This window comes from Blautia sp. TF10-30 (assembly GCF_003481245.1).
Lineage (GTDB): Bacteria > Bacillota > Clostridia > Lachnospirales > Lachnospiraceae > Fusicatenibacter > Fusicatenibacter saccharivorans.
The window spans coordinates 3,894-60,390 of record NZ_QUKM01000002.1 but is presented as its reverse complement, the minus strand read 5'-3'; the positions used below and the strand labels follow the sequence as shown (position 1 = coordinate 60,390).

Below are 56,497 nucleotides of genomic sequence, written 5' to 3'. Positions count from 1 at the left end.
GGAAGAAAAACAGCCGGCAGGGCAGGTCGTGTGTATCAGCGGGCCCGCGTACCATGTAAAAAACAAATGTAAGATACAGGAGGAGTAAAACTCATGAACAAAACAGAATTAGTTGCAGCTATGGCTGAGCAGACAAATTTATCCAAAAAAGATGCAGAGGCTGCTTTAAAAGCATTTATCGATGTAGTATCTGAAGAATTAAAGAAAGGTGAGAAAGTTCAGCTGGTAGGCTTTGGTACCTTCGAAGTATCCGAAAGAGCAGCAAGAGAAGGAAGAAATCCGCAGACTGGCGAGACCATGGAAATCAAAGCTTCCAAAACTCCGAAATTCAAAGCAGGAAAAGCTTTAAAGGACATGATGAACTAAGTAAAAATCTATGCGCTTAGATAAATTTTTAAAAGTATCAAGACTGATCAAGCGGCGTACCGTAGCCAATGAAGCCTGTGATGCAGGCCGTGTCCTCGTCAACGACAGACCGGCAAAAGCATCCGCACAGGTCAAGGCAGGAGATGTACTGGAAATTCAGTTCGGAAGTAAATCCGTCAGGGTAGAAGTGCTGAATGTGCAGGAAACCGTGAAAAAAGAAGAAGCACAGGAGCTTTACCGCTACTTATAAGAAGTGCGGCAGGATTCATGTGCAGCGAATAAAAAGAGAAAACCTTCATATAATGGGTGTATAGACCATTGTATGGAGGTTTTTTGTATGGGGGAGATGAACGAACAGGCGCACCGCCTTTTGCTGGAACAGCGGAAAACACTTTCTCTTGGCGGCGTGCAGGATGTGAAAAGCTTTGATGAGAACGAAGTTCTGCTCGTGACCGTCTGCGGTGTTCTTACCATCCGCGGAAAAGAGCTGCATGTGGGCCGCCTGGAGCTGGAAAAGGGAGAGGCGGATATCGAAGGCAGCATCGACAGCCTGGTCTATACGGAACATGGGCCGCTGCAGAAGAAGGGGTCTGCGCTTGCGCGGCTGTTCCGGTAAAAATGAGTGCGTATGTCACCCGGGAGCTGATTCTGTTCGCCTGTTCCATCTGGCAGGGGGCAGTCCTGGGGTTCTGGTATGATCTGATCAAGACAGCGCGGAAACTGATCCGCCACAGCCATGCGGCGGTATCTGCAGAGGACCTCTGCTACTGGATTGCGGCAGCGCTGTATCTGTTTGTACGGATTTACGGAGAGAACAGCGGCATTCTCCGCGGGTATCTGTTTGGCGGCATCCTTGGGGGCGCTGCATTGTACCACGCATCGTTTGGACGCTTTCTTCCGGAACTTCTGGCAAAGGGAATCAAAAAAGCAGGGCGAATCCTCGCTTTTCCAGGAAAATGGCTGGTAAAAAGTATGAAAAAACGGAGAAAAAGGTTGAAATTTCATGGGAAGAACGGTAAGATGTAACTACACATGTAAGAACAAAAGAAACAAGTCTGCGGACGAAAAACAACAGATAGTTTGGCTGCAGACGGTTGGAAAATAGAAAGCAAGGGTAAAGAAAAGAATGAAAGAAAGGGAAGAAAAGAATTCTGGCCGAAAGAAAAAAGTCAGAAAGAAGAGCCGTACAACAGAGTTCTCAATTACCGTAGTCCTGTGCTGCCTGGTTGCAGTCCTTACCGTAAAGGGAATCAGCCTTCAGCAGAAGGTCAATGCAAATGCATCCCGTCTTTCCAGTCTGGACAGCCAGATTGAAGAGGAGAAGCAGCGCACCGATGATATTACCGCCTTGAAAGAATACATGCAGACCGATGAGTACATAGAAAAAACGGCAAGAGAAAAACTTGGCATGGTAAAGGATAATGAGATTTTATTTAAAGAATCCCAGTCGAAATAAACAAAACAGATAAAGAAAGGGCATGATTTCGCAGTCCCCTTTGAAGTCCAGAACAAAGAGAGGAGGAGCGGAACATGCCGGAGTGGATCATTGCCATGTTCCTGATCGGCGCATTGCTGTCAGCAGGGGACATGGCTAAAATTTTTTTGGAAGCCAGAAGAAGCCGCCGGGAAGCGGCCGTCTATGACAATCATCCGCAGAAACTGCAGATGGAGCACTACGCCGATTCGTTCCGCGTTCTGGCAGAGAGCTTTTACCAGATGCCGTCAAAAAGTGTGATGCCGGAGACGGGCCGGGTGGACAAGATTCTGGAAAAAGAACAGCAGGAAGTCTGTAGCCGCTGTGCGAAGGCGTCGTGGTGCTGGGAGCAGTACGGAAACCTGACGCGCGAGCGGTGCCAGGAACTTCTTCAGACAATCGCCGACGGGGATGAGGACGAGATCAGCCGTGCAAAAGGCGAATGGAACGCCTCCTGCCTGAACGGCTCCCGCTTTCTGGAACTGTTCTGGAACCGCTACCAGCAGGAACGCCAGACGGCGCTCTGGTCGGGGCGTGTGGCGGAGAGCCGCCGCGTGGTGGCAGAACAGTTAAGTGAAGTCGCCGGGATTATGGACCGCGCCGCGTGTGATCTGTACAGCCTCAACAGTCTGCCGGACGAGCTCTCGGAAAAAATCTGCCGCCAGATGAAGAAAAACGGGGCTTTCGTCCAGAAAATCTGGCTCCAGGAGCGGCCGAAAGAGCATTTACAGATCTATATGACGGTCAAAGCAGGCCGTCACTGCCGGATCACGCTTCGCCAGACGGCGGAACTGATCGGTTCCCTGTGCGGAATCCCGATGGTTGCGGTACGCGACGGGGCACAGGTCTTAAGCGGAGAATACCAGACGGTGCTGTTTCAGGAGGATGTGAAATTCCAGGTTCTCTACGGTGTGGGACGCATCACCAAGGAGCAGGAGAGTATCTCCGGGGACAATTACAGTGTGCTCTGCGAAAACGGCCAGTTTGTCCTCTGCCTGTCGGACGGCATGGGTTCCGGGATCGAGGCAAACAGGGAGAGCGAGACGGTGGTGGAGCTGTTTGAACAGTTCCTGCGCGCCGGATTCCCGCGGATCATGGCGGCACGGATGATCAATTCGATGCTTCTGCTGCAGCCAAAGGAAGGGATGTTTTCCACGTTTGATGTTGCTTCGATTAATCTCTACACAGGCGTCTGCAGCTTTTTGAAAGGAGGTGCATCGCCGACGTTTCTTAGGCGGGATACGTGGGTGGAGGTTGTGGAGTCGACCAGTCTTGCCGCAGGTCTCGTTTCCCAGACGGATTTTGATACCACAACGAAAAAGCTGTACGACGGTGATTACCTTGTGATGATGACGGACGGAGTGCTGGACGCGCTGCCCGGGGACAGGACGGAGCAGATGAAGCAGCTTCTTCTCGAAGTGAAAAACAGCGAGCCGCGGGAATTTGCCCGGGAGCTTTTGGAACGCGTGCTGCGCCTCGGCGGCTGCCGCGCACGGGATGATATGACGGTTCTGGTCGCCAGAATCTGGAAAAAATAGGAGTAAAAACGAAGGATGCAAGAGAAAGTAAGAGCCTTTATGGAACAGTATCATATGGTAACGGCAGGCGAACGCGTGCTGCTCGGCCTCTCCGGCGGCGCGGATTCCGTCTGCCTGTTTCATCTGCTGCGGGAACTGCAGGAGCCGCTTGGCTTTTCGCTGCTGGCTGTCCACGTCAACCATAACCTGCGCGGCGCGGAAGCCGGGCGGGATGCGGCATTTGCAGAAAATCTGTGCCGGGAATATGATGTTCCGTTCTATCTCTATTCCTGTCCCGTGGAGAAGATCGCAAAAGAAAAGCATCTCTCGACGGAGGAGGCGGGACGCGCGGCGCGGCAGGAAGTTTTTGCAGCGTGCGCAAAGGAGCAGGGGGCAGTGAAAATTGCGCTCGCCCATCACCAGGATGACGTTGCGGAGACGATGCTGCATCACCTGGCACGGGGAACGTCGCTGGCCGGACTTGCCTCCTTACGCCCCGTGCGGGGGAATGTGATCCGTCCGCTTCTCTGCGTCGGACGAAAAGAGATCCGGCAGGAACTGGAAAGTCGGAAGTGTTCCTGGTGTGAGGACAGCACGAATGCAGAGGATGCTTACACGAGGAACGGAATCCGCCACCATGTGCTGCCGTATCTGACCGAAGAGGTCAATCCGCGTACTGCCGCGCATATGGCACAGACATCGCTGGACCTGCTGGAAACGGAGGAATATCTGGAGCAGCAGACGGATCAGCTGATGGAGCGGTATGCATCCGCAGAGAAAAATGCGGTTGTGCTGCGTGATGCGGTGAGCAGCGAAGCGCCTCTTCTGCAGCGCTACGTGATCCGGCGCGTTCTGGAACAGCTGGCGGGAAAACGGAAGGATCTTACCAGGGAGCATCTGGAATCTGTGCGGGAACTTTTTGAAAAGCAGGTCGGAAAAAGTGTCTGCCTGCCGTATGGAATCACCGCCGTGCGCGGATACGAGACGCTCCGCCTGGAAAAGCAGGGAGTGCATTTAAAAGAAGAACGGAAAAGGAAAAGCGGCGAAGAAGTTCCAATTCCGGTTCCGGCCGGGTGGGAAGAGGGAAAAAGTCTCGCATTTGCAGAAAATCCAGTCACGATTGTGAAAAAAACATCGGTTTTTCCCGAAAGAATTGAAGAAAAAAAGTATACGAAATGCTTTGACTGTGATAAAATAAAAGACGGTCTTGTCCTCCGCACGAGAAGAAGCGGAGATTATCTGAGAGTAACCGCAAAAGGCGGGAAAAAGAAACTAAAAGATTATATGATTGATGCCAAGATACCGAAAGAGGAGCGGGATTCCATTCTGCTGCTCGCCGACGGACCGGAGATCTGGTGGGTCGTGGGGTATCGCAGAGGAGAGAGCGGCCGTGTCGGGAAAGACACGAAAGCAGTTCTGCAGATACAGATTGGCGTTGGTAAGGAGGAAAACAGATGAAAGAGACAATCAGAGTATTATTAAGCGAAGAAGAAGTAGACAGACGAATTAAAGAAGTAGCAGACCAGATCAACCGCGATTACGCAGGAAAAGAAGTGCACCTGATCTGCGTTTTAAAAGGCGGCGTATTCTTTATGTGCGAGCTGGCAAAACGCATCACAGTGCCGGTAAGCCTTGACTTTATGTCCGTATCAAGTTACGGCGATGACACCAAGTCCAGCGGAGTTGTCCGTATTGTAAAAGACCTGGATCAGCCGCTGGAAGGAAAAGACGTTCTGATTGTGGAGGATATCATCGATTCCGGAAGAACGCTTTACTATCTGATCGACATCCTGAAAAAGAGAAATCCGAAATCCGTACACCTGTGTACTCTGCTCGACAAGCCGGAGCGCAGAGTGCGCGATGTCAAAGTAGATTATACCTGCTTTGATATCCCGGACGAGTTCGTCGTAGGCTACGGTCTGGATTACGCACAGAAATATCGGAATCTTCCATACATCGGAGTAGTGGAGTTTCACGAAGACGAGGAGTAAAAAGAAAATATGAACAGACAGCGCAGTGGATTTGGACTCTACGCGGCGTTTATGGTGATTATCGTGCTTGCCATGTTCTATATCACCGGAAAAATCAGCGCAGGCAGCAGCCCAAGTCAGCAGAAATTTGAAACCGCCGTAAAAGACGGCAAAGTGACATCCGCGCAGATTGTCCAGAACAAAGAAGTGCCGACCGGCTCCGTTGTGGTACGGGAGCAGGGCGGTGACAGTTATACGGTCAATGTGACCGACGTAAACGCAGCTATCAGCCTTCTGGAGGATGCTGATGTAACGTACACCGTACAGAATGTCCAGAGAGACAGCATTTTCATGACGTCTGTCCTGCCGGCCCTGCTGCTCGGTATGATCCTTCTTTTCGGCATGTCGATGATGAACCGCTCCATGGGCGGCGGTGGAGGCGGCGGAAACAAAATGATGAATTTTGGAAAAAGCAACGCCCATATGTCCACCGACAAAGACAAAAAAGTCCTGTTCCGCGATGTTGCGGGCTTAAAAGAGGAAAAAGAAGACCTCGTTGAGGTGGTCGATTTCCTGAAAGCACCGGAGAAATATACACAGGTCGGCGCGAGAATCCCGAAAGGAGTTCTTCTTGTGGGCCCTCCCGGAACCGGTAAAACCCTTCTGGCGAAAGCTGTTGCAGGAGAGGCAGGCGTGCCGTTCTTCAGCATTTCCGGATCCGATTTCGTGGAAATGTTCGTCGGCGTCGGCGCTTCCCGTGTCCGCGACCTGTTTGAGGAAGGAAAAAAACATGCGCCGTGCATCATCTTCATCGATGAGATCGACGCCGTGGCAAGACGAAGAGGCACCGGTATGGGCGGCGGCCACGATGAGAGAGAGCAGACATTAAACCAGCTTCTCGTTGAGATGGATGGTTTCGGCGTCAATGAGGGCATCATCGTGATGGCAGCGACGAACCGTGTCGATATCCTGGATCCGGCGATTCTCCGTCCGGGCCGTTTTGACCGCCGCGTGGTTGTAGGACCGCCGGATGTCATGGGCCGTGAGGAAATCCTGAAAGTCCATGCAAAGAACAAACCGCTGGCCGAGGATGTGGATCTGAAACAGATCGCGCAGACGACCGCAGGCTTCACCGGCGCAGAGCTGGAGAACCTGCTGAACGAGGCAGCGATTATGGCGGCAAAGGACCGCAGAAGATTTGTGCGCCAGTCCGATATCAAGTCTGCTTTCATCAAAGTGGGCATCGGTGCGGAGAAGCGCAGTAAAGTCATTTCGGATAAAGAAAAACGGATCACCGCATACCATGAGACAGGCCATGCGATCCTGTTCCATATGCTGCCGGATATGGAGGCGGTTTACACGATCTCCATTATCCCGACAGGTCCTGGCGCAGCGGGCTACACGATGCCGCAGCCGGAGAACGATGATATGTTCCAGACGAGAGGCAAAATGATGCAGTACATCACCGTATGCCTCGGCGGCCGTGTGGCAGAGGAGTTGATCTTCGACGATATCACAACGGGCGCATCCCAGGATATCAAACAGGCGACGGCTACCGCCCGTTCCATGATTACGAAGTACGGTATGTCTGAGAACCTTGGTCTTGTCGCTTACGATTCCGACTCGGATGAGGTCTTCATCGGCCGCGACTGGGGCCATACGAAGAGCTACAGCGAGAATGTAGCCGCAGCCATCGATGAGGAAGTCCGCCAGATGATCGAGAAATGCCACGATCAGGCGAAACAGATTATTCTGGAGCATTCCTATGTGCTGCATGAGTGCGCAAAGCAGCTGATGGAAAAAGAGAAGCTGAGCCGTGCTGAATTCGAAGCCATTTTTGAGCAGGAAGCACAGATGACAGGAACAGCACCGGAAGTTTCTGGAGAAATCTGATATCTTTTTATTTGCAATAGAAAACCTGCAGAGAACAAAAAAAGTTTTTTGCAGGTTTTTTTCTGTGATTTTACGGGCGTTTGTGCAAATTAAAACAGAAAATCCGAAACGCCGAAAAAATTCATCGTTATTTTGAATAAGAATCAAATGAAAAAAAATCGCGATTTGTGCAGACTTTTCGAGGGACGTATGGTACTATAATAACTGTAAAAACCCCCCAATACATTATATAGTTTTTGCTACACCCCATAAGAGAAATACCTTCTCCAAAAGAGCCAGCGTACCCCGCTGGCTCTTTTACTATATAAAAATCCAATAAACACAATCGTTACATGTGTTCAGAAAAAGGTTGTATTACATGGCGGTGTGGGGTAAAATATAAGGAATGAATGATTGAGAAAGACAGAGGCGTTAGTTCATGGATAAAACAAGAATGCAGCAGTATATGTCACAGATGCGGGCGATGTTCAACAAGCATGCGCTCTACAGCGATGAATCCCCGCAGTATCAGATTCCGTTTGAGCCGAACCCGGGCGACACGGTGAAGATCCGGTTCCGTACCCTGAAAAATAATGTAGATGCGGTTTATTTCATCAGCGGTTCCACCCGTGCACAGATGCAGGTCGGTTTGGTCCGGAACGGTTTTGATTATTACGAGATCGAGATTCCGGTCGGAAATGAGCCGATCCGCTATTTTTTTGAGATTCAGGCAGGCCGCGTGGTCTGTTATTACAACAAGCTCGGTGTCACAAGAGAGCTGCAGGAGATGTACTCTTTCGGCATTATCCCGGGCTTCCATACGCCGGACTGGGCGAAGGGCGCTGTCATGTATCAGATTTTTGTGGACCGCTTCTGCAACGGAGATCCGTCCAACGATGTGCTGACGGGAGAGTACAGCTACATTGGTGAGCAGGTCAACAAGGTGGATGACTGGAACCGCTTCCCGGAGCAGATGGATGTCCGCAATTTCTACGGCGGCGATCTGCAGGGCGTCATTGACAAGATGAATTATCTGCAGGATCTCGGTGTGCAGGTCATTTATCTGAATCCGGTGTTTGTTTCGCCATCGAACCATAAGTATGATATTCAGGATTATGACTATATTGATCCGCATTTCGGAAAGATTGTCTCCGACGAAGGCGATCTGCTCTGGCCGGGCGACAAGGACAATATGCGGGCAACGCGGTATATTGACCGTGTGACGAACAAGGCGAACCTGGAGGCGAGCAATGAACTGTTTATCCACCTGGTGGAGGAGGCGCACAAGCGCGGCATGAAGGTGATTCTGGACGGCGTTTTCAACCACTGTGGTTCGTTTAACAAGTGGCTGGACCGCGAGCGGATTTACGAGGCCGGAAAGGGCTATGAGCCGGGCGCGTATGTGGCGCAGGACAGTCCGTATCACACGTTTTTTAAGTTTTATAATGAGCATAACTGGCCGTACAATGAGTTTTATGACGGCTGGTGGGGCCATGATACGCTGCCGAAGCTGAACTACGAGGGCTCGGAGAAGCTGATGGAGGATATTATGCGCATCGGCGCGAAGTGGGTTTCTCCGCCGTTTAATGCGGACGGCTGGCGGCTGGATGTGGCCGCTGACTTAGGACACAGCCCGGAGTTTAACCACAAGTTCTGGAAGGAGTTCCGGCGCGTTGTGAAGGAGGCGAATCCGGAGGCGATTATTCTGGCGGAGCACTACGGCGATGCGATGAGCTGGCTGCAGGGCGACGAGTGGGATACGGTGATGAACTATGATGCGTTTATGGAGCCGGTTTCCTGGTTCCTCACGGGTATGGAGAAGCACAGTGATGAGTTTAACCAGGGGCTTCTCGGAAACAGTGAGAGTTTTATCGGGGCGATGACGTATCATATGCCGGCGTTTTATGCGCCTTCGCTGTATACGGCGATGAATGAGCTGGATAATCATGATCATTCACGGTTCCTCACGAGAACGAATCATCGTGTGGGGCGTGTGGCGAATGTTGGGCCGTATGCGGCTGCGGAGAATACGAATAAGGCGGTGCTGCGCGAGGCGGTTGTGATTCAGATGACGTGGCCGGGGGCGCCGACGCTGTATTATGGGGATGAGGCCGGCCAGGTTGGGTTTACGGATCCGGATAACCGGAGGACGTATCCCTGGGGACAGGAGGATCAGGAGCTGATCCGATTCTATAAAGAAATGATTGCGGTGCATCGGAGATTTCCGGTGCTGGCGATGGGATCGCTGAAATTTTTGTACCATGATTATAATGTGCTTTCTTATGGACGGTTTAATCAGGAGGAGCAGGTAATTGTGGTGATTAATAACCGGAATGAGAGGGTGCATGTGGAGATTCCGGTGTGGCTTACCGGGATTAACCGGAGTTCGGTGGCGAAGCTGACGCAGGTGTTTGCGACGGATGCGGTGGGATTTTCTTCGGAGGAGAAAGAAATCGAGGCACCGGCGGGCATACTGGAGATGGATTTGCTGCCGTTATCGGGAGTGGTACTGCATAGATGCGAGGAGTGACGGACGCCTCGCCGCCGCATCACGCAAGACTGAACGGGCGGCGGCGAGGCTGGTAGTGGGGACGGGAGGTTGAAAAATAGAAATGGAAAAAGAGCTCCGATTCGTATGAATCAGAGCTCTTAATCGTGCCGCAAACCGGGATCGAACCGGTACGGGTATCACTACCCACGGGATTTTAAGTCCCGGGCGTCTGCCAGTTCCGCCACTGCGGCATATGGACGGAGATGGATTCGAACCATCGAAGCAATTTGCAGCAGATTTACAGTCTGTCCCCTTTGGCCACTCGGGAATCCGTCCATGTATTTTGTTTTGTGTCAGAATGACTTCCGACATTGAATGATTATACTGGATGTGGAGGGAAAATGCAAGGGTTTTTTTGAAAAAAATAGAAAAAAGTTGAAAGGGGGGAGCAGGTCGGGTATAATATCAAATATATGGGCTTCTATATTGAGTAAAAATGGAGGATATAGGGTAAGTATGATTAAGATTAAGGATTATGTCCGGGTGGGGTCGCTGGAGGAGGCGTATGAGCTGAATCAGAAGAGAAGCGCCTGTATCCTGGGCGGGATGCTCTGGACGAAGATGGGGCAGAGGCAGGTGCAGACGGCGATTGATTTGTCCGGGCTGGGACTGGATCAGATTGAAGAGTCCGAGGAGGAGTTTTCGATTGGATGTATGGTGACGCTGCGGCAGCTGGAGGAGCATGAGGGGCTGAATGCTTATACCGACGGTGCGGCACGGGAGAGTGTGCGGAGTATTGTCGGGGTGCAGTTCCGGAATCTGGCTACGGTGGGAGGCAGTATTTTCGGCAGATTTGGATTTTCGGATGTGCTGACGCTGTTTCTGGCGCTGGATACGGAGGTGGAGCTGGTTCATGCGGGACGGATGCCGCTGGCGGAGTTTGCCTGTTCAAAGAGAGACAGGGATGTGCTGGTGAGGCTGATTGTGAAGAAGCATGAGGGTGTTACGGTTTATCAGAGTCATCGAAATTCCAGAACGGATTTCCCGGTGCTGACGTGTGCGGTGCGGGTGGAAGACGGAAAAGGATGTGTGGTGCTTGGGGCAAGACCGGTGAAGGCGGCACGTGTAGAGCTTCCGGCGGAGCTGGCGGAAAAGCTGGCGGCTGGAAAGGCATCTGCGGAGGAGCTGAAGGCAGCGGCTTCGGAGATTTCTGATCAGTTTACGTATGGCAGTAATATGCGCGGAAGTGCAGAGTATCGTCATCATCTGGGACGGGTGCTGCTGCGCAGATGTATGGAAGAAATTCAGAAGAAGGAGGAGCAGTGATGAAGATTTCGATGATCTTAAATGGAAAGAAGACGGAAGCGGAGATCGATGCAGACATGCTCCTGATCGATTTTGTGAGAAGCCAGGGATGCTACAGTGTGAAGCGCGGCTGTGAGACGTCGAACTGCGGGCTGTGTACGGTTTTTCTGGAGGGAAAACCGGTGCTGTCGTGTTCGGTGCTTGCGGCGCGGGCGAATGGATGTAAGGTGGATACGCTGGAAGGCCTGCAGGAGGAAGCAGAAGAATTTGGTTCCTTTATTGCCGGACAGGGCGCCGAGCAGTGCGGGTTCTGCAACCCGGGGATGATTATGAACGCGATTGCGCTGTTCCGGGAAAATCCGGATCCGAGTGAGGAAGAAATTAAAGAATATCTGGCGGGAAATCTCTGCCGCTGTTCCGGATATGAAGGACAGCTTCGGGGAATTTTGAATTTCCTTGCCTGGAAAAAGCAGCAGGGAGGTGCGTCATGAGCAGAGAAAATCATATCTATGAACCGGATTGGTCGGGAAGAACCGATCAGCTCTGCAGTGTGAATAAGCCGGTGATCAAAAAGGATGCCCTCGCGCTGGTAACCGGAAAGCCGGTTTATGTAGATGATCTGGCGCCGAAGGATTGTCTGATTGTCAAGGTACTGCGGAGTCCGCATGCCAATGCAATCGTAAAATCCGTGAAAAAGACGGCAGCAGAGCGTGTTCCGGGCATTGAGGCGATTTATACCTGGGAGGATGTGCCGAAACAGCGTTTTACAATGGCAGGACAGACCTACCCGGAACCAAGCCCGTATGACCGTCTGATCCTCGATCAGCATGTGCGCTACGTGGGAGATCCGGTGGCGATTATTGCCGGAAAAGATGAAAAATGCGTGGACCGTGCGCGGAAGCTCCTGAAAGTAGAGTACGAAGTGCTTCCGGCCATTCTGGATTTTCATCAGTCCAAGGATAATGAACTGCTGGTGCATCCGGAGGAAAGCTGGAAATCGCTCTGTCCGGTCGGTGCGGACAATCAGAGAAATCTCTGTGCAAGTGCGGAAGATCACAACGGAGATGTGGAAGCCGTGCTCGCAGAGTGCGATGAGGTCGTAGAGCATACGTATCATGTACGCGCAGCCCAGCAGGCGATGATGGAGACGTTCCGGACATACTGCTTTATGGATACCTACGGACGGCTGAATGTGCTGAGCTCGACCCAGATCGTTTACCATGCGCGCCGCATTCTGTCCAATGCACTCGGCATTCCGAAATCGAAGATCCGTGTTTCCAAGCCGAGAATCGGCGGCGGATTCGGAGCGAAGCAGACGGTGGTTGCCGAAATTTTCCCGGCGTTTGTAACCTGGAAAACCGGAAAACCGTCGAAAATGATCTTTACGAGAGAAGAGTCCCAGACAGCATCCACACCGCGCCATGAGATGGAAGTAACGATCCGCCTCGGTGCGATGAAGGATGGAAGAATCCGTGCGATCGATCTGTATACACTTTCCAACACGGGTGCATACGGCGAGCATGGACCGACAACGGTCGGCCTTTCCGGCCACAAATCGATTCCGATGTATGGATCTCTTGAGGCTTACCGGTTTGCGTATGATGTTGTGTATTCCAACGTAATGTCAGCCGGTGCTTACCGCGGATACGGTGCGACGCAGGGTATCTTTGCCGTAGAATCTGCTGTCAGTGAGATGGCAGCGCGTCTTGGCATCGATCCGATCCGGATCCGGGAGCAGAATATGGTCCGTGAGGGACAGTTCATGCCGGCTTACTATGGCGAAACGGCAAACAGCTGTGCGCTTGACCAGTGCGTGGAGCGTGCGAAAGAGATGATCGGCTGGGATGAGAAATATCCGTGCCGTGATATGGGAGATGGAAAGGTGCGCAGCGTCGGCATTGCGATGGCGATGCAGGGTTCCTGTATTTCCAATCTCGATGTCGGATCGGCAACGATCAAAGTCAACGACGACGGCGGCTATACGATGCTGATCGCAGCGGCCGATATGGGAACCGGCTGCGATACGATTCTGTCCCAGATGGCGGCAGAGTGTCTGGAGTGTGATGTGGATGACATTACCGTTGTCGGCGCAGATACCGATACGTCCCCGTATGACTCCGGTTCCTATGCATCGAGTACGACGTATATTACCGGAAAAGCGGTGGAAAAAGCCTGCATGACGCTTCGGAAACGAATCTGTGCCCTGGCGGCAGAGCGGATGAACGTGCCGGAAGATGAGACAGAATTTACCGGTACCGGCGTCGTGCATGAAAAGAGCGGAAGCAGCATGACGATGGAAGAAATCGCAACAGCGGCCATGTGCAATAACGGCATCGCGCTGGAAGCGACGGAAAGCAACTGCTCACCGGTATCGCCGCCGCCTTATATGGCTGGTGCGGTCGAGATCGAGCTGGATAAAGAGACCGGCGAGGTCAAGATTCTCGATTATGCCGCCGTTGTCGACTGCGGAACCGTCATCAACCCGAACCTTGCGCGCGTACAGGTCGAGGGCGGTCTGGTGCAGGGCATCGGCATGACGCTGTTTGAAAATATCCAGTACACGGACAAGGGTCAGATGATCAATAATTCGTTTATGCAGTATAAAGTGCCGACCCGCCTCGATATGGGCAGGCTGCGCGTCGAGTTTCGGAGCAGCTACGAGCCGACCGGTCCGTTCGGTGCAAAATCGATCGGCGAGATCGTCATCAACACACCGGCTCCGGCGCTGGCACATGCAATCTACAATGCGACGGGTCTGTGGTTCCGCGAACTGCCGATCACGAGCGAGCAGATTGCAATGGGAATTGCGGAAAAAGAATGCGAGTAACGATACTTTATCTGGCAGCCGGGAACAGCAGACGGTTCGGGGAAAATAAGCTGCTCTATCCGCTGGATGGAAAGGCGGTGTATCGCCATCTGCTGGACCGGCTGGCCCAAATTGCCGGAAGGCATGAGAACTGGGAACTGCTGGTTGTGACGCAGTATGAAAGGATTCTGGAGGAGCTTGCGCCGCTGGTAAAAGCCGGGCGTCTGCAGACGATGTTTTCGCCGGACAGCGAAAAAGGAATTTCCTATACAATCCGCGCGGGAATCGAGGCAGCGGAGAAGCAAAATGCCGATGCCTGTGCGTGTTTTGTGGCGGATCAGCCGTACCTGAAGGAAGAGACGGCGGAGCGCTTTCTGGAATCCATGGAGATGCAGAAGGCTCCACTTGGCTGCGTTTTCTGCGGCGGCGAGAGCGGCAATCCGGCGTGGTTCTCAAAACCTTATTTTTCAGAACTAAAAGAACTTTCCGGCGACTGCGGCGGGAAAAAGGTGCTGAAACGGCACTGGGAATCGGTAATTCCGTTCCGGGTCGAAGCCGCGTGGGAATTAAAGGATCTGGATCGAAAAGAGGATCTCTGATGCAGAGACACCGGCGGCTGCCATGAATAAAATTTGAGACAGTGCGAAATTTGATGGATTTGGACTTGCATTTCCAGTGAGAAGTAAGTACAATGGGTATAATAAAAATTCGGGAGGCTTCAAAAAATGCAGTTATTGGAAGACAGAATCCGCAAAGACGGAAAAGTACGCGAGGGAAATGTCCTGAAGGTGGACAGCTTTTTAAATCATCAGATGGACGTCAATCTGTTCCGGGAAATCGGAAAAGAGTTTCAGCGCCGTTTTGCGGGAGAGGAGATCACGAAAATTCTGACCATCGAGGCATCTGGAATCGGAATTGCCTGTGTTGTGGCTGAAATTTTTAATGTTCCGGTTGTGTTTGCAAAGAAAACACAGACCAAAAATATCGCCGGCGATGTTTATACCACAAAAGTAGAATCTTTCACCCATGGAAGAGTTTATGATATCATTGTTTCCAAAGAATTTCTGGGAAAAGGAGACAAAGTTCTCCTGATCGATGATTTCCTGGCAAACGGAAAAGCGCTGGAAGGACTGGCAACCCTGGTACAGGATTCCGGTGCAGAGCTCGTAGGAGCAGGCGTTGTCATCGAAAAAGGGTTCCAGATCGGAGGAAAACTGCTGCGTGACCGCGGCATTCATCTGGAATCTCTTGCCATCGTCGATGGTATGGATGATAAAACCGGGGAAATTACCTTCCGGAAACAGTAAGGAGGCGTCAAAATGGCAAATCTGATTGCAAGAATTGCCGTTCTTCTGGTTCTGGCGGCCGCAGGAATGGTGCTGGCCGACAGAAAAGAAAAAATTGATCTCAGTGTGTCACTGCTGCTGTTTCTGGCGGCAGTCAATGTGACCTCTTTTTTCAGCCTGAAAGATAACAGGATTGTAGTTGTCATGATTCTGACGGTATATTTTCTGTTGTACGCAGGCGCAAAAGAGCTGCTGCGGAGACGGGCAGAGAAAAAAAGAAAATGAATGCAAACCGAACATCCGGCTGCGAGCACCCATGCAAAAGTGCCGGTCGGATGTTTTTGAATTTTTCTGTAAATTCAAAAAGCCCTCCGGGCAGGATCGCACTGCGGCGGAGGGGGAATTATGTCGCTGAAGCGACCCGCCGCCGGCGGAGAATCCTGAAAATTACCAAAATAAGGAGAACCGATATGAGACTGCTGCTGGCAGAAGATGAAAAAGAGATGGCGCACGCGCTGGAAGCAGTGTTTACACATAACCATTATTCTGTAGATGTTGTTTATAATGGAATTGATGCTGCGGACTGGGCAGAGAGCGGAAACTATGACGGCATGATCCTGGATATTATGATGCCGGGAAAAAGCGGGCTGGAGGTCTTAAGAGAGTGGACGGAGAGCATTCATCACCAGATTGAGCGTCTGAACAGTCTTGTAACACAGCTTCTGACGCTTGCAAAAATGGAGGAAGGTGGCGGAAAACTGGAACTGAAAACATGGAATGCGTCAGAAACCATCATGGATGCTGTAACGTCCTTTGAAGCCCCTGCGGTTACGAAACAGATCGCGCTGCAGAGCGATATTGCAGAAGAACTCCATATGGAAGGAGATGCCGCAAGAATCCACCAGCTCGTTTCTCTTCTTGTGGATAACGCCGTTAAATACACTCCGGAGGGTGGAAAAATCCACATTTTCTGGCGAAAAAACGGCAAAAAAGCAGAATTTTCGGTGCAGAATACCTGCGATACCCTGCCGGAAGGTGATCTCAACCGCCTCTTTGAACGCTTCTATCGTGCGGATGTGTCGCGGGCCAGGGAAAGCGGCGGCTATGGAATCGGCCTTTCCGTGGCAGCTGCAATTGTAAAGGCACATAAGGGAAAAATCACCGCAGAGCGGACACGAGATGGCATCTGTTTTAAAGCAGTCTTTCCGGCAAAAGGATGAAAGAAACAAAATTCCGGAAAAACGGAAAAATGACGGCAGGGCAGGAAAGGCAGACACACAAAAAAGCAGAAATCAAAAGCTTCCATGAGAGAAAAAACAACAGAAAACAAAAGGAGGAATATATGATGTTTGATTGTGGTTTACAAAACATTTTCCAGCTGAAAAGCGGACAGTCCCGTTCTATTAACTGGGAAAACCGGAATGGAGAAAAAGGAAAAGGCGGCATGGCATCCAGCGATCTTGGTCCGTCCAGAAAAGGTTCCCCGTGTATCCCGAAAATAGAAGCAGGAGAGACCGTAACACTTGGTGAGATCCAGGGAGAAGGCATCATTCAGCACATCTGGATTACCGTCACAGACCGTACCAGTGAACGTAACCGTTATGTTCTGCGGGATCTTGTTCTGCGCATGTACTGGGACGATGAAGAATTCCCATCCGTTGAATGCCCGCTTGGCGATTTCTTCTGCTGCGGCTTCGGTGTTTCCTACCAGGTAAACTCAGTCCCGATTGCTGTCAATCCGACCCGTGGTTTCAACAGCTATTTCCCGATGCCGTTCCGTAAAAACGCCCGTATTACCATTGAAAATCAGTGTGATGAGCCGATTCCGGCCTTCTTTTATCAGATCGACTATTGCCTGACAACGGTTCCGGAGGATGCTGCCTATTTCCATGCCCAGTGGCGTCGTCAGCGCATAACGGAAAAGGCAAAAGACTACGTTGTCCTCGACAACATCAAAGGGAAAGGCCAGTACGTTGGAACGTATCTTGCACTGACCAGCCTCGAACGCTACTGGTACGGAGAAGGTGAGATGAAATTCTACATCGATGGAGACAAGGATTATCCAACCATCTGCGGAACCGGAACAGAAGATTACTTCGGTGGTGCCTGGAGCTTTGCAACACAGCAAAATGGCCAAACCGTTGAAAATCAGTACTGCACTCCGTATCTTGGATATCCTTACTACTCTACCCACGATACCTTCCTTCATAATGATTACCACAATGATGATCAGATGCCACAGCGCAGCTTCTACCGCTGGCACCTTCTTGATCCTATCCTTTTTGAGAAGGATCTTAAGGTAACCTTGCAGCAGATTGGCGTCAGTCACGGAGGCCTCTTTGAACGTCAGGATGATGTCGCTACCACAGCTTACTGGTACCAGACGCATCCTCATGTACCATTCGCGCCACTCATGTCCAGAAAAGAGCGCTGGCCAAGATGATTTTTGACGCTTTTCCTATTTTATATGTTTCATGACGTTGCATATCGGCTGCAAGAGTCCGTTCCGAACAAATCCGCTTCCAACGAATTTGTCCGGAAAAGGGCTCTTTCTTTTTTTATATGGTATTCAAAAAGCGATCCGGATTACAGAGGTCCGTCTTTTCACAAACCTTTCACATTTTCCGTCCATTCTTTAAGGTTCCTTTAAAGTTTTCTCATTATACTTAAAAGTGTAAAAAACATTTCCGGAAGTAAATCAAACGAAAGGATCAATCGATTATGATGCAAAGCCAACAGATTCCCATGACCTTCCAACGGTATGAAACAAAATACATGCTTTCCCCGATCATGGCTCGCAAGCTTCGCAAGAGCCTTCCGGGTCATCTGCAGATGGATGAATACGGCCTTGATACCATCTGCAGCCTCTATTACGATACCCCGGATCACCAGCTCATCCGCCGTTCGCTGGAAAAACCCGTCTACAAAGAAAAACTACGACTCCGCAGTTATGGTCCGGCCAAAGAGACCAGCCCCATATACGTAGAACTAAAGAAAAAATATGAAGGAATCGTCTACAAACGCCGCGAGCGCATGATATTATCAGAAGCGGTTCCCTATCTTGCGGGAAAATCAGAACCGGGCTTCGACAGTCAGATTCTCCACGAAATCACTTGGTTTCGCAACTACTACCGGGGGCTTGCTCCCGCTATGTACATCGCCTACGACCGCATCGCCTGCTTCGGCACGGAAGACAGGAACTTTCGTGTTACCTTCGACACCAATATCCGCTGGCGTACCGACAATCTGTGTCTTGACGGTCCAACGGAAGGAACCAGGCTTTTAGAACCCGGCTGGTATCTCATGGAGGTGAAATCACCAGGTGCTGTGCCCCTATGGTTCAGCAAAATTCTGGATGATCTTGCAATCTATCCGGCATCATTTTCTAAATACGGCTTTGCCTATCAGATCGAAAATCAGAAAGCATCAGAAGAAAAAGCTTTCATACCATTCACAGATATCCGGCAAACCGTATCAAAAACAGCATTCCGTTAGCTGAATCAGGTAAGTCCTCTGCGGCCATTGCGAAAAGCAAGAAGCAGTGGGTGGACTCACAGCTTGCGAAAAGCCTTTTTCAAACATAATCTGCTTCACAAAAAAGAAAATGTAACTATTCAGAGCCATGCAAAATAGAAGCAACATCGCGATGTAGCGTAAGCGGAATCGAGATGGGGCTCTGAATAGACAAGAAAATAAAAAAATTCTGGGAGGAATTTGCTATGCTTAACACAATATTCAGTTCCGTTTTTACAGAAACAACCGCCGCCTTCACCTTTGGTCAGTTCCTTGCCTGCACAGCAGTGTCTCTGATTCTGGGACTGTTGATCGCTGCTGTTTACAGGTACAAAAGCGAATGCACCAAAAGCTTTGCTGTCACGCTTGTTCTGATGCCTGTGATCGTACAGATGGTGATCATGCTCGTCAATGGAAATCTTGGAACCGGAGTCCCTTGATTATACCAGTGTTTTTGACGATATCTTTGCCAGGTATCTGACCCGTTGCGAGCTTGTACAGGTAAAAACCACGAATATGGGAAGTCTTTTCAAGCTGGAGTATCGCATCGTATTCCGCGAGGAAGGCGAAGAGAAAAACATGATTGACCAGCTCCGCTGCAGAAACGGAAACCTTGAAATCCTGTGCAGTCGTGCGCAGACCGGAAGGGAGGAATTATAATGAATCGAAACAGAAAGAAAAAAAACAGAAAAAAAGAGACCGGCGCAGTCGTCAGCCTGCTTCTTGCATCATCGCTGGCCTTCGGCGGATGCGGCACAGCAGTGACATCTTCCAGCTCTGTGAATGCCGAATCTGCCCGTACAGAGTCAACCGGCGAAACATCTGCCGACAACGCGGATACCACATCAGAGAGCACAGATTCGGAAAATGCAATGGAAAGTGCTTCCGATATTAATTTTGACCTGGAACTGACCGAATCCACTATCGACACCGAATTCACAGACCGTGAGAAGAGCGGAAGCTATAAAGCATTAGAAGCCGTAAAAATTACACTTAATAAGACGACAGCTACCGTCTCCGGCAGCGGAGCCAAAGCAGACGGCAGCACAATTACCATCACGGAAGAAGGTGTTTACGTCGTAAGCGGAACACTTGAGGATGGCCAGATTATCGTAGATGCATCCGATTCCGACAAGGTTCAGATCGTACTCGATGGAGTCCATATCAACTGTGAGACAAATGCTGCCATCTACGTTCGCGAAGCGGACAAAGTTTTCATCACGCTTGCTGAAAACAGCAGCAACACGCTTGGCGGTGGAAACGAGTACACTCAGATTGACGACAACACGGTAGACGGCGTTATCTTCTCCAAATCAGATCTTGTCTGCAACGGGACAAGAAGTCTGACCATCGAGGCAGACTACAAGCACGGGATTGTATCCAAAGATGACCTTGTGATTACCGGCGGAACCTACAAAATCGCCGCTGCGGACAACGGGATCACAGCCAAAGATCAGATTAAAATTCTGGATGGAAGCTTTGATATTGATGCTGCAAACAGTGCGGTCAAAGCGAAGAATACGGATGACACAGAGCTTGGAAATATCTATATTGCCGGTGGAATTTTTACGATCGAGGCGGAACAGGACGGCTTCCATGCAACCGGCAGCATTGTTGTCGATGACGGAACCATCACCGTAAACTCCGGTGATGACGGTTTCCATGCGGATTTCGACACCGTCATTCATGGCGGAACGATCCTTGTTGAAAAAAGCTACGAAGGACTGGAAGGAAAACGCGTTGTGGTCAATGGTGGTGACATTACCATAAACGCCAGCGACGATGGCATCAATGCCGCAAATTCCGGCGACGATGGCGCCAACGCCATAAATCCTGGCGCCAATGCTGCCGGTTCCGGTGACGATGACAGCAATGCCGCAAGCTCAAACAACGATAGCAGTGCTGCCGTAAACTCCGGTGATGATAGCAGCATATCCGGTGCGGCAGACGGAAAGGAACCTCCGCAAATGCCGCCTGATACAGAAAACGGCAGCGATATGCAGCCATCGCAGGACTTCGATCCGGAGAACGCTCCGTCTGGCGGAAATGCGCCGCAGAACTTCGATCCGGGGAATGCTCCGTCTGACGGCGATGCTCCACAGAAGATGCAGGGAGGCCCCGGCGGCGAAGGCAACTCTGAGCTTTACATTAAAATTACCGGCGGAACCCTGACTGTATCCGCCGATGGTGATGGTCTTGATTCCAACGGCGGTCTTCTCGTGACCGGCGGAACTACGATCGTGTACGGGCCGACCAGCGATGGTGACAGTGCCCTCGATTACGACGGAAGTGCAATTGTGACCGGCGGAACCTTAGCTGCTATCGGCAGTGCCGGCATGACGGAAAGCTTCGACGAAGCTTCCACCCAGCCCGTTATCACCTATTACAGTACGGAAACCCAGTCCGCTGACACTACCATCACACTGACAGACAGCGATGGAAGTGCCCTCTTCACGGTTACACCTGAAAAAGCCTACGCCAGCATCGTTTTGACCTGCCCCGAAATGAAACTGGACGCAACGTATACTCTGACTGCCGGTACCGACAACGAAGAGATCACCCTCACGGACATCATCACCACCGCCGGAACCCGGTCTGTTAAAACGATGAGCGATCCCAAAGGTGGAAAAATGCCAAATAACAGCGACAACAAAGGAACTCCGCCTTCAAAACCAAGCGACACGGCTGAGTGAACCGTTATAGTTCATTCAGCACCGGAACATTTGCTGTTCCGGTGCGTAAGAAAGTGATTCTACTCATGATTCTACCGTGGCTGTCTTCCTACTTCCAATTTGCCGTATTCTGTGCTAAAATAACCTCACAAGAAAAGAGGTAGAAAAATCATGTATGATAAACTGACCGAAAACGATATTAAAAAAATGCAGGAAGAAATCGACTACCGCAAACTGGTTGTCCGTCCAAAAGAACTCGAGGCTGTAAAAGAAGCCCGTGCCCAGGGCGATCTCAGCGAAAACTTTGAATACAAAGCTGCCAAACAGGACAAAAACCGCAACGAAAGCCGCATCCGCTATCTGGAAAAAATGATCAAAACCGCTCACGTTATTTCAGATACCTCAAAGGACGACGAAGTCGGCATCAACAATACCGTCCAGGTTTACATCGAAGAAGATGATGAGACAGAAACCTACAAACTTGTCACCACCGTTCGTGGTAATTCTCTCAAAGGATACGTCAGTATCGACTCGCCATTAGGAAAAGCCATTCTGGGTCATAAAGTCGGCGACCGCGTCACTGTAAAAGTAAGCGATGCCTATAGTTATGATCTCATCATCAAATCCATCGAAAACACTGCGGATACCGATGATGAACTCCGCAGCTATTAAAGGACAGAAAGAAAGGAAAATACCAGTCATGGAAAAAATTGCAAGCTTTACGATCGACCATATCAAACTTAAACCAGGCATTTACGTTTCAAGAAAAGATCATGTGGGTGACAGCGTTATCACAACCTTTGACCTGCGCATGACATCTCCAAACGATGAGCCTGTTATGAATACTGCTGAAGTCCACACCATTGAGCATCTTGGCGCAACGTTCCTTCGCAATCACGAAGAATGGAAAGATAAAACTGTATATTTTGGTCCAATGGGCTGCCGTACAGGATTTTACCTGCTGCTGGCCGGTGATTACAGCTCGAAAGATATCGTTTCACTCGTAATAGAAATGTATGAATTTATCTGCGATTTCAAGGGCGAAGTCCCGGGTGCATCTCCGAAAGACTGCGGAAACTATCTGGATATGAATCTGTCCATGGCAAACTACCTTGGCAAAAAATACCTGGATGAGGTTTTGTACGGAATTGATGAATCCCGTCTCGTCTATCCGGAATAAATTCTAAAAATGGTAACTATTCAGCGCCATGCAATTTCGCATGGCTCTGAATAGTTACAAAAAATGAAAGAAAACAGGGGGAAACAGAGTATGAGAACCATGGAAAACGAAAAACTGCGTGTGCAGATCAGCGATCACGGTGCAGAACTTTGCAGTATCTACGATAAGGAAGCTGACCGTGAGGCAGTCTGGATCGGAGATCCGGCCTTCTGGAACCGCCACGCACCGGTTTTGTTCCCGTTTGTCGGAAAAGTAAACGGTGGATTCTATACCCACAAAGGTATCAAATACCCGATGGGCCAGCATGGCTTTGCACGTGACAAAGAGTTTGCGTGCATGGAAAATACAGAAAATAAAACCGTACATCGTCTGGTATCGACCGATGAGACAAAAAAAGTCTATCCGTTCGACTTTGCTTTTACCGTAACCCAGAAACTTTCAGGCAGAACCGTGACTGTTATCTGGGAGGTAGAAAATACCGGAGAGGAAGACCTTTATTTTTCTGTCGGAGGGCATCCGGCATTTATGATTCCGGAGCAGTACGACATTGTCTTCAACAAAGATCTTCGGAACCATGGCGAGACAGAGCTTGAATATGTTTTGATTGATCCAGAAACAGCAGGTGTTGATGCGGCACATCCACGGAAACTGTCATTAATCAACGGAAAAATCCCATATACCAGAACCCTTTTCGACGAGGATGCTCTGATCTTCGACAATACGCAGGTAGAGCGCGTTGGCGTGGAAGTAGATGGGAAACCGTACGTTACCCTCACCTGTAAAGGCTTCCCAAGCGTTGGTGTATGGTCCAAGCCAAAAGCAGACGCTCCGTTTGTTTGTCTCGAGCCATGGATCGGCCGCTGTGACAACGTTGGCTTTGATGGTGAATTAAAAGACAAATATGGTGAACAGCACCTGAAGGCAGGAGAAAGTTTTCAGGCAAGCTACACCATCGCCATTGGCGAATAAACCAGGTAAAAGAGAAAAAACTCTAAAGTATGGGGAAAAGAACACGTTTCCTATGCTTCGGGGGTTGAAATTTTACGGTTTCTTTACTATAATTAGCATCAAGCCCAAAAACGCATGTGGTTTGGCATGCACAGAAGAAAAAACAGGAGGGAACGTTTTTGAAAAGAGAAACGGTTATCGTACTTGATTTTGGCGGTCAGTACAATCAGTTAATTGCAAGACGTGTACGTGAGTGTAACGTTTACTGTGAGATTTATTCTTACAAAACAGATATTGAAAAGATTAAAGAAATTCAGCCGAAAGGTATTATCTTTACCGGCGGCCCGAACAGCGCATATCTGCCGGATTCCCCGACTTATACAAAAGAAATTTTCGAACTTGGAATTCCAATCCTCGGCATCTGTTACGGATCACAGCTGATGATGCATCTGCTGGGCGGAAAAGTAGAAGTAGCTCCGGTCAGAGAATATGGAAAAATTGAGGTAACCGTAGATACCAGTTCCGCACTGTTCGAAAATGTATCTGAAAAAACAATCTGCTGGATGAGCCACAATGACTATATTTCCAAAGCAGCTCCGGGCTTTGAAATCATTGCTCATACGGAGGACTGTCCGGTAGCAGCCGTTGCAAACGTAGAGAAAAATCTCTATGCAACCCAGTTCCATCCGGAGGTTCTTCATACAAAAGAAGGAAAGAAGATGCTTTCCAACTTTGTATACAATGTATGTAAATGTGCCGGCGACTGGCATATGGACTCCTTCGTGGAAGAATCCATCAAAGCTATTCGAGAAAAAGTTGGCGATGGAAAAGTGCTCTGCGCCCTTTCCGGCGGCGTTGATTCTTCTGTTGCAGCTGTTATGCTTTCAAAAGCAGTTGGCAATCAGCTCACCTGCGTTTTTGTTGACCACGGTCTGCTGCGTAAAAACGAAGGCGATGAGGTAGAGGCTGTATTCGGACCGGAGGGTCCGTATGACCTGAATTTCATCCGTGTTAATGCACAGGAGCGTTTCTATGCCAAATTAAAAGGCGTAGAAGAGCCGGAGAAAAAACGTAAAATCATCGGTGAAGAATTTATCCGTGTCTTCGAAGAAGAGGCAAAGAAAATCGGTGCGGTAGACTTCCTTGTACAGGGAACCATCTACCCGGACGTTGTAGAGAGTGGTGTCGGCGGAGAATCCACCGTTATCAAATCTCACCATAATGTCGGAGGACTGCCGGATTACGTAGATTTCAAAGAAATCATCGAGCCACTGCGCAACCTTTTCAAAGATGAAGTAAGAAAAGCCGGTCTTGAACTCGGAATTCCGGAATATCTTGTATTCCGTCAGCCATTCCCAGGTCCGGGTCTTGGTATTCGTATCATCGGTGAAGTAACCGCTGAGAAAGTTAAAATGGTTCAGGATGCCGACGCAATCTGGCGTGAAGAAATTGACAAAGCCGGAATCGCTCACGAAATCGGCCAGTACTTCGCAGCACTGACCAATATGCGTTCTGTCGGAGTCATGGGAGATGAAAGAACGTATGATTATGCTATCGCCCTCCGTGCCGTAACCACTACCGATTTCATGACAGCCGAAAGCGCAGAAATTCCGTGGGATGTCATCGGAAAAACAACGAGCAGAATTGTAAATGAGGTAAAACACATCAATCGCGTTATGTATGATTGCACAGGAAAACCACCGGCAACCATCGAGTTTGAATAGTTGGAGCAGAGCTTCAAAGCCTTTATTTTCAAGGGTTTTGAGGCTCTTTCCTTTTAGAATTGCATTTTGATTGCATTTTTTTATTCAATGGCTCTGTGATAGATTGCTGTATGCTGATTGCTGGTGTAATCGGCAACACTGGTTGTTGCCGGAGTATAAGTGAGAACACCAGTTAATTTTTTGGCAACTTCCACGTTGGTGTTGGGATATAAATGTCCATAGGTTCCTAACGTAGTCTGTATCTTTTCATGCCCCAGACGTTCTTTAATCAATAAAGGATTTTCACCCATACTGATGAGCAGGGAAGCATGGGAATGTCTGAGTGCATGAATCTTGATACGGTGTACGCCTGCCAATCCAGCAAGTTTTTCTAATGCCCGTGGGAGGGTGTGCTTACTGGTGGGAATCCCATTGTAGCTTAGTACAAGGTCGCAGCCCTTTAAAACCTTTTGCTGTACTTCCTGCCATGCTTTCAATTCTTTGATGGTATCTGTGTCAATATAGATAGTGCGAATACTAGCTTGTGTCTTTGGCTCCACAAATTTGTATTCGTCCATTGTTTTATAGTACAGCGTTTTTGTTATACTTAAAAGTCCGGTTTCAAAGTTGATGTCCGACCATTGCAGGGCTGCGGCTTCTCCGATTCTCATTCCGGTCATAAACAGGAGCCAGTATGAAATGAAAAGGTAATGTTCGTAATAATCTCCCTTGTAGAGCAGGGAAATTACCTTTTGAAATTCATCCAGTGTCCAGAAATCCACTTTTGTTTTCTTGCTCTTGATGTTTCCTATCATTCGTGATGGATTTTTCTTTGCAAGACCGAGAACAACTGCTCTGTCAAAGGCAATAGAGAGCATACCCTGTACAATACGGATATAGTTTGGACTAAATTCTTTTGCGAGTTCAAGCTGCCAGTTCTGGACGTTAATGGGTTCTATCTCATCCACCGTCATTTTGTAAAAGTATGAAAAATGCTTCTGAATGGTAGAACGGCGGTTCAGATAGGTGCTTTCCTTTACTTGTGTTTTATACCAAGGAAGATAAGTTTCCTCAATAAACTGTTGAAAAGATAGCTGCTGTTTCTTTTCTGTTAATTCCTCTGTGGATGTCAGCATAAGTTTTGAATATGCTTCTCTGGCTTCTTTTTTTGTCTTGAATCCACTTTTGTATTTCTGAATCTGTTTTCCGGTAATCGGATGAAAACCTAAGTTTGCTCTAAAATAATAAGTTCCGTTTTCTGCTTTCTTAATAGGGTCTTTTGCCATGATTTCACTCCTTACATAAATGTGCAAGAAGTACAATCAGTTCGATTTATCAGTAAAAGTAATCCCTAGCAATTCTTCCACAGCTTCTCTGGGAACCCTGTCCAGTTTGCGTGACTGATAGTAGGTATGCCCTTTTGAAATCATAAGTTTTTTTGCTTCTCTTATGATGTCTGCTGCGAATGAAGTTCCATAACCCAGTTCTATTAAGTCTTTTTTTGTTACTGTAATCATGTTCCTCCTTTCCATAGACCAGATATGGAACCCTCAATATCTGTCTATATTATATCAGATTTTGTGGCAAAAGTAATATTAAGATTGTATTTCCTGCAAATAGTTATTTGATTTTGAATGAAAAATTCTAATTCAAAATGGTATCTAAGCAAGCCGAACAGCTTTCGCTAAAGCTCATGGGAATCTCACCCCTGCATGGTTCTCATCCAGCCGTACCCTTTGCCAGCGGTGCTACATCATCACACGGACTAAGGCTGTACGGAAGTATCATTATCACAATAGAAAGGTCATGGCGGCAGCTCTGCGGTAAGCTACTTATGGAACGCTGGCAGGAATCGCTATCCGGTATCATCCCTCCTTTGGTGGGTTACGGCGTGCCAGCCCAACGGCTCTCTTTCTATCGAAACGTATTCGGCTGCTTTATGCTGCGTTGATTAGACGCTTTCTTTTTCAAGGAACAATCCGGCTTTATCAGCCTGTTAAAATGCACTGGTGATAATGCACTTTAATAGACTGGCAAGCTCTGTCTGGGAAGCATGGGTTTGTCCACGCTTCCACAGGCGAGCGTTATTTCTAGTTTGGTTCCCTGATTTCAAAAGATAAAATCTTTGCAATCAGACGTGTTTCCATCCGGCGGCGTAGGGTTTCATCTACAACCATGTGGGTATTTCCATATTCGTCTTTCATGGGACGCATGGAACGGCTGGCAATAAAACCGCTGTAATGGCGTACAATCTGGTTGACTGCTTCAATATCGCCGTCCGTAGCTCTTACAATCACAGGAAACGGAATCATAGGGTGCTTTGCTGTCATGCTTCGTCCTCCATAAATTTTTTGATAAATTCCAGTCCGGCGTGTCTTCTTCTCTGGATGGTAGAACGGTTGACTTCCAGAATTTTTGAGATTTCCGTATCGTCAAATCCAAGAAAATAATATCGCAGGATAACGTCACGTTTCTTTCCGTCCAGACTTTCTAATGCTTCGGCTAACAGGCTGTTTTCAATGCGGACAGTAAATCCATCCATTTCAAAAGTATGGAAGTGGGATGGATAGGTGTCTTCGGAAGAAAACAGATTGACGGTGTAATCGTCCATATCACAGAACAGGGTTTCCCGTTTACACTGTCTGGACAACGCTTTGAGATAGTCTTTGCGTTCATCCTCCATAGCGACTTTACAGATATAATCAAACTGGTTCTCTATGGTTGTCTGAAATTCAGATGGCTTCATTATTGCTCACCCCCTTTCCAGCCTTGAAAGGGAGCGAGTTGATAGGAATTTCTGCTTCTTTCCCCCTTTTCGCTCTTAGTCCCGACAGGACAGGGGGCACAGTTGCATTTTTGAATAAAAAAATACACCCATTTTAAAATAAAAATGAGTGCATGAGAAATAACAGTAGAATAAATATGACTTGTCAGTTCATATTCAAAGTTGGACTTCCACAGTGGAGGAGCTATACTTTTTTTAATGAATGTAGCCTATGTACGTTATATAGCAGCAAAGAAATCCCCATAGCGGCAATCCTCCTAAATGCCGCTATTTATATTCTGCGTCATTGTTGGTTCAGTAATAGACAAAAAGAAGCGGCGGCTCTAAAAATCAAAGCCACCGCTTCAAAAGCACGTGAAAATCTGTCTGCGTTACGACGGCTTTTTTTCTTTTGCCGTCGTCCGGCAGATAACAAACAAATATTATGTTTTGATTTATTTTATCAATATCAACTTACTTTAAGATGAATTTTAGCTTACGGATTTGTAAGATAGAAAAAGAGGGGGCACTTTTGAAATTCCCCCTCTCAAAAGATTATTGTGCACTAATATTTTCGACGATAGACATTCGCTGTAACCGTTTTGCAGGTCCTTTAACTGCCAAAAGAGAAGTCAACAGTACAATAGCGATTATGAGTATAAGGGGAATAAACGGAACACTCCATGCTGTTCCCCAAATATTTGTTATAAGACTTACATAGATAACCCAGTGCATAGGAAGTCCAATGATACAACCCCAAATCACTCCGCTTATTGCGTAGGTTCCTGCTTCTGCGATTATCATTTTTATAAGTTGGCGATTGCTCATTCCAATCGCTCGCATACTTCCGTATTCTTTCATTTTTGCGGCAACTCCCAGATTGATTGTATTCATAATATGGAAAATGGTAATAGCAACGATAATAGATAGGAAGCCGTAAACAAGAACTGCAAAAGTATAATACAGATTTCTTTGCTGCTGCACTTGAGAAAGGCTGTCTGAAAATATTACGCCACCATTAGTAAATATGTTTTTAATTGCGTTTACATCTTCACTGGAAGCGTTGTTCTCAAATTGAATGTCGATAATAGTATAGCCAGTTTCTCCGGTCAGTGCGCTAAAGGTTGCTTCCGAACAGAAAAAGGTTTCCGTACCCTTTACACGGGCTAAGGGGCTATCAGACAAAATTCCTGCAACCGTAACAGTTTTTTTCGTATTATTGATAGATAAAGTTATCTTGTCGCCAACTTGTACATTAACATTTCCCGTCTGTACGAATAGCACTTGATTTTCTTGCTGCATAACTGTTTCTATGGAACCTGCTACCAAAGAGTCCGCCGCCCATTGAAATTGATTTTCCTCATAGGAAATAAGATTTGCATTGTAGCTTTTTCCACTATTTTCTGATGGAACATCATAAGCAAACATACGCCCGTATGCCCGCTTGACATCATCATTTTTCTTAATCTGTGCTAACATTTCGCTCTCAATCGAACAAGTATTAGTTTCACTTGCTATGGATAATTCCGGCGTATAAACCGGGGGCACAAAAGCATTTTGCATAAAATCAACAAGTGTACTGAACGTGAGAAACAATGTAATACAGATAGCAAATGCCCCTGTCATTAAAATGTAATTTCTTTTCTTTGCTTTTGCGTGATGAATACCCAATGCGGTTTCAATTTTAAATGTCTTTGTGTTAGCTGCTTTGTGAAATGTAGCTATTTGTCCAGCATTTCCTGATACAGCGGTAAGCGGAGAAACTTTTGCGGCTCTTCTTGCCGGAGAACGAGCAGCCAGTAAAACGGTCAGCAATCCTAACAAAATACTTGCAACTATACTTATCCAACTAATACCCCAAATCGGCATTGAAGAAAACCATTCTGGACTTATTACCCGCATGGCGGCAGACAAAATCCAAACAATCACAATGGAGAATATAATTCCAATGGGAATAGCCGTTTTACACCAATACAGCCCCTCTAAACGTACAAATCGCATTATTTGTCTTTTGGTTGCCCCCAGACACCGGAGCATACCAAAAAATTCTGTTCTCTCTGCGACATTGCTGTTTAGACTGCTTGAAATCATCAAAATGCAAGTCAGCATGACAATAAGGGAAAGAATAAAGGCTACTTGATAAATCTGATTTACACCTGATTTCCCCTCTATTTGCCCTTGTATGCTCAAAAGAGGTGTATTTCCGGTTATCTGTTCATCAGTCAGATGATTGGCTGCTTTTATATCATTGATTGCGTCCGGTATATTACATAAATGTGAAAACTGGGCGACATAACTTTCATTCGCGTTAGAAACAGCAAGCGTTCCTAAGCCCTCTGGTGTCATTACTACAATCGGCAAATTCTCAGCAATCAAGTGTGAAGTTTTTGTATCGTCTAAAAAGCCAACTATCTGATAATCTGCCATACTTCCGTTCGGATTATACAATTCAACTGTATCATTCAACAAAACAGAGGCAGTATCTTTAAGTGAAGAAGATATTGCAATCTCGTTTGGCGCGTCTGGATATTTTCCCTCTGCAATCCCGTTCAGAAATATATCGTCAAAAACCCCTTTATCTTGCGCGCTGATAGTAATAGGCTGTTCTTTAATAAAATATCCTGCTTCGGAAGAAACTGTATTATGCCACCCGGAAATTTTTACCTCTGGACGAGCTGAAATAAAGGAAGCTGTCTGCGAATCAATAGCATGAAACGCATAATGCCAGTTTCCGCTTTTCTCTATTTCGTGTTGCGTAACACCCTGTAAATACATATCGGCAAGACCAAACATGACAGCAACCAAAATAACCGCAAGAGTAATACAAATACGGGTCATTCTACTTTGCTTGCGGTGGATTTTGGTTGATATAGGGACAAGTTTAAGATAATGCTTCATTTGCTGTCCCCCCTAAGTCTGTAAGAATACCGTCGCTCACACGAAACACCCTGTCAACCGAAGATGTTAAATTATTATTGTGCGTTATCATCAAAATTGTTTGTTTAAAATGTCTTGACGCACTGATAAGCATATCAATAACGTCTTGACTATTTTTACTGTCGAGATTTCCCGTCGGTTCATCGGCTAAAATTAGTTTTGGCTGTGTTATCAAAGCTCTCCCAATCGCTACTCGTTGTTGCTGTCCTCCGGATAATTGTCTCGGTAAATGATAGCGGCGTTCTGCCAATCCAAGTAAATTGAGGATTTCGTTTACTTTTTTAGGGTCTGGCTTTTGATAATCTAACAGTAGAGGGAAAATAATATTTTGTTCTACATTCAGCTCAGACACAAGCTGGAAAGACTGAAAAATAAATCCTATGTTGCGTCGTCTGTAAATTGTCCGTTTTTCTTCTTTCATAGAAAACAGATTTTGCCCGTCAATAAAAATAGAACCCGAAGTCGGCGTATCTAAAGCACCGATGCAGTTAAGCAAAGTACTTTTTCCAGAACCAGATTCACCTACAACAGCAGCAAATTCCCCTTTTTCAAGTGAGAAAGACACATTTTTTAAAGCATTTACTTTTGCTTCGCCTTTCCCGTAAGTTTTACATAAATTTTCAACTTTTAAAATTTCCATAAATCATAGACCTCCTTTCTTAAAGGATAACAGGAACAGCTTACAATCCGGTGAATTCCACCTTACGATTTCGTAAGGAAAGAAACTGAAAAAGTAGTACCTTCATGTAAAACACTTTGAACAGAAATGAGCCCCTCTTGTCCCTCTATAATAGATTTTGCAAGAGGAAGTCCTAATCCAATTCCCGGAGTGTTGAGGGAATATTTACTGCGATAAAAGCGTTTGAAAATATGGTGTATATCTTCCGGGGCAATTCCACTTCCATTATCAGAAACTAAAATTCGTATCATAGTTGGTGCACTTTCCCAAGTAATCTTTACTATTCCTCCTATTTCTGTATGGTCTAACGCGTTCTTTACAAGGTTTCCAATCGCTTCACTTGTCCAATCCATATCACACATAATAACTTGATTAGATGTTCCATTTACAATAATCTGTTTTTTTTCTTGTGTAGCTCTTATTGTAAGTTCACTGATAGCGTTTTTAACTAATTCCTGTATAAGACAGGTACGCTTGTCAAAAAGAATATTTCCAGTATCTAAACGTGCGATTTTAAGCATAGACAAAATAAGCTGTTCTATTCGTTTTAAGGCGGTTCCGGTTTTTTGCGAAAATTTTTTTACTGTTTCAGTATTATCCGGTTCCGCTTCTATAATTTCTTGATACATCATCAAAGCTGCTAATGGAGTTTTCAGTTGATGTGAAATATCTGAAATTGTGCTTTTCAAAAATTCTTTTGTTTTATGTTCTGTTTCACTTTTGGCTTTAAGCATAGTTGCAAGCTGTTCAACAGATGCAAATAAATGAAAAAGGTCTCCCTCACTGTCTTGCGGTAAATGACAAGAATAGTCATTGTTAATATAGTTATCTATAATTTTTCCAGACTGTCGATATAGATTATTTCTAATTTGTAGGAAAGAAATAACCCCAATGACAAGAATTATCACTAGACAAATTCCCCCTCCTAATGCTATATGCAAAAAGTGATATTGAAACTGGGAAAAATGTGGCAACAAGCTACCAAACGTATTTGTGGTAATTCCCAAATTATCTAAAAATTCCATTCCCGCGGTACTTATATCTGTGGAAGAAATAGCATTGGCAATTACTTCTTTTGAAACCTCCTGTTCCAACAAGGCAGATACAATAGCTCTATCATGTTCCAGATACATAGACTTTGCTGTATTTAATTGATTTATAGAAAACCATGTAGAAACTCCCACAAGTAAAATACTGTATATAGCAATAAAAAGAGAAAAATGTTTTATTTGCTTGTCACGAAAAATATTCATACTTACACCTCTTTCCACTGATAACCAAAGCCGCGAATGGTTATTAAGCGCTGCGGGTGGGAAGCGTCAGTTTCCACTTTTTCGCGAAGCCGCCGGATATAAACCGATAAGGTGTTATCGTCAACAAAATTTCCTGTACCGTCCCATAAATCATTTAGAATAATATCTCTGGAAACAATGCGATTTGCATTTCGTACTAACAGACAAAGCAGACGGTATTCTGCGTTTGTCAGTTCTAGTATTTTATTGTTCAAAATTACGCGGCAACTTAAAAAGTCAATCGAAATGTCCCCACATTTCAATACACTTGCCTTGTCCTGCGGTGTTACTCCTGCACGTCGTAACAAGGCACGAATACGGGAACATAGTTCCCCCAACTTAAAGGGCTTTGTAACATAATCGCCCCCGCCGCAATCCAAGCCACGAATAATATTGACTTCTTCATCAGAAGCAGTCAAAAAGATAATCGGTATCTGTTTGTTATGTTTCCGCACATTTTCGCAAACCTCAAAGCCTGTTCCGTCCGGCAGTGTCACATCAAGAATAAGCAAATCGTATTTTTCGATTTGTGCTAATTGCTTTTCTGCTTCTTCAACAGTACGGGCAATATCAACGTAGAAACCATTTTTCTTTAGAGAGTAATGCAACCCGTCTATTAAGCTAATATCATCTTCTAAAAGTAATAAGTTACTCATGCTTAAACTCCTTTCTCCTTGCGTCAACAGGTTTTTCTGCATCCTTTGGTATCAACCACATATAACCGATTTTTGAAACTCCCGGTATTCTATCTTCCTTACAAAGAATCTGTACTCGTCGTTCAGAAATGCCCCATTTTTTAGCTGCTTCGGGGCAAGACATATATTCCATAACAGTCCCAGTCCTTTCTATAAACCATATTATCATAATTATAGTCGGACATACGAATAATAGCAAGTGCAAACATATGAATTATTATGGCTACAAATAGGAACTGTATAGACGTATTCAGTATGAAAGAGGAACAGTAGAATGTATATGGGTGAATAAATATGGCAAAAAGACCAACAGCTAAATATGACTTTAAGGCTTTCGGACAAGCTATCAAAGTAGCGAGAACCGAACGAAAAGAGAGCCGCAAGAAAGTAAGTGATGAAATGTATATCTCACCACGTTATCTTGCTAATATTGAGAATAAAGGGCAACAGCCGAGTTTACAAATTTTTTATGAGCTTGTAACACGTTATGATATATCCGTAGACCAATTCTTTTTTCCGAATAAATCCGCGGAAAAAGATACACAACGCAGACAACTTGATACATTGCTTGATAGTATGAGTGAGAAAGGAATACGGGTAGTCACCGCCACAGCAAAAGAGATAGCCGAAGTCGAAGCAGAGGACAGGTGAATGTCCAGAACAGAATTTTAAAATGAGAAGACACATTGTAATTTTTTGAGAAATACAATGTGTCTTCTGTTTTATATAGCTTATTTCACAATCTTCCAGTTTTCCCCGTTCTTTTCCAGTACAAGGTTAAACTGTGATACCTGTGTTGTCATGGTCTGGTTATCCAGATATTTTACTGCAAGGGAAGCTGTCACCTGATTTCCGTTTCGGTTATAAACCGGATTTACCAGTTCCGAGAAAATATACTCTTTTCCCACAGTTTTCAGCACACCCTCATTTACATAATAGGTCAGTTCCTTTGCGGTTGCCGTAGGGTACAGCTTGAAAAAGGTGGTGAGAAATTCGTTGATTTCCTCTGTGGTGATGGAATCCACCGTACCGTCACTTTGTACCGCTTTGGGAGTGTAACCGGATTTTACGGGAACACTGGTAATGGTTGGATTCTGGATAATCGTCAGGTTTCCAGAGCCGTCCACATAGACTGTCACCTGATAGGCGGAACGGACGGTTTTACTGGATTCCCCCTCTGTGATACGCTGTTCCACCGTATAGGTCACTTGATAATGCTGCTCTTTTTCTTCTGTGATTTCCCATATCTGAAAATCGGTCAGGGCAGACGATACGGGGATGTCCTTTCGGACAGTATCTACATTCAGGGCTTGCAGCTCTCCGGTGAGATACCCTTTTAAAGCGTTTGTCCGGTTGTCAATGGAAGCGGCGGACTGTTCCCATGAATAGTAGACTTCTGCGAAATTCTCCACAAAATTCTCTATCTTGTGAGTGTCGAGGATTTGTTCCTCAATCACTTTCGTTTCATGGACAGTGTGAATGTCTATCGCCGTGAAATTCTTATAGACGGCAAACAGGAAGCTCATTGCCAGCAGCACCCACAGGGCAATCACGGTTTTCTTATGGGTATTGACTTTGTAGACTTTCAGTTTCTTTTCTTTCTGCTTTTTCTGGTTTTCCTCTTTTCTAATCTGAATCATATCGGTTCATCCTTTCTTATTGTTTGATTCGTCCGGCTCCAGCAAGGTGCTGTTGCCAGTAGGAGCCTGTCAGGTCTGCGTAACCAATGGGATTTCCGGCATGGTACATCCGGTTATTTCCCACATACAGTCCCACATGGGTGATGTAGGTTCCGGCGTTGTAGGTAGAGTGGAAAAAGACCAAATCCCCTGCTTTTGCTTCGGACAGGGGGATGTGCTGCGTTACATTGTACTGTTCCTGTGCTGTCCGTGGCAGGGCGATTCCTGCCTTGCCATAGCACCACTGCACCAGTCCCGAACAGTCAAAGGAAGTGGAGGGAGAATCACCCCCGTACACATACGTCCATCCCTCATACTTTAAGGCTTCCTCCATGATAGCCTGCACCGTTTCATCATCAAACTGTGCCACGGTCAGGTATTGCGATACCAAGAGGACATAGAACATATTTCCGTAGGAATACCGCCAGCCTCCGTTTTTCTCTACCGCAACAGGGTTGGTGTAGGTGACTTTCTTTCCGCCGGATTTGTCCCTTGCGAAGCTCTCTGCCAGTTCAAAAGTGTATTTTTTCCCACGCCCTGCCACATAGTCTAGGAAGCCGCCGCCGTAGTTGTAGGACTGAATCACACTGTTTAAGTCACAGCCCTTTGTTTCTGCCGCTGCGAGCAGTTCCGAGAAATATTTGCAGCCCTGTTTGATGGATTCCTCTGTACTAAGGGAGTTTGGGGGAAGCCCCAGAGATTCCGAGGACTGCATAACGTCTTCCAGTGTGCCGCCGGATTCCACCTGAATGATGGCGAGCAGCACATTTAAGTATTCCTCTATGCCATATTCCCTTGCATACTTTTCCAGCATAGGTTTATGGGCGAGGACTTCCTGTGATACGCTCACGCCCCCAAAGATAAGATTTCCGCCGCTTCCTCCGTCTTCCTCATCCGAGAAGACAATCACCACCAAAAGGAGCAGGGAGAACATCATCACGAACACGCCGGAACAGGCAAAGAAAAGGTGTCTTAATTTCATGGTTTCTCCCCTTTCTTTTGTTTGGCAGCCGCTTTTACCGTTTTTGTCCACTCCTTTCTGGCGGTGGTACGCCGGATGGTAAAGTTTGATTCTTTTACCGCAGGGGCAGCCCGTTTTCTTTCCGATATCACAGGAGCCGTATCATTCTGGACAGGTCTTGCCGGACGGGGAGTAGCCTGTGTGATAGTGGGAGCCGTCTTTTGTCTTTCATTTGGCTGGGATAGGGAAGCAGATGGGACTATCTGGCGTTCTGTCCTTACAGGTGGCGTTTGTTCATGGTGGATGGAAGCAGCTTTTACCACCGGAACCGAAGCCTGTTCTGCCACAGTTTCCCCATAAGGAACCTGTCCCCGTTCCCTGATGGATAGGGAAGCAGGCTGCATGGCTGGTTTTACTGCATGATGTCGGAAATCTTCTGGCTGCTTTGCAGTAACAGGGCGTTCATGGACAGGAGCTGCCCCTTTGGGTGCTTCGGAAGCTTTCTGTTGCGGCTGTTTTGCCTGTTCCAGTTCCGCCCTGCGCTCTGCAATGGTATGTCTGCGGCTTTCTGCCTGTGCGTTTCGCTGTTCCGCTCTGGCAGTTCGGGTCTGGGTCACGCTGGAAGTAAAATCCCGTACTCCCTCTGATACCTGTGTTTTCCCGTGGTAAAGGGCGTACTTTGCATTGACGGGCAAATCCTTTGCCTGCTCCCGAAGCTGTCCGGCAGTATCGGCTATCTTATCTTTGGTATCTGCCGCCGCACCTACCGCAGAACCAGCCCGTTTCCATACGGATTCTTTTTCCGGTGCTGCCTGTCCGTCTGGTCTGCTGTGGTCTGCCTGTGTGCGTTTGGAAGAGCCGAAGTGGGAAGCATTTCTATGGTCTGAGCCAGCCTGTTTTCCTGCGTGGTATGCAGCCGTTCCAGTTCCAAAAGCCGCCACAGAACGTCCTAGCTTATGCTGTAAACGGTGCATATGGGCGTGCATGAGCATACGGGGTCTTCGCATGATACGGCTCCCCATGCTTTGGGAATCCCCACTCTGTAAGGAGAACATCCCCATCAAATCTCCCAGCTTGAAATAAATTCCGGCAAAGGTCACTATCTGCAAGAACGCCGTCAGGAAGAACGGATATTCCCCAGACAGGTTGTAGAGCATGGTGGAAATACTGAACGCTACCGTGATAATCAGGGTGATTCCGGCTCTGGTAAGGATAGTGTTGAACAGTTTCGTAATGGCACGTTTGAACATCCCCTCAAAAGAGGGAACCATGCTAAGGAGGAAGCTCACAGGCAGGAACATGGCGTAGATGATAAAAAGCACCTGTGAGAAAATCATTATCCCCGTGAGCAGGAATACAAAAACGGAGATACCGATATTGAACATGAACAGGAAGAAGACGGTTCCCAAACGATTGATGGTCTTTGTGATGGTAAGGTTCGTGTTTTCCCTGTCTTCGATTTCCTCCACTACGATTTCTTCTCTGTCCTGTCCGTTGTTTTCGTCTGGACTGGTTGAAAGCAGGTTTTCCACACGGTCTGCTCCAATGCTTTCCATATCTGAATTGCCATATTGCAACAGGAGCCACGGTTGCTTGACCTGAATGGAAAACAGGCAGTCCCGTATCAAATCCACGCTGTCTTTTCCCTGACTTTCCGAGTTAGGCAGCACAATCTTTGTACCAAGGGTCAGGCTGGCATTGCTGATGTCTGCGGAAAATTCATTGATTTTCCCGATATAATCAGGAGCATAAGCGATAAAGGCAGCGGACAGCACGAACACCACCACGAAATTGACAACGGCATGGATGGCTTTTGTGGTTTCCCGTTTGATAAGCCCTGTGTAGGCAACGTAAATCCCCACCACCAGAATGAGAATCAGCAGAAACCCGATATAAAATCCCTCCGAGGACAAGCCGCCTGTGGTAACGCCTGCAAGGGTCTGCATATTTTTCCCAATGGAATCCGCCGTAGAGGAAATGAAGTCCAGCGAGTAGGCTTCCTGAATCAGATACCCCGTGGCGTTGGAAAGATACAGGCTGATTGTCCAGATAAAATTTGTGATGGCATACAGCCCGTACATCACCTGTTTTCCGATACCGTCCAGCCAGTTCCACGGGAGCCAGTCCCATCCGCTGTCCACATAAAAATCAAGCTGGTAGTTGTCCAGAGGATATTTGCTGTATTCGTTGGCAGCGTCCACCGTATCATCCACCAGTCCGGCAGCGTGGGCGGCTGTGCCGAAGACTGCAAGCAGCAGGAGGATGAGCAGGAGTGCCAGAAGCACCCTGCCAATCACTTTTCCTGCCGTCTTCCAAGACAAGCCCTTTTTTGTGTGATGAGGAACTGGGAATTGCGGTCGGTTGGAAGTTCTATGTATCACCATCATTCCACCTCTTTTCTTACGGGCGGTCTGGTATCAAAGGCGTGGAACAGGTCTTCAAAGATAGGATGGAACTGTATCACGCCCACACGCCCGTACAAATCACTGATAAGGCACTGTCCGTTTTCCAAGTCACGGAGCCGCTTCTGGTTGTTTTCATCTTCGGAATCTACCCCGAAAAAGGCGAGGGTCTTCTTGATTTCGTTGATGTCCGTGGAACGGAACGCAAACTTCAAGCCCAGATTGTTTTTCAGCTTTTCATCCAGCAAATCGTCCGTGTTCTGGGTCACAAAGTAAACGCCTGCGTTCATGGCACGTCCGGCACGAACCAGCTTCATGGAAAGGGTCTTGCCCTGTGCCACCTGTAAGAAGCTCCATGCTTCATCCAAATCCACAATCTTAAACACGCTGCGGTCGGTGTGGATGAAGTCGAGGGCAAAGGTGCTGATTACAATGAGCATTGCCACGGAAAGCAGCTCCATTGTGGTGTATTCTTCAAACGAGGTTTCTTTATCTGGCAGCACCAAATCTGCCACCTGAATGATGTTGAGCTGCTTTTCAAAGCTGATGGACTGTGTGACATCTCCATCCGAAAAGAGCAGGTGTGCAAAGTCATAGTCCGTAAAGGATTCGATATGGTCGGCTATGCTGGTGCTGATGGTGGTTCCCTCCGCCCGAAGTTCCTCAATCACCTTGAAAAGCCCCCGTTCCTCACTGTTTGTCACCGCACGAATGGCTTTCCGAAGAACAGGGAACTTTTCCCCGTCACGGCTGGAAATGCCCGTTAAAAAGGTCAAGATGTCGATTGCCAGTGATTCAGAATCCTTTGGGTTTTCCATAATCACATACGGGTCGAGTAAGCCCCTGTTCTGTTCTTCCGAGGTCAGGTTTACGATATTGATTTCATGGGCGATTTCCGGCAGGGTTTCTTTCCAACGTCCCCGTTCCGCTTTCGGGTCAACAATGAGTGCCTGTGCCCCAAATAATACGGAATAATAGACAATCATGTTGTTGCTGAATGATTTTCCACCGCCGAGGGAGCCGACAAAAGCGGCAGCAAGGGCGTTGGTGACGGAGCCTTTTACCCCTTGACTGGCAAGGGCAGGCTTTAAGTACACGTTTCTTCCTGTATCAAGGCTGTACCCGATATAAATGCCCTCCGGTTCCCCCAACATCTGTGTTGCCCCGAAGCCAAGACCAGCAAGGAAGTCACTGGTGACATACTGGATATAATCGTTCAGATACCGTTTGCTGGCAGGGAGAAATTCCCCATGCAGCCCCAGCATATCCCCAAAGGGGCGAACCAGTTTCACGTTCAAATCGTCATAAAAATCTTTCACCTCATTGCAGCGGCGTTTCAGTTCTTCCAAGTCGGGAGCCGTCACACGAACCACATAGGACAGCTTATACATGGATTCCTTGCTCTGGTCTAAGGTGGATTCCAGCTCATTCACGCTGTCTAAAGCGTCCACCACGTTTGTACTGGTTTCGCTGTCATTCTGCCATGCGTGGTTGTCCAAATCTTTCAGCTCTTTTTTCTTGTTCCGCACCGTGGAGAGGGCTTTCCGGTTTGTCACAATCTCCACATTCATAGAGGTATCAATGGGAAAGGTGAATTGCTGCTGCTGATAGTAAAAGATTTCCGAGGATGGGAAGTCCAGTTCCCCAACAATGCTGTTGATGGTAAAGTAGGCAGCATAGACTGTCCCGTCTTCCTGTTCGATTTTCAGATACCGCTGGTTTTCCTCTATCAGACAACGGGTGGGTTTGATGAGGTCATAGTATTTCACCAGCGTTTCCTCCTGAAACCGTTTTTTCGGAAGATAATACTCATAATCTTCGTAGGCGGTTCCGGTCTGCCCGTATAAATGTTCAATCAGATAGCCGAAATCGTCCTTATCAAGCCGCCGTACTTTGAAACGGCGTGAGATTTTATTTTCCAGTAGTTTTTCCATCTTCTGAAACCGCCAGATTTCTTCATTGCTCATGGAAACAAAATCCCCCATGAGCTTGTGGTTGACTTCATGGAGGAAGTCGGAAACAGCAGTCTTTGCTTCCCTGCCAAACTGCTTCATGGTGACTTCCTGCTCATTGACAAGCAGCTTAAAGCCGATAAAAAAGCGGTAGTCCACCTGATTTTCCCCTATCATGGAAATCAGGGCTTCGGTCTGTGCGTCAATCTTTGCACAGGCAACGTCTTTTAACTTGCCTGTCACTTCCTGTTTGGAGCGTTCCTGTGCCGCCCGTATGCTGGATTCCGTGCTGATTTGCAGGGCGTGAATCTTCCCGTCCCTGTTCTGGGCGATAAGCTGCCGGAACGAATCGTGTACCTGATACTTCTGTTCAGGGCTTAAAAAGGAATAGTTGTAGGGAAGCAGCTCATAGTAAGCAAAGCACTCCCCGTCATGGTTGAACACAAGGTTATTTTCGATATACTTAATCGGATATGCCATAAATATCACTCCTTACTGCCGTGATGGGCTGTGCCGGATATTCCTTTTCCAGCTTCACGGGCTTTCCTGCATACGTTAGTTTCGGGCGTACCAGATATGCCAGTACGGATTTCAGGAAGCCGTAAGGCTTCTTCCCGTCAAAAGTCTTCTGGCACATGAACCAAGTGAGGGCAAAGGGTATGCCGAAATATTTTAAAAATGCCCCGTCAATGAACGAAAGAGGAGGAAGGTTCCCCAAGAGTATCACTGCAAGTACCGATACCACGAACCACGCCATCTGTGTGAACGTGATGGGGAATGGCAGCTTAAAATCATTGATGGAATAGAGTACCTTTTCCACCGACCAGATACTGGTATAGCTTCGTATTTTCTTCATGTTGTCCGTCCTTTCTAAAAGATGGGGCAGCAAAAGCCGCCCCTGAAATAAAAAAGCCGCCTGTACTTTCAAAAAGAGATACAGACGGGTCTATCGTATGATTTCATATACGCCGTGGTTCGTGACAATAAAGGTTCCATCCAATTCCATGTCACGCCCATAGGCAGCATAGTCGATATAGTTTTGTAAGTGTGCCGGAAGTTCCCCAAGCTGTCCGCTTTCTTCCAGATAGTAGCGAGCCACATCCGCCATATCATCACAGCCGGAATGGCAGATAATATCGTCTTCATGCTCACAGAGTTCTTCGATACTGCCAAAGTAGGATTGCAGCTCTGATAGTTCCTCCTGAATGTACTCCGGTAAGTCCTCCACCATTTCACACAGGCGGTTGACTTCCTCAATGGGGGTATATTCGTCAATCTCAAAGGGCAGCTCATAATCATGGATGGTGTATTCCTCATATTCATCATTCAAACCGATACGCTCTTTGACTTCCTCAAAGTCCACAGGCGGCGTGAACCATGCCCCCACCAGTTCGCCCTCATTGTATTTGCCTAAGTTGGCAATGTAAATCCGCATTTCTTCCAAGTTCCTCTACCTCCTTTTAGCGGTAATAAAAGATACCATTGTCTGTAAACAGGTAGTTTTCGCTGGTTTCCAGTTCCCGACCAATGGCAGCGTAGTCGATATGGTTCAACAGGTCTGGATGTACTTCTCCAAAGAGCTGTACCTCCTGCACCAGATAACGGGTGAGGGATTCCCCGTCCTGCACCGGATAGCAGCGTATCTGGTCTTTGTGGTCGATAAATTCTGTAAAGCTGGAAAACCACCGCTTTTGTATTACATCCATTTCATAATAGAGGGGCGTTCCCTGCATTTCCTGTACCATCCGGCAAAGGGCGTTGATTTCCCAGAGCCTTGTGTTGCCCTCCAATGGAAAGGGCAGCTCATAGTCTTCAATTTCGATTTCTTCCTCACTCTGAACCCCAAGACGTTCCCTGATTTCTTCAAAATCCACAGGGCAGGAAAACCATGCCCCAGGATATTCCTCAAAATCCTCATGGTAAAACCGTGTGGTGTTCAGGATGTAGATTCTCATTTCCTCAATCAGTATCACGTCCTTTCTTAGAAAAAAATGGCAACTAACTTTGTTTGTCAGTTGCCATTTTTCTAATAAAATATTCGCTTTAATTCTTCATCACTATTGATTTTTTTAATTACCCAAGGTTGTAAAAAATAATTGATTTGTGGGTCTAACATACTTACTAAATGAGTTTGTCCGGCAGGGGTTAATATTTGTAAATGTTGAAGTTCTATTACTAATCCATTGTTCATGGGTAATGGCAGGGTGTGAGTTGGTTCACGTAAAAACTCCCGAATGATTGTCATCTGTTCTGGTGTCATATTTTTCAAATATTTAATCTGAGCAGTTCCCAATCTCTTAGAAGCATACTTGTCATAAAAGAAATGAAAAATTTTAGATAGTAATAAAACGATTAGTAAAGCTGTGGAAATCACAAAAACAATGCCTATTGTAAAACCATATTTTTCTCGAAAATTTATAATATAAAACTTTTGGGCTAACTTTTGAGGCAATAATAATAATGTACCACTGGCAATAGATAAAGCTCCTAAAATGTTCGGCGGTAATTTCAAAAAATCAATAAAATCTTTCATACATTTCCTCCACTTTCAATTACTATTAAAGAAATTATACCACCATTCTTAGTTTATCTCAATTATCATACACTATCATATTACATCTTCTTTCTTTTGGGGAGTTACGCTCCCCAAGCCCCTAGTGGACTTCCGCCATGAAGCAATCAAGGCTTGCTCCATAACGGAAGTGTAAAATGGGTTTCCTATGCTCCGATAATCTTATTGAACAGTTCCAGTAAGATGTCCTTTACACCGTCAGCATTGAAGACCAGACCGACCGCTACAAGGGACACCACCAGAAAGCCGATAAGTTTGGAAAATTCCCTCTTAAATCCGAGGTACAGTCCAATCACCACGATTGCCAGCAACACAAGGGACTGGGCGTTGGATAAAAACCAGTTGTAAAGATTCTGTCCGAAATTCATAAAAGCTCCTTTCTTTCCTGTAAGAGTTCTTAGCTTCCAAGATTGCCGCCGTTAAAGCACCACCTCCTTTGCAGCGGCGGCTTGCTGCTTCAGGATTTTTTCATGCTTCTCCGTCAGCCTTGCATGGGTGATGATGTCATGGACAATCTGGGTGTGGTTCATCTTATCCAGACGGAGAGCCAGCTTTAAGGTGGGTGCTACCTGATGGGAGAGCCAGTGCAGGGTGCGTTCAAAGGAATAGGGTTCCGGTTTGGTTGTCAGTTTCAGGCTTCCCCTGTGTTCCCCCATAAACCACGCCCATTCCTCACTGATACGCCAGTCAGAACGGGGCTTTGTATCGTCCCTGTCCACGAACCGGACATAGCGGTTGATGATTTGAAAGGCTGTCTGTTCTGGATTGTCATGTTCTAACAGGTCACGGATGGCGTAAAAGGCACGCTCATTTTTCAGCCGGATTTCAAAGCGGTTCTTTACCTCTGCGTCCGCAATGGGAATATCATGCTTCTTGTACTGCTCATAGTCCTTTTCGTAAATGCAGAAGTACACCTCACTTTGGAGGGAACCAATATACAGGGTGTTCCCCATACATTCTTTTTCCCCACGCCGTACCAGTTCGCCGCTGCGGTAGCTTTTGAAGCTGCGGAAGACCGAGATACATTCCTCATTCCGGCACTTCTCTGTCAGATGGGGAATGTTCAGGATTCCTGTTTTGTCATTGATGGCAAGGTCAAGCCGCTTCATTACGCCGTCCTCCATGAGAACATCCATAAAAAATTCATACCAGCTCCGTTCCTGTGCCAGCAGATAGCTTTCAAACTGGCGGCAGCCACGCCCTTTCAGTTCCAGCAGCACCCCCTTTTCCAGTTCCGGCGATACTAGAACGAAAATATCCCCCAGATAGTAATGCTCCGTGTAAGAGTAAAATCCGTAGTCTTCATGGATAAAGTAGGGGAGTTTTAGCCGAAGCACGTCTTCCACGATATGCTTCACATCCGTAGTGGGGAAGCGAATCCGAACATAGTCAAAGAGCATTTCAAGGGGATTGTCTGGATTGAAGCGTTCCAGAGCTTCCGTGATGGCTTCCTGTAATGCTTCGGATGGGTGAGCCTTGCCCGTTTCAATATCGCTCAGGTACGGACGGGTGATTCCGGCAGCTAAGGCAAGTTTCTGTTGTGAGATACCGTAAACTTCCCGTTTCTCTTTGATGTCCCGTACCCATGTTTCTTCATTCAGTGAAAATCCCTCCTGTCTAAAAAAGCGTATGTCAACTTTCAGAGCCTTGTTGACACACGCCGGATATGGGAAAATCCCTTGTGTACCGTGGGATTCTGCCCTGTTATTTGGTTGTTGCCTGTCGATTTGTACCCCTCTGTTAGATACGAGGGGTTCATGCTGGCGTGCCTTGCGGCACACCAGCCACAGCAGGTCAGTCCGTTTCTGCGGCTTTCGCTTCGCACGCCGCCTGCACTTCCTGCCTGCTGTCTATGAGTTTTTTTATTTCTTTGAGGAAATCGTGTCCTTTTGGCACAAGGGGCGTGTAAAATTCCGAGATAACGCTGGTTCCCACATCCACATAGCCACGCCCTTTTATCTGCTTTAGGAAGAAATCCTTTGTGGTTTCCCCGAACATCATCCCATAGCCCATTTCCGACATCCGTCCCAGAGCTACACGGAAATTGAACTGGTCACGGATTCCGTCCCCCAGATACTTTGCGTCCGGACGCTGGCAGGCGAGAATCAGGAAAAAGCCAGCCTGCCGCCCAAGCATAACGATTTGTTTTAACTTGTTGAGGACAGCGGCGTTTTCCTTTGTGCCAAGCATTTCCATAAATGCCACATATTCATCAAAGATAAGGAAATTTGCAGGAAGCCCAAGATAAGCGTAATTTTCCCCTGTCCGGTAATTTTCCATGAGCTTCATGTCTTCGCTGCGTTTCATCATTTCTTCATAGAAACGGTCAATACAGGCGAGCATATCTTCCTTTTTGTAGTACACATCCGGCATAACCGCCTGTAAATCCGCAAGGTCGGCGTTCTTTGGGTCTAACACGAACAGGGCGGCGTTGGTGCGGAGCAGGGCTTCAATGAGGGTCAGGATGAAATAAGTCTTTCCGCCGCCGGTTCCTCCGGCAATGAGCATATGGGGGAGCTTGTCATACTCCCACCAGACATTTTCCATGAGCCGGAGCCTGCCGTCCTTTGCCTGTACATCTTCAATGGAGATACGGTTCGCAATGGTGTCATAGAGCAGGGTGTACTCCACGTAGGAATCCTTTAATTCCTTATCCTTCAGCTCACAGTACAAGCCGCTTTCCAGCTTTTTCTCCAAGTTTAAGAGCTGTTCCTGATATTTCCCCAAGGTGATTTCCACACGGATATGGAGCAAGCCCTGTTTCATCCTGTAATAGATTTTGGGAAAGTAAGTGATGGTTTCTTTGGAACGGCTGGAAGACAAGTCCTTGAAAAAAGCGTCTTCTTTTCTCTGCTCTGATTCATACCACTTGTTTTCCAACACCATCCTTGCCAGCTTTTGGCGGTGGATGAGCTGCTTTACTCCATCCATGCGGTATCGCCAGAACAGAAGAACTGCTGTAAGGCACACCAGCCCTGCCACGCCCATACTGAATAACAGGTAAGGGAGATTTACGTCCTGTGCTATCTGGGAGAAGGACACTTCCTGCCAGTTGGTTCCGGCAATCTGCCGGATATGAAACAGCAGGACAACCAGCATGAATACAGGGGACAGAGCGGCAAGGGCAGTATGGAACACAAGGTCTTTATCCGTGGGACGGATACGTTTTCCACGGGGGAAAAGCTGCTTCATGGGAATAATCCTCCTTTCGCGTTCTTCTTATGTTCCTGTTATTTTACAGGGGGAGCGTCTTTCTTCGGCGGCTGCGGATTCATGGCAGCCCCTTTTTTCAGGACAATATCCTCCGCCTTGATGTACCAGTCCACCTCTGCCCCTTGAAAAGTAGCCGTTGCCACGGTGTCTGCCACCGGATTGATAAGTTCCACCTCTGCGTTGTAATCGAACTCCTTTAACGGCACGCTGGCAGGGATGGAAACCTGAATCATACGCCCCTGTCCTCTGGATTTTAAGTCATAGGTACGCTCCTTGATTTCTTCTGATACCGAGCCGTCTTCATTCTGGAGGTGAATCTCACGGCGGAGGGCAGAAAATTTCAATGCCCCGAAAGTTGCTTCCTTGTCAATCACGATTCCGTTTGCTAATCTCATAGTCTGATGTCCTCCTTTTCCTTACGCTTTTACCATATCGTCAGCGTGCAAAATGTAGTTGGTAAAGCCCCTTGTGCCGATTTTATAGCCCTCTGCGGTGATACGGGGATTGACGAGCTTCACACGTTCCTCAAAGTCAAAATGTTTCTCTCCGGCTTCGGCAGGGAGGATAACTACAATATCATCCGCTCTCTGTACGTCCGAATACAGATTGAAGCTGCGGGAGAATACCGTCATGCGTCCGTTGATTCTTCTCTGTTCTGTTTTGTCTTCTCCGGCGAACTCCAAGTTGCCGAATGTCTTTTCCACGTTGGGGATAACGAATTTTAATTCCATATAGATGTACCTGTCCTTTCTGAATGTTGCGTTTGATGGTTAGTTTTGGGTTCTGGTTTGAAAGTCGGAGGGGAACGCTCCGGCGGTGGTGATTTCTTCGTAGTATCACATCCTTTCTGGGGCTATTGAAGAAATTACAGGGTTGTGATATTATCTAGGTGTTAAAAATTAAATCGTCATGGTTAGGATTGTTAGCTTGTGTTTTTTCATGTAGCTCTGTCATGTACTCCCAACAACTTAAAAGTAGATTTCAGTGGAGATTTATAATATCAGGAGGTACGCTTATGACAATAATAACAACTGTAAAAAGCATTATGGTGGGCGACGGAATTTCTGGGAATTTTTGCTAAAGTGTGCAGGGGCAATGGAAAAAATTACGGCTGGCATGACATGAAGAATCCGGGAGGGTCAAATCTCCAATTCCCATCGGGGCTGTTTTCAGCCCCATTTAATTTTGAAACAAAAAATAGACGCCCATTGTTGAACGTCTATTTTGGGATGATATTGAGGTTTGCTGGTCTATCTTATAAAATCTGAATGTACTTCGATTGCATTTTTATTGCATTTTTAATCTGTTTTCATATAGATTTTAGTGGTTGATAGTTCCTGAAAATGCCTTAAAATCAATGATTTTTATTTATATGGCATACTGTCTGTCTGGAGTTTGAATAAATCGAGTTGCTTAAAAAAGCCAGTGTTTATGCGGGTTTCAGCGATTTCGATTAGTCTTTTGATAACAAATTGATAACAGTCATAGCAAGTGCCATTATTCTTGTTATCCAGTGGTTTATGGGTAACGGAACAATTAACAGGTGGCTTGCAGACTAAAGTTCGGAGCTTGGCTCTGAACAAATTCCATATTATAAACTAAGCCCTTAGCTGTGGTTAATAACCATAGTTAAGGGCTTTTTTGTCGTTGCCAAAGCATCTGTAGGGAGCTGCCAGTGGCAGGTCCTGTAGGTGCTTATTTATCTTTCAAGTGGTCTTTGAATGCTTCCACGAGAGCGTCACTTAATTCCTGTGATGGAACTTTTGCCCAACGCTGTGTGGTGTCGAACTCTGGATAATGATAACGCCAGTTATCGTATTCTTCTCTGTTGATTTCTTCGGAAGATAGCTTGTCTGCCTGTTCTTTCCAAGCATACAGCATTTTGAGGAGTTCATATGCTTCTCTGCCTTTGTCCTTGTTGACCTTTAAGCATACCTCTCCGTCTGCTTCACTGACAGTAAGACCGTAAATATCTTCAAGGGTAAACAGAGTGTGCATAAGACCGATATAGCTGTCTATGTCAGGAACATCAAGAGCCTGTGGAGAAACATCAAGCACCTGTGCCAATGCATTTGTAAGGTCTGCTTTCGGTTTGCGTGTACCAGTTTCGTACTGTGCCAAACGCACATCAGCACTCTTTTCTGGAAAACCGATTGCTGTACCGAGATACTTTTGTGTCATACCACGCATTAGTCTGAAAAAATGTATTCTTTCGCTGATAGCCATAATGATACGCTCCTTTTATATTTAGTGAAATAAGTATAGCAGAAATGTTTAGTGGAAGTCAAGAAAAACCGAAACAAAAATGTTTAATATTTTCTTTGCAACCACTTGACAATAGCAAATATGTTTAGTAAAATAAATTACGAATTAAACAAATATGCTTAATGCGACAACTGAATGACCGTCCGAAAAGCCAAACCGCCAAGACCTCGTCGGAGCAAGTTCCGTATCGTTCGCTTGTGTGCAAGCACAAAAGCTCATTCGCTGCACTGCTCCTCCTCTTCCCCAAAAGTCTCCGACTTTTCGGGAACCCCTATACGAGCGAGCGCCTGATGTACTGCGGTGCATTGGGACAGCACAGCGCCTGCCGACAAGCAGGAGTGCCTGTTGGAACTTTAACACGGAGAAAGCGGCAAGCAAAAAATTATTTTAAGAAAGGAAGAAAAAGGATATGGAAAACAGATTTATCCGAGCCGAAGATGTGGCTCAGGAACTAAACGTATCAAAACCTTATGCATATAAACTCATCAGACAATTAAATGAGGAATTGAAAGCAAAGGGCTTTATTACGATTGCAGGGCGTGTAAATCGCCAGTATTTTTACGAAAGGCTCTACGGAGCAGGAAAGGGGGAAATGTAAATGCCGGTATTTAAGAATGAAGATAACGGTACTTGGTATGTGATGGCAAGGTATGTGAACTGGAAAGGGGAACGCAAGCAGAAATGCAAGCGTGGCTTTGCTACCAAACGAGAAGCACAGGAATGGGAAAGAATGTTCAAATTGCAGACTTCTTCAGACCTTGATATGAGTTTTGAAGCCTTTACGGAGCTTTATATCAATGATGTGAAGAACCGTTTGAAGGAAAACACGTGGCTTACCAAAGAGCATATCATACGCACAAAGATACTTCCGTATTTCGGGAAACTGAAAATCAGCGAGATTTCCACAAAGGAGATTATTACTTGGCAGAATGAAATGCTTGCCTATCGTGATGAGAAGAAAAAGCCTTATTCACAGACGTATCTGAAAACGCTGCACAATCAGTTGTCCGCCATTTTCAATCACGCTGTCCGCTACTATGAACTGCGTTCCAATCCTGCGGCAAAGGTGGGAAATATGGGACGTGAGGAACACAAGGAAATGCTGTTCTGGACAAAGGAAGAATACAAGAAATTCTCTTTTGAGATGATGGACAAGCCTGTTTCCTTTTATGCGTTTGAAATGCTTTACTGGTGCGGTATCCGAGAGGGCGAGCTGTTAGCTTTGACTCCGGCAGATTTCAACTTTGATAAGGAAACAGTCACAATCAATAAATCCTATCAGCGTTTGAAAGGGCAGGATGTGATTACTTCTCCGAAAACGAAAAAGAGCAACCGCACGATTAAAATGCCGAAGTTTCTGTGTGAGGAAATGAAAGAATATCTCGGTATGCTTTACGGATTGAAGAAGAAAGACCGTATCTTTACGGTGACGAAAAGCTATCTTCATCACGAGATGGACAGAGGGGCAAAGGCGGCAGGCGTGAAGCGTATCCGCATTCACGATCTCCGTCACAGCCACATTTCACTCTTGATTGATATGGGCTTTTCTGCGGTGGCGATTGCTGACCGAGTTGGTCACGAAAGTATTGATATTACTTATCAGTACGCACACCTCTTTCCGTCAAAGCAGATTGAGATGGCAGAAAAATTAGATGATTTAGGGAAAGGAGATTTTGAAAATGTCAGCTAAGAACAGAGATAACAAAAATCGTTGGAGGAATATCACAGTAGGGTTTCGAGTATCGCCCGAAGAAAACGAACTCATTAACAGAGCTGTAGCTCTATCAGGATTGCCAAAACAGGAGTATTGTTACCGCCGTTGCTTAAATCAGGATGTGGTGGTACAGGGCAATCCGAGAGTGTATAAGGCGTTGAAAACGGAATTTGCCACAGTCCTTGCGGAACTGAAAAGGATTGAAGCAGGAAAAGGTGTGGATGATGAACTGCTGAGTGTAATAGAACTGATTTCCATTATTCTCGGCGGTTTGAAAGGAGAGGATGCGAATGGAGAATAAAAAAGAAATGACTATTCCAAATGTATCTGCGGCAACAGATGCGGAACAGTCACTTTCCAAATGTACTGACAATAGTATAGTCAATCAGGATACGGATTTCAAGGGGTACGAGCAATCTTTTGAAGAAATGCAAAGGGAAATACTCAGACAGTTAGACCCTTCCTATCTGAAAACAGTATCAATGACAACGCTGTATGATACGGTGTTTGAGGTTCAGACACCACTTATCGACGGTCTGCTCCAAAGGGGAACTTACCTTTTCGTAGGTTCCCCGAAAGTGGGAAAGAGCTTTATGATGGCACAGCTTGCCTATCATATCAGCACAGGCACACCGCTTTGGGAGTATAAGGTGCGTAAGGCAACGGTGCTTTATTTTGCCCTTGAAGATGATTACCCACGTTTGCAGAAGCGATTGTTTCAGATGTTCGGTGCAAAGGAGACAGGCAATCTGTATTTCGCAACGGAATGTAAAACGGTCAATGGCGGACTGGAAGAACAGATAAGAGGGTTTATGAGGGAACACCCAGACACAGGCTTGATTATCATAGACACCTTAAAGCGTGTGCGTGAAGCAGGCGGAGCAGATTACAGCTACGCAAGTGATTATGATGTTGTGGCAAGGCTGAAAGCGTTGGCAGACAGTTACAAGGTTTCAATGCTTATTGTTCATCATACACGCAAACAAAAATCGGAAGATATATTCGATATGATTTCAGGCACGAATGGTCTGATGGGTGCGGCAGACGGTGCATTTGTTCTCAGTAAGGACAAGCGTACTTCCAACAATGCCACACTTGATGTTGCTGGCAGAGACCAGCAGGATATGAAAATCCATCTTGTAAGGGACAGCGAGCGATTGGTGTGGAACTTTGCAAAATCGGAAACGGAGATGTGGAAAGAACCGCCCGAACCTCTGCTTGAGAAGATAGCGGATACGCTCTTTTCGGAAAGTGACAGATGGGAAGGAACTGCTTCGGAACTTTGCGAAAGGCTTGCGGTGGATATAAAGCCGAATGTACTTTCTTTAAGGCTCAGTATCAACGCAAGCAGGCTGTTTCGTGATTACGGTATCCGTTATCAGAACAGCCGCACACACGACGGAAGAAAGGTTTCACTTTGGAAAGAAACCGAGCAGACGGCGTGACAAACGGTGTCAAAGGTGTCAATGTTTTTGAGAGCAGCACGCTGTGAAAAACATTGTCACCATCGTCACACTTTGACACCGGATAAAGTTTAGGGGAGTGTGCAGAGAGTGCCTTTTCAAAGGCGGCTCTTTGGTCTCGCCTGCTGGCTCGGTCGGTTCGCAGGCGTGTGTGCCACCGGCACACGCTCACCCCTCGGAGAGCCTTCGGAGAACGCAAAACCTGTTTACAGGTCGCATTTTTGATGGGTGTACCCGTCAAAAGTGCTTTTGCGTTACTTTTGACAAAAGTAACAAAACCTGAGAATGTTGAAATTTACAGATGGGAGATGAAAAAATGCAGAGAACGATAAGTGCAATGGTCGGTAAAGGCTCGGTCAATCACAATAGCCGAAAGTTCCGAGCAGAAAATGTAGACGGAACTCGTACTCATCTCAATATCGACTACTGCAATGAAAATATAAAGACAGTTTATCACGAATTGTTTGATGAAGCATTGGAAAGATACAATGCCAAGCAGATAAGGTCAGACCGAAAGATAAAAGATTATTATGAAAAAATCCGAAGTTCCAAGCAGGAAAAACCGTTCCACGAAATCATTTTACAGGTGGGCGGTAAGGGAAATATGAACGCCGATACGGAAAACGGAGAACTGGCAAAGCAGATTTTAGATGAATACTATCAGGGTTTTCAGGAGCGAAATCCACAGCTTCGGGTGTTCTCGGCTCATCTGCATATGGATGAAGCTACACCACATCTGCACATAGATTTTGTACCTTTTACCACAGGCAGCAAGCGTGGACTTGATACAAGAGTGTCACTAAAGCAGGCTCTTGCAACGCAAGGTTTTAAGGGCGGCAGTCGTGGCGATACGGAGTGGTCGCAATGGATACAGTCCGAAAAAGAACAGCTTGCGGCGGTGATGGAACGTTATGGGATTGAGTGGGAACATTTAGGCACACACGAAAAACATCTTTCTGTTTTGGATTATAAAAAGCAGGAAAGAGAAAAAGAAGTGGCGGCATTAGGTGCGAAAATCGAGCAGAAACAGATTGAATTTGATGTGTTGTCGGAACGAGTATTGAACTATGATAAGGCAAAAGACGAGCTGTCAAATCTTGAAATAGAGCTTGATACTGCACCGAAATATCAGTTGCCAGAACCAGAGAAATTTATGACTGCAAAGGCATATAAAACCAAAATGGCAGAGCCGGTTGTAAGGAAATTGAAGCAACTTGTCAAAACGGTGCTTGCCCGCTGCTTTGAGGGGTGGGACAACTATCATAGGCTGAATACAGCGAATGCACAGTTATACCGCACCAATCAGCGTTTGGAGAAAGTCAATGAAAGATTGACCGAAGAAAACAAAATCCTAAAAGCAGAAAATAAAGATTACAGCCTGCTCCGTAAGGTTTTTGGTCGCAAACAGATAGATGATTTGTTGGAGCAGGCAAGAACAGTTAAAGGTCGCAAGCGTGATAATACACGATCACGATAGACAAAAATCACAGGAGGAAAAGGAAAATGACAAAGACAATTTTTGAAGAAATGGGCGGAACTTATAGACAGGTGGGTGATTATTTATTGCCGAACATCACAGTACCAGCCGAAGAAGAAATAGAGCCGATTGGTTTATGGGGGAAACGACATGCAAGGCATTTAAAGGAACACTATAAAGTGTTATATATGAACCTGCTGACAAGCGGAAAGCTGCATAGTTATCTTGCAGAAGTCGATAAGCAAGCAGAGGATATGTTTCTTCGACTGGTAAAGGAATATGCCGACAGACAAGATGTGACGGAACAATTAAAGAAAGATAATCCCTACGAATGGATTGGAAGAATGAATAATATTCAGGCTTGTGTGAGGGAAGTTGTAGGAACGGAGTTGATTTACACATAAGCGTTTTACGGTATGGTGCTCCTGCGTTTGCTGGAGTGCTGTGGTTGTGGTTGTAAAGAGGTTGTGAAAGATTGAATTTCGTAATGGTTGGATGTATAATTAGGAAGTGAAAATTTTAATTTGCACTTCCATAAGGTGAAATGTATTGACACAAAAAATACAGTATGATAGTATTGCCATTAGAAGAAAGAAAGGCACATTTTGTGTAAGGTGAGGAAATGATTAATAGATAATTTGATTTAAGTAAGACACATATAGTTATTGAGCCTGTAGAGAATAGGTTTGTTTTGTGTACGCTTAAGTTGGATTATCGCAAGAGGCATTTCCTTTGTTTTCCTTTTGGAAAAGAAATAAGGGGCTATTTAGCGAGTCTATTTTTGCGTATGCAAAAAAGACTCGTTTTTGTGTGTTCAAAATAATAATTGGCTCAGACTTCGAAAAGGAGAAACTTTAATGTTGCAGATAAAAAAATTAAATTTAACACATAAAAAAGACCTGAGAATAATTCTTAATGATTTCAACCTTGTGCTAAATGATGGAGATAAGGCAGTTATTATTGGAGAAGAGGGAAATGGGAAATCGACATTAATGAAGTGGATATACAATCCGTCGCTTGTAGAAAACTATATAGAAGCAGATGGGGAAAGGATAATGGGACACGAACGTCTTGGTTATCTTCCGCAGGAGATGCTCGATGAAGATAAGGAAAAAACAATATACGAATATTTTTCTGAAGAGGAAATATTCTGGGAGAAAACGCCTAAAGAATTGTCTGTTATTGCGGGAAAATTTGGAATGAAAAATGATTTTTTCTACAGTAACCAGACAATGGGTAGTCTTTCAGGAGGCGAAAAAGTCAAGACACAACTTATGAGGCTTTTCATTCGCGATGTTTCTGTGCTGTTGTTGGACGAACCTTCCAATGACATCGACATTGCGACGCTTACATTACTGGAAAAAATCATAAATGACTGGAAGCACATTGTGCTTTTTATTTCACACGATGAAACGCTGATAGAGCGTACTGCCAACATGGTGATACATATCGAGCAGATTATACGAAAAACAAAGGCGAGATATACCGTGGCAAAGCTTCCCTATAGACGCTATGTGGAAGAACGGCTTCATAAATTTGAAATCCAAAAACAGCGGGCACTGAGTGACCGTAGGGAGAAAAAGATTCGCGATGAAAAATATCAAAGAGTTATGCAGAGTGTACAAGGTGCATTAAGAAGTTGTACCAGACAAGCACCGTCTGTTGCCAAAAACTTAAAGGACAAAATGCATACGGTTAAGGCAATGGAACGAAGATTTGAAAAAGAAGATGAAAATATGACTCAGATGCCGGAACAGGAAGAAGCAATCTTTGTCAAATTAGGGGATGAAAACTCACACATTCCCGCAGGAAAAACGGTCATAGAATATGAACTTTCAAAGCTTGTGACTCCGGATGGCAAAAGAATTTTAGCAGAAGGAATTCATTTAAAAATAAAAGGTTCAGAAAAAATCTGTATGATAGGAGCCAACGGGGCAGGAAAAACGACTCTTCTAAAAAAGATAGCGGAAGAACTCCTAAATCGGAATGACATTAAAGCAGAATATATGCCTCAAACTTATGAAGACCTGCTGGATTTGGATGTTACACCGGTTGATTACCTTGATAAAACAGGAGATAAAGAAGAGCGTACAAGAATTAGAACATACCTTGGTTCACTTAAATACACACCAGATGAAATGGAGCATCCGATTCGGGAGTTATCAGGCGGACAAAAGGCGAAAGTGCTTCTCTTGAGGATGAGCTTAAGTGGTGCAAATGTTCTTATTCTGGATGAACCGACAAGAAATTTTTCACCATTGTCCGGTCCGGTAATAAGAAAAATGCTCCGAGAATTTCCGGGGGCTGTCATTAGCATTTCTCACGATAGAAAGTATATTGAAGAGGTGTGCGATAAAATATATCAGCTAAATCCTAATGGATTACAGCTAATTGGTGATTGATAACAAAAAGGATGAAAGACTGACAAATTTCAGGCTTTTAGTGAGTTGGAAAGCATACAAAGATTTGAATTTGGAGGATAGATTATGGTACGTACAGAAGATGCATGTGAAATTATAAAATATGCTTTGCAAAACGAAATTAAAGTATATTTAGATGGCGGATGGGGTGTTGATGCACTTCTTAAAAGAGAATCAAGAATACACAATGATATTGATTTGTTTGTTGAACTGAAACATTATCATGATTATATTTATGTGATTAAGCAGCATGGATTTGAGGAAGTAAATACTGATTATACAACGGATGGTCATACTGTCTGGAAAGATGATAAACAAAGAATCATTGATTTACATTGTTTTGAATTTACAGATGACGGAATTGTTTATGAGGGAGATATATTTCCATCAAAAACTTTTTCCGGTATTGGAAAAGTTGGAGATATAACTGTTTCTTGTATTGAACCATTGAGTCAGGTAATGCTTCATTTGGGATATGAACACGATAAAAATGATGTGCATGATGTGATGCTGTTGTGTGAAACATTTCAAATAGCAATACCAGATGAATATAAGGAAAAGTAAAATTTCAGTTTTGTGTTGAATCTCTAAGCAAAATAGCTTATAATTTGACATGCTACATATAGTTATTATCCACAGTTATCGAGTAGGTGTTATCAATGCCGATAACAAAATGATAACATTAGCTCGTATAGGCAGGATAATATGGATATATCAAATAATCAAAAGAACGAGAAACATTACAGAGAATAATTCCTAAACAAAAAGCGTTAGTCTTTGTAGAGTTTGAATAACGGACAAAAAACCTCGGATGCCCATTTTACAAGGGTTTCCGAGGTTTTGTTATGTCTGTTGGCTCTATTTAAGAAATTTTGATAGGTAAAAACGTCGACGGATTAAAAAATATAG

General features: G+C 46.2%; 59 protein-coding genes and 2 tRNA genes. 36 read left to right on the top strand and 25 right to left on the bottom strand.

Annotated features, from left to right (window positions below):
• The first annotated feature begins 93 nt into the window (after nt 1–93).
• From DXD02_RS02755 to DXD02_RS02710, 10 genes are all read left to right on the top strand, one after another.
• On the top strand, nt 94–366 hold the full coding sequence (locus DXD02_RS02755; protein ID WP_022462103.1) for an HU family DNA-binding protein: 273 nt from the start codon (nt 94–96) through the stop codon (nt 364–366).
• 10 nt (nt 367–376) lie between these two features.
• Nucleotides 377–616, top strand: a complete 240-nt coding sequence (locus tag DXD02_RS02750) for an RNA-binding S4 domain-containing protein (protein ID WP_022462104.1) — start codon at nt 377–379, stop codon at nt 614–616.
• An 87-nt stretch (nt 617–703) separates the two neighbouring features.
• The gene (gene yabP, locus DXD02_RS02745) at nt 704–982 is read left to right on the top strand and encodes a sporulation protein YabP (RefSeq protein WP_330410109.1); all 279 of its coding nucleotides are present in this window, start codon (nt 704–706) and stop codon (nt 980–982) included.
• A 2-nt stretch (nt 983–984) separates the two neighbouring features.
• On the top strand, nt 985–1,392 hold the full coding sequence (yabQ, locus tag DXD02_RS02740; protein WP_117509465.1) for a spore cortex biosynthesis protein YabQ: 408 nt from the start codon (nt 985–987) through the stop codon (nt 1,390–1,392).
• Nucleotides 1,393–1,492: 100 nt separating this feature from the next.
• Nucleotides 1,493–1,822, top strand: a complete 330-nt coding sequence (locus DXD02_RS02735) for an FtsB family cell division protein (protein ID WP_022462107.1) — start codon at nt 1,493–1,495, stop codon at nt 1,820–1,822.
• A gap of 74 nt (nt 1,823–1,896) precedes the next feature.
• On the top strand, nt 1,897–3,378 hold the full coding sequence (locus DXD02_RS02730; RefSeq protein WP_055218705.1) for a SpoIIE family protein phosphatase: 1,482 nt from the start codon (nt 1,897–1,899) through the stop codon (nt 3,376–3,378).
• Between the two features lie 15 nt (nt 3,379–3,393).
• Nucleotides 3,394–4,815: a tRNA lysidine(34) synthetase TilS gene (tilS, locus tag DXD02_RS02725; protein ID WP_118666353.1), complete on the top strand. Its 1,422-nt coding sequence runs from the start codon at nt 3,394–3,396 to the stop codon at nt 4,813–4,815.
• On the top strand, nt 4,812–5,348 hold the full coding sequence (hpt, locus tag DXD02_RS02720; RefSeq protein ID WP_117801456.1) for a hypoxanthine phosphoribosyltransferase: 537 nt from the start codon (nt 4,812–4,814) through the stop codon (nt 5,346–5,348). Before tilS ends, hpt begins: the two co-directional genes overlap by 4 nt.
• A 9-nt stretch (nt 5,349–5,357) precedes the next feature.
• Nucleotides 5,358–7,220, top strand: a complete 1,863-nt coding sequence (ftsH, locus tag DXD02_RS02715) for an ATP-dependent zinc metalloprotease FtsH (RefSeq protein WP_118666352.1) — start codon at nt 5,358–5,360, stop codon at nt 7,218–7,220.
• 418 nt (nt 7,221–7,638) lie between these two features.
• A complete protein-coding gene (locus tag DXD02_RS02710) occupies nt 7,639–9,729 on the top strand; it encodes a glycoside hydrolase family 13 protein (protein WP_118666351.1) in 2,091 nt (696 codons plus the stop codon).
• 126 nt (nt 9,730–9,855) lie between these two features.
• On the opposite strand, the gene DXD02_RS02705 is transcribed toward DXD02_RS02710, so the two are convergent.
• Nucleotides 9,856–9,941 (bottom strand) — tRNA-Leu (locus DXD02_RS02705).
• 3 nt (nt 9,942–9,944) lie between these two features.
• A tRNA-Tyr gene (locus tag DXD02_RS02700) sits at nt 9,945–10,026 on the bottom strand.
• A gap of 180 nt (nt 10,027–10,206) precedes the next feature.
• Between DXD02_RS02700 and DXD02_RS02695 the strand changes: the two genes are divergently transcribed.
• From DXD02_RS02695 to guaA, 16 genes are all read left to right on the top strand, one after another.
• The gene (locus DXD02_RS02695; protein ID WP_118666350.1) at nt 10,207–11,016 is read left to right on the top strand and encodes an FAD binding domain-containing protein; all 810 of its coding nucleotides are present in this window, start codon (nt 10,207–10,209) and stop codon (nt 11,014–11,016) included.
• A complete protein-coding gene (locus tag DXD02_RS02690; protein WP_022462114.1) occupies nt 11,016–11,486 on the top strand; it encodes a (2Fe-2S)-binding protein in 471 nt (156 codons plus the stop codon). Before DXD02_RS02695 ends, DXD02_RS02690 begins: the two co-directional genes overlap by 1 nt.
• Complete coding sequence (locus DXD02_RS02685; protein ID WP_117804141.1) at nt 11,483–13,822, top strand: xanthine dehydrogenase family protein molybdopterin-binding subunit; 2,340 nt, start codon at nt 11,483–11,485, stop codon at nt 13,820–13,822. Before DXD02_RS02690 ends, DXD02_RS02685 begins: the two co-directional genes overlap by 4 nt.
• The gene (locus DXD02_RS02680) at nt 13,813–14,400 is read left to right on the top strand and encodes a nucleotidyltransferase family protein (RefSeq protein ID WP_117804142.1); all 588 of its coding nucleotides are present in this window, start codon (nt 13,813–13,815) and stop codon (nt 14,398–14,400) included. Before DXD02_RS02685 ends, DXD02_RS02680 begins: the two co-directional genes overlap by 10 nt.
• A 126-nt stretch (nt 14,401–14,526) precedes the next feature.
• A complete protein-coding gene (locus DXD02_RS02675) occupies nt 14,527–15,108 on the top strand; it encodes a xanthine phosphoribosyltransferase (RefSeq protein ID WP_055218716.1) in 582 nt (193 codons plus the stop codon).
• A gap of 12 nt (nt 15,109–15,120) precedes the next feature.
• The gene (locus DXD02_RS02670) at nt 15,121–15,372 is read left to right on the top strand and encodes a hypothetical protein (protein ID WP_022462118.1); all 252 of its coding nucleotides are present in this window, start codon (nt 15,121–15,123) and stop codon (nt 15,370–15,372) included.
• 185 nt (nt 15,373–15,557) lie between these two features.
• Nucleotides 15,558–16,307 (top strand): ATP-binding response regulator, encoded by a 750-nt coding sequence (locus DXD02_RS02665; RefSeq protein ID WP_158580107.1) that lies wholly within the window; start codon nt 15,558–15,560, stop codon nt 16,305–16,307.
• Nucleotides 16,308–16,432: 125 nt separating this feature from the next.
• Nucleotides 16,433–17,530 carry a glycoside hydrolase family 172 protein gene (locus DXD02_RS02660; RefSeq protein ID WP_055218718.1) on the top strand — a complete coding sequence of 366 codons (1,098 nt, stop codon included), beginning with the start codon at nt 16,433–16,435 and terminating at the stop codon, nt 17,528–17,530.
• A gap of 278 nt (nt 17,531–17,808) precedes the next feature.
• Nucleotides 17,809–18,582: a polyphosphate polymerase domain-containing protein gene (locus tag DXD02_RS02655; RefSeq protein ID WP_118666348.1), complete on the top strand. Its 774-nt coding sequence runs from the start codon at nt 17,809–17,811 to the stop codon at nt 18,580–18,582.
• A gap of 224 nt (nt 18,583–18,806) precedes the next feature.
• The gene (locus DXD02_RS16325) at nt 18,807–19,040 is read left to right on the top strand and encodes a hypothetical protein (RefSeq protein ID WP_055227237.1); all 234 of its coding nucleotides are present in this window, start codon (nt 18,807–18,809) and stop codon (nt 19,038–19,040) included.
• Nucleotides 19,012–19,260: a hypothetical protein gene (locus tag DXD02_RS16320; protein ID WP_330410107.1), complete on the top strand. Its 249-nt coding sequence runs from the start codon at nt 19,012–19,014 to the stop codon at nt 19,258–19,260. The genes DXD02_RS16325 and DXD02_RS16320 overlap by 29 nt, the downstream gene beginning before the upstream one ends.
• Nucleotides 19,260–21,293, top strand: coding sequence for a carbohydrate-binding domain-containing protein (locus DXD02_RS02645; RefSeq protein ID WP_118666347.1), 2,034 nt, complete (start codon nt 19,260–19,262; stop codon nt 21,291–21,293). The genes DXD02_RS16320 and DXD02_RS02645 overlap by 1 nt, the downstream gene beginning before the upstream one ends.
• Before the next feature lie 150 nt (nt 21,294–21,443).
• The gene (locus tag DXD02_RS02640) at nt 21,444–21,944 is read left to right on the top strand and encodes a GreA/GreB family elongation factor (protein ID WP_022462124.1); all 501 of its coding nucleotides are present in this window, start codon (nt 21,444–21,446) and stop codon (nt 21,942–21,944) included.
• A 28-nt stretch (nt 21,945–21,972) separates the two neighbouring features.
• Nucleotides 21,973–22,452, top strand: a complete 480-nt coding sequence (locus tag DXD02_RS02635; RefSeq protein WP_118666346.1) for an S-ribosylhomocysteine lyase — start codon at nt 21,973–21,975, stop codon at nt 22,450–22,452.
• 90 nt (nt 22,453–22,542) lie between these two features.
• Entirely contained in the window at nt 22,543–23,421 is an 879-nt protein-coding gene (locus DXD02_RS02630) for an aldose 1-epimerase family protein (protein WP_117509456.1), read from the top strand.
• Nucleotides 23,422–23,579: 158 nt separating this feature from the next.
• A complete protein-coding gene (gene guaA / locus DXD02_RS02625; RefSeq protein ID WP_118666345.1) occupies nt 23,580–25,124 on the top strand; it encodes a glutamine-hydrolyzing GMP synthase in 1,545 nt (514 codons plus the stop codon).
• An 80-nt stretch (nt 25,125–25,204) separates the two neighbouring features.
• Here the strand turns inward: guaA and DXD02_RS02620 are convergent, their stop codons facing one another.
• The 4 genes from DXD02_RS02620 to DXD02_RS02600 all read right to left on the bottom strand — a co-directional run bounded on the left by DXD02_RS02620 (nt 25,205) and on the right by DXD02_RS02600 (nt 27,852).
• A complete protein-coding gene (locus DXD02_RS02620; protein ID WP_118024894.1) occupies nt 25,205–26,389 on the bottom strand; it encodes a site-specific integrase in 1,185 nt (394 codons plus the stop codon).
• A gap of 36 nt (nt 26,390–26,425) precedes the next feature.
• Nucleotides 26,426–26,620: a DUF3173 domain-containing protein gene (locus tag DXD02_RS02615; protein ID WP_011861908.1), complete on the bottom strand. Its 195-nt coding sequence runs from the start codon at nt 26,618–26,620 to the stop codon at nt 26,426–26,428.
• A gap of 573 nt (nt 26,621–27,193) precedes the next feature.
• On the bottom strand, nt 27,194–27,433 hold the full coding sequence (locus DXD02_RS02605) for a helix-turn-helix domain-containing protein (RefSeq protein ID WP_009009556.1): 240 nt from the start codon (nt 27,431–27,433) through the stop codon (nt 27,194–27,196).
• On the bottom strand, nt 27,430–27,852 hold the full coding sequence (locus tag DXD02_RS02600; protein WP_009009557.1) for an RNA polymerase sigma factor: 423 nt from the start codon (nt 27,850–27,852) through the stop codon (nt 27,430–27,432). The genes DXD02_RS02605 and DXD02_RS02600 overlap by 4 nt, the downstream gene beginning before the upstream one ends.
• 149 nt (nt 27,853–28,001) lie before the next feature.
• Between DXD02_RS02600 and DXD02_RS15635 the strand changes: the two genes are divergently transcribed.
• Nucleotides 28,002–28,355 (top strand): hypothetical protein, encoded by a 354-nt coding sequence (locus tag DXD02_RS15635; protein ID WP_147335461.1) that lies wholly within the window; start codon nt 28,002–28,004, stop codon nt 28,353–28,355.
• Nucleotides 28,356–28,422: 67 nt separating this feature from the next.
• On the opposite strand, the gene DXD02_RS02595 is transcribed toward DXD02_RS15635, so the two are convergent.
• From DXD02_RS02595 to DXD02_RS15695, 5 genes are all read right to left on the bottom strand, one after another.
• Nucleotides 28,423–30,765, bottom strand: coding sequence for an ABC transporter permease (locus tag DXD02_RS02595; RefSeq protein WP_118024892.1), 2,343 nt, complete (start codon nt 30,763–30,765; stop codon nt 28,423–28,425).
• Nucleotides 30,749–31,444 carry an ABC transporter ATP-binding protein gene (locus DXD02_RS02590; RefSeq protein ID WP_055227219.1) on the bottom strand — a complete coding sequence of 232 codons (696 nt, stop codon included), beginning with the start codon at nt 31,442–31,444 and terminating at the stop codon, nt 30,749–30,751. The genes DXD02_RS02595 and DXD02_RS02590 overlap by 17 nt, the downstream gene beginning before the upstream one ends.
• Nucleotides 31,445–31,506: 62 nt before the next feature.
• Nucleotides 31,507–32,736 (bottom strand): sensor histidine kinase, encoded by a 1,230-nt coding sequence (locus DXD02_RS02585; protein WP_118024891.1) that lies wholly within the window; start codon nt 32,734–32,736, stop codon nt 31,507–31,509.
• 2 nt (nt 32,737–32,738) lie between these two features.
• Nucleotides 32,739–33,431, bottom strand: a complete 693-nt coding sequence (locus tag DXD02_RS02580) for a response regulator transcription factor (protein WP_118666344.1) — start codon at nt 33,429–33,431, stop codon at nt 32,739–32,741.
• Entirely contained in the window at nt 33,424–33,603 is a 180-nt protein-coding gene (locus tag DXD02_RS15695; protein WP_055227213.1) for a helix-turn-helix domain-containing protein, read from the bottom strand. The genes DXD02_RS02580 and DXD02_RS15695 overlap by 8 nt, the downstream gene beginning before the upstream one ends.
• A gap of 161 nt (nt 33,604–33,764) precedes the next feature.
• On the opposite strand from DXD02_RS15695, the gene DXD02_RS02570 reads away from it, so the two are divergent.
• The gene (locus DXD02_RS02570) at nt 33,765–34,121 is read left to right on the top strand and encodes a helix-turn-helix transcriptional regulator (protein ID WP_118024890.1); all 357 of its coding nucleotides are present in this window, start codon (nt 33,765–33,767) and stop codon (nt 34,119–34,121) included.
• Nucleotides 34,122–34,201: 80 nt separating this feature from the next.
• On the opposite strand, the gene DXD02_RS02565 is transcribed toward DXD02_RS02570, so the two are convergent.
• From DXD02_RS02565 to DXD02_RS02495, 14 genes are all read right to left on the bottom strand, one after another.
• Nucleotides 34,202–35,110: a conjugal transfer protein gene (locus tag DXD02_RS02565; protein ID WP_055227209.1), complete on the bottom strand. Its 909-nt coding sequence runs from the start codon at nt 35,108–35,110 to the stop codon at nt 34,202–34,204.
• A gap of 16 nt (nt 35,111–35,126) precedes the next feature.
• Nucleotides 35,127–36,131 carry a bifunctional lytic transglycosylase/C40 family peptidase gene (locus tag DXD02_RS02560; protein ID WP_118024889.1) on the bottom strand — a complete coding sequence of 335 codons (1,005 nt, stop codon included), beginning with the start codon at nt 36,129–36,131 and terminating at the stop codon, nt 35,127–35,129.
• Nucleotides 36,128–38,494: a CD3337/EF1877 family mobilome membrane protein gene (locus tag DXD02_RS02555; protein WP_118024888.1), complete on the bottom strand. Its 2,367-nt coding sequence runs from the start codon at nt 38,492–38,494 to the stop codon at nt 36,128–36,130. The genes DXD02_RS02560 and DXD02_RS02555 overlap by 4 nt, the downstream gene beginning before the upstream one ends.
• Nucleotides 38,494–40,944 (bottom strand): ATP-binding protein, encoded by a 2,451-nt coding sequence (locus tag DXD02_RS02550; protein ID WP_118031586.1) that lies wholly within the window; start codon nt 40,942–40,944, stop codon nt 38,494–38,496. Before DXD02_RS02550 ends, DXD02_RS02555 begins: the two co-directional genes overlap by 1 nt.
• The gene (locus DXD02_RS02545; protein WP_118024886.1) at nt 40,928–41,320 is read right to left on the bottom strand and encodes a conjugal transfer protein; all 393 of its coding nucleotides are present in this window, start codon (nt 41,318–41,320) and stop codon (nt 40,928–40,930) included. The genes DXD02_RS02550 and DXD02_RS02545 overlap by 17 nt, the downstream gene beginning before the upstream one ends.
• Nucleotides 41,321–41,410: 90 nt before the next feature.
• Nucleotides 41,411–41,899, bottom strand: a complete 489-nt coding sequence (locus DXD02_RS02540) for an antirestriction protein ArdA (protein WP_181977591.1) — start codon at nt 41,897–41,899, stop codon at nt 41,411–41,413.
• Between the two features lie 25 nt (nt 41,900–41,924).
• Nucleotides 41,925–42,419 (bottom strand): antirestriction protein ArdA, encoded by a 495-nt coding sequence (locus DXD02_RS02535; RefSeq protein ID WP_118024884.1) that lies wholly within the window; start codon nt 42,417–42,419, stop codon nt 41,925–41,927.
• Nucleotides 42,420–42,490: 71 nt separating this feature from the next.
• Nucleotides 42,491–42,997 carry a superinfection exclusion B family protein gene (locus DXD02_RS02530; protein ID WP_118024883.1) on the bottom strand — a complete coding sequence of 169 codons (507 nt, stop codon included), beginning with the start codon at nt 42,995–42,997 and terminating at the stop codon, nt 42,491–42,493.
• Nucleotides 42,998–43,182: 185 nt separating this feature from the next.
• Complete coding sequence (locus DXD02_RS02525; RefSeq protein ID WP_002570387.1) at nt 43,183–43,404, bottom strand: hypothetical protein; 222 nt, start codon at nt 43,402–43,404, stop codon at nt 43,183–43,185.
• Nucleotides 43,405–43,455: 51 nt separating this feature from the next.
• Nucleotides 43,456–44,679: a MobT family relaxase gene (gene mobT, locus DXD02_RS02520; protein WP_118024982.1), complete on the bottom strand. Its 1,224-nt coding sequence runs from the start codon at nt 44,677–44,679 to the stop codon at nt 43,456–43,458.
• Nucleotides 44,680–44,830: 151 nt separating this feature from the next.
• Nucleotides 44,831–46,228 carry an FtsK/SpoIIIE domain-containing protein gene (locus DXD02_RS02510; protein WP_118024881.1) on the bottom strand — a complete coding sequence of 466 codons (1,398 nt, stop codon included), beginning with the start codon at nt 46,226–46,228 and terminating at the stop codon, nt 44,831–44,833.
• 38 nt (nt 46,229–46,266) lie between these two features.
• Nucleotides 46,267–46,644: a YdcP family protein gene (locus DXD02_RS02505; protein WP_118024880.1), complete on the bottom strand. Its 378-nt coding sequence runs from the start codon at nt 46,642–46,644 to the stop codon at nt 46,267–46,269.
• A 21-nt stretch (nt 46,645–46,665) separates the two neighbouring features.
• A complete protein-coding gene (locus tag DXD02_RS02500) occupies nt 46,666–46,980 on the bottom strand; it encodes a YdcP family protein (RefSeq protein WP_118024879.1) in 315 nt (104 codons plus the stop codon).
• Nucleotides 46,981–47,944: 964 nt separating this feature from the next.
• On the bottom strand, nt 47,945–48,475 hold the full coding sequence (locus tag DXD02_RS02495; protein WP_009247529.1) for a helix-turn-helix domain-containing protein: 531 nt from the start codon (nt 48,473–48,475) through the stop codon (nt 47,945–47,947).
• 448 nt (nt 48,476–48,923) lie between these two features.
• Here DXD02_RS02495 and DXD02_RS02490 point away from each other — a divergent pair, with 448 nt between their 5' ends.
• The 8 genes from DXD02_RS02490 (at nt 48,924) to DXD02_RS02455 (ending at nt 56,152) form a co-directional block, all read left to right on the top strand.
• Entirely contained in the window at nt 48,924–49,112 is a 189-nt protein-coding gene (locus DXD02_RS02490; RefSeq protein WP_009247528.1) for a transcriptional regulator, read from the top strand.
• Nucleotides 49,113–50,204, top strand: coding sequence for a site-specific integrase (locus DXD02_RS02485; RefSeq protein WP_009247527.1), 1,092 nt, complete (start codon nt 49,113–49,115; stop codon nt 50,202–50,204).
• The gene (locus tag DXD02_RS02480) at nt 50,194–50,529 is read left to right on the top strand and encodes a plasmid mobilization protein (RefSeq protein WP_009247526.1); all 336 of its coding nucleotides are present in this window, start codon (nt 50,194–50,196) and stop codon (nt 50,527–50,529) included. The genes DXD02_RS02485 and DXD02_RS02480 overlap by 11 nt, the downstream gene beginning before the upstream one ends.
• Nucleotides 50,519–51,673: an AAA family ATPase gene (locus DXD02_RS02475; protein WP_009247525.1), complete on the top strand. Its 1,155-nt coding sequence runs from the start codon at nt 50,519–50,521 to the stop codon at nt 51,671–51,673. The genes DXD02_RS02480 and DXD02_RS02475 overlap by 11 nt, the downstream gene beginning before the upstream one ends.
• 355 nt (nt 51,674–52,028) lie before the next feature.
• A complete protein-coding gene (locus DXD02_RS02470) occupies nt 52,029–53,168 on the top strand; it encodes a plasmid recombination protein (protein WP_019190307.1) in 1,140 nt (379 codons plus the stop codon).
• A 26-nt stretch (nt 53,169–53,194) separates the two neighbouring features.
• Nucleotides 53,195–53,572, top strand: coding sequence for a TnpV protein (locus DXD02_RS02465; RefSeq protein WP_009247523.1), 378 nt, complete (start codon nt 53,195–53,197; stop codon nt 53,570–53,572).
• A 453-nt stretch (nt 53,573–54,025) separates the two neighbouring features.
• A complete protein-coding gene (locus DXD02_RS02460; RefSeq protein ID WP_009247522.1) occupies nt 54,026–55,570 on the top strand; it encodes an ATP-binding cassette domain-containing protein in 1,545 nt (514 codons plus the stop codon).
• Nucleotides 55,571–55,654: 84 nt separating this feature from the next.
• Nucleotides 55,655–56,152, top strand: a complete 498-nt coding sequence (locus DXD02_RS02455) for a nucleotidyltransferase domain-containing protein (protein ID WP_009247521.1) — start codon at nt 55,655–55,657, stop codon at nt 56,150–56,152.
• Nucleotides 56,153–56,497 lie beyond the last annotated feature (345 nt).

What these genes read in the sequence shown, in the direction of transcription:
- DXD02_RS02755 (WP_022462103.1), top strand. Translation starts at nt 94, where the DNA reads ATGAACAAAACAGAATTAGTTGCAGCTATGGCTGAGCAGACAAATTTA.
- DXD02_RS02750 (WP_022462104.1), top strand. Translation starts at nt 377, where the DNA reads ATGCGCTTAGATAAATTTTTAAAAGTATCAAGACTGATCAAGCGGCGT.
- yabP (WP_330410109.1), top strand. Translation starts at nt 704, where the DNA reads ATGGGGGAGATGAACGAACAGGCGCACCGCCTTTTGCTGGAACAGCGG.
- yabQ (WP_117509465.1), top strand. Translation starts at nt 985, where the DNA reads ATGAGTGCGTATGTCACCCGGGAGCTGATTCTGTTCGCCTGTTCCATC.
- DXD02_RS02735 (WP_022462107.1), top strand. Translation starts at nt 1,493, where the DNA reads ATGAAAGAAAGGGAAGAAAAGAATTCTGGCCGAAAGAAAAAAGTCAGA.
- DXD02_RS02730 (WP_055218705.1), top strand. Translation starts at nt 1,897, where the DNA reads ATGCCGGAGTGGATCATTGCCATGTTCCTGATCGGCGCATTGCTGTCA.
- tilS (WP_118666353.1), top strand. Translation starts at nt 3,394, where the DNA reads ATGCAAGAGAAAGTAAGAGCCTTTATGGAACAGTATCATATGGTAACG.
- hpt (WP_117801456.1), top strand. Translation starts at nt 4,812, where the DNA reads ATGAAAGAGACAATCAGAGTATTATTAAGCGAAGAAGAAGTAGACAGA.
- ftsH (WP_118666352.1), top strand. Translation starts at nt 5,358, where the DNA reads ATGAACAGACAGCGCAGTGGATTTGGACTCTACGCGGCGTTTATGGTG.
- DXD02_RS02710 (WP_118666351.1), top strand. Translation starts at nt 7,639, where the DNA reads ATGGATAAAACAAGAATGCAGCAGTATATGTCACAGATGCGGGCGATG.
- DXD02_RS02695 (WP_118666350.1), top strand. Translation starts at nt 10,207, where the DNA reads ATGATTAAGATTAAGGATTATGTCCGGGTGGGGTCGCTGGAGGAGGCG.
- DXD02_RS02690 (WP_022462114.1), top strand. Translation starts at nt 11,016, where the DNA reads ATGAAGATTTCGATGATCTTAAATGGAAAGAAGACGGAAGCGGAGATC.
- DXD02_RS02685 (WP_117804141.1), top strand. Translation starts at nt 11,483, where the DNA reads ATGAGCAGAGAAAATCATATCTATGAACCGGATTGGTCGGGAAGAACC.
- DXD02_RS02680 (WP_117804142.1), top strand. Translation starts at nt 13,813, where the DNA reads ATGCGAGTAACGATACTTTATCTGGCAGCCGGGAACAGCAGACGGTTC.
- DXD02_RS02675 (WP_055218716.1), top strand. Translation starts at nt 14,527, where the DNA reads ATGCAGTTATTGGAAGACAGAATCCGCAAAGACGGAAAAGTACGCGAG.
- DXD02_RS02670 (WP_022462118.1), top strand. Translation starts at nt 15,121, where the DNA reads ATGGCAAATCTGATTGCAAGAATTGCCGTTCTTCTGGTTCTGGCGGCC.
- DXD02_RS02665 (WP_158580107.1), top strand. Translation starts at nt 15,558, where the DNA reads ATGAGACTGCTGCTGGCAGAAGATGAAAAAGAGATGGCGCACGCGCTG.
- DXD02_RS02660 (WP_055218718.1), top strand. Translation starts at nt 16,433, where the DNA reads ATGTTTGATTGTGGTTTACAAAACATTTTCCAGCTGAAAAGCGGACAG.
- DXD02_RS02655 (WP_118666348.1), top strand. Translation starts at nt 17,809, where the DNA reads ATGATGCAAAGCCAACAGATTCCCATGACCTTCCAACGGTATGAAACA.
- DXD02_RS16325 (WP_055227237.1), top strand. Translation starts at nt 18,807, where the DNA reads ATGCTTAACACAATATTCAGTTCCGTTTTTACAGAAACAACCGCCGCC.
- DXD02_RS16320 (WP_330410107.1), top strand. Translation starts at nt 19,012, where the DNA reads ATGGAAATCTTGGAACCGGAGTCCCTTGATTATACCAGTGTTTTTGAC.
- DXD02_RS02645 (WP_118666347.1), top strand. Translation starts at nt 19,260, where the DNA reads ATGAATCGAAACAGAAAGAAAAAAAACAGAAAAAAAGAGACCGGCGCA.
- DXD02_RS02640 (WP_022462124.1), top strand. Translation starts at nt 21,444, where the DNA reads ATGTATGATAAACTGACCGAAAACGATATTAAAAAAATGCAGGAAGAA.
- DXD02_RS02635 (WP_118666346.1), top strand. Translation starts at nt 21,973, where the DNA reads ATGGAAAAAATTGCAAGCTTTACGATCGACCATATCAAACTTAAACCA.
- DXD02_RS02630 (WP_117509456.1), top strand. Translation starts at nt 22,543, where the DNA reads ATGAGAACCATGGAAAACGAAAAACTGCGTGTGCAGATCAGCGATCAC.
- DXD02_RS02620 (WP_118024894.1), bottom strand. Translation starts at nt 26,389, where the DNA reads ATGGCAAAAGACCCTATTAAGAAAGCAGAAAACGGAACTTATTATTTT.
- DXD02_RS02615 (WP_011861908.1), bottom strand. Translation starts at nt 26,620, where the DNA reads ATGATTACAGTAACAAAAAAAGACTTAATAGAACTGGGTTATGGAACT.
- DXD02_RS02605 (WP_009009556.1), bottom strand. Translation starts at nt 27,433, where the DNA reads ATGACAGCAAAGCACCCTATGATTCCGTTTCCTGTGATTGTAAGAGCT.
- DXD02_RS15635 (WP_147335461.1), top strand. Translation starts at nt 28,002, where the DNA reads ATGAGAAATAACAGTAGAATAAATATGACTTGTCAGTTCATATTCAAA.
- DXD02_RS02595 (WP_118024892.1), bottom strand. Translation starts at nt 30,765, where the DNA reads ATGAAGCATTATCTTAAACTTGTCCCTATATCAACCAAAATCCACCGC.
- DXD02_RS02590 (WP_055227219.1), bottom strand. Translation starts at nt 31,444, where the DNA reads ATGGAAATTTTAAAAGTTGAAAATTTATGTAAAACTTACGGGAAAGGC.
- DXD02_RS02585 (WP_118024891.1), bottom strand. Translation starts at nt 32,736, where the DNA reads ATGAATATTTTTCGTGACAAGCAAATAAAACATTTTTCTCTTTTTATT.
- DXD02_RS02580 (WP_118666344.1), bottom strand. Translation starts at nt 33,431, where the DNA reads ATGAGTAACTTATTACTTTTAGAAGATGATATTAGCTTAATAGACGGG.
- DXD02_RS15695 (WP_055227213.1), bottom strand. Translation starts at nt 33,603, where the DNA reads ATGGAATATATGTCTTGCCCCGAAGCAGCTAAAAAATGGGGCATTTCT.
- DXD02_RS02570 (WP_118024890.1), top strand. Translation starts at nt 33,765, where the DNA reads ATGGCAAAAAGACCAACAGCTAAATATGACTTTAAGGCTTTCGGACAA.
- DXD02_RS02565 (WP_055227209.1), bottom strand. Translation starts at nt 35,110, where the DNA reads ATGATTCAGATTAGAAAAGAGGAAAACCAGAAAAAGCAGAAAGAAAAG.
- DXD02_RS02560 (WP_118024889.1), bottom strand. Translation starts at nt 36,131, where the DNA reads ATGAAATTAAGACACCTTTTCTTTGCCTGTTCCGGCGTGTTCGTGATG.
- DXD02_RS02555 (WP_118024888.1), bottom strand. Translation starts at nt 38,494, where the DNA reads ATGGTGATACATAGAACTTCCAACCGACCGCAATTCCCAGTTCCTCAT.
- DXD02_RS02550 (WP_118031586.1), bottom strand. Translation starts at nt 40,944, where the DNA reads ATGGCATATCCGATTAAGTATATCGAAAATAACCTTGTGTTCAACCAT.
- DXD02_RS02545 (WP_118024886.1), bottom strand. Translation starts at nt 41,320, where the DNA reads ATGAAGAAAATACGAAGCTATACCAGTATCTGGTCGGTGGAAAAGGTA.
- DXD02_RS02540 (WP_181977591.1), bottom strand. Translation starts at nt 41,899, where the DNA reads ATGCGGATTTACATTGCCAACTTAGGCAAATACAATGAGGGCGAACTG.
- DXD02_RS02535 (WP_118024884.1), bottom strand. Translation starts at nt 42,419, where the DNA reads ATGAGAATCTACATCCTGAACACCACACGGTTTTACCATGAGGATTTT.
- DXD02_RS02530 (WP_118024883.1), bottom strand. Translation starts at nt 42,997, where the DNA reads ATGAAAGATTTTATTGATTTTTTGAAATTACCGCCGAACATTTTAGGA.
- DXD02_RS02525 (WP_002570387.1), bottom strand. Translation starts at nt 43,404, where the DNA reads ATGAATTTCGGACAGAATCTTTACAACTGGTTTTTATCCAACGCCCAG.
- DXD02_RS02510 (WP_118024881.1), bottom strand. Translation starts at nt 46,228, where the DNA reads ATGAAGCAGCTTTTCCCCCGTGGAAAACGTATCCGTCCCACGGATAAA.
- DXD02_RS02505 (WP_118024880.1), bottom strand. Translation starts at nt 46,644, where the DNA reads ATGAGATTAGCAAACGGAATCGTGATTGACAAGGAAGCAACTTTCGGG.
- DXD02_RS02500 (WP_118024879.1), bottom strand. Translation starts at nt 46,980, where the DNA reads ATGGAATTAAAATTCGTTATCCCCAACGTGGAAAAGACATTCGGCAAC.
- DXD02_RS02495 (WP_009247529.1), bottom strand. Translation starts at nt 48,475, where the DNA reads ATGGCTATCAGCGAAAGAATACATTTTTTCAGACTAATGCGTGGTATG.
- DXD02_RS02490 (WP_009247528.1), top strand. Translation starts at nt 48,924, where the DNA reads ATGGAAAACAGATTTATCCGAGCCGAAGATGTGGCTCAGGAACTAAAC.
- DXD02_RS02485 (WP_009247527.1), top strand. Translation starts at nt 49,113, where the DNA reads ATGCCGGTATTTAAGAATGAAGATAACGGTACTTGGTATGTGATGGCA.
- DXD02_RS02480 (WP_009247526.1), top strand. Translation starts at nt 50,194, where the DNA reads ATGTCAGCTAAGAACAGAGATAACAAAAATCGTTGGAGGAATATCACA.
- DXD02_RS02475 (WP_009247525.1), top strand. Translation starts at nt 50,519, where the DNA reads ATGGAGAATAAAAAAGAAATGACTATTCCAAATGTATCTGCGGCAACA.
- DXD02_RS02470 (WP_019190307.1), top strand. Translation starts at nt 52,029, where the DNA reads ATGGTCGGTAAAGGCTCGGTCAATCACAATAGCCGAAAGTTCCGAGCA.
- DXD02_RS02465 (WP_009247523.1), top strand. Translation starts at nt 53,195, where the DNA reads ATGACAAAGACAATTTTTGAAGAAATGGGCGGAACTTATAGACAGGTG.
- DXD02_RS02460 (WP_009247522.1), top strand. Translation starts at nt 54,026, where the DNA reads ATGTTGCAGATAAAAAAATTAAATTTAACACATAAAAAAGACCTGAGA.
- DXD02_RS02455 (WP_009247521.1), top strand. Translation starts at nt 55,655, where the DNA reads ATGGTACGTACAGAAGATGCATGTGAAATTATAAAATATGCTTTGCAA.